Consider the following 55,976-nt stretch of genomic DNA (forward strand, 5'->3'; position numbering starts at 1 on the left):
CTCCAACGCCTCCTCACCAACCCCACCCAGGAGGCCATGGCCGCGACGGGTTGACACAGGGCTTCTCATCGGATCTCCACCTTGCTGATCAGGAGGTCGACCGTCCGGCCCGCACCGAGGTCGGCCGTGGTCGTGTATGCCGTGGGGCGGGGCTGGGTGCTCCCGTCGGGATCGGTGCCTCCGCCGAGTCCGTGGTGCCTGGGCCGCGGCAGCGGGGTGCCGGAACCGGCCGCCCCGAACTGCACCGCGAGGGTCTCGTCCATGACGAGCTTCTGGTGCGCCTCCGAGGCGCGCCACACGTCGTCGTCGCCGACGACGGTGAGGCTGATCCGGTCGGTGACCTCGAGGCCGGCCTCCTTGCGGGCACCCTGGACCGCGCGGATGAGGTCGCGGGCCAGGCCCTCGCGGGCCAGGTCCTCGGTGACCTCGGTGTCCAGCACGACGAAGCCGCCGCCGTGGCGGCGCAGCATGGCCGTGACCTGAGACCCGCCGGCCGCGTCCGAGACGACGGTCTCCAGCGCGTACTCCCCCTCGGCCAGCTCCAGGCCGCCGGCGGTGACGGTCCCGTCCTCGGCCACCGACCAGTCGCCGGACTTCGACCCCCTGATCGCGGACTGCACGTCCCGGCCGAGCCGCGGTCCGGCGGCGCGGGCGTTGACGGTGAGTCGCTGCTCCACGCCGAAGTCCGCGGCCGAGGCGTCCTGCAGGTCCAGCACCACCACCTCCCGCACGTTGACCTCGTCCCGCACGATGTCCGCCAGGCCCGGGTGCGCGGCCAGGCCGTCCGCGTGCGCGGTGACCACCGTCAGCCGCGACAGCGGCAGGCGGACCCGCAGCTGCTCGGCCTTGCGCACCCCCAGCGTCACCGAGCACACCTCGCGGACGGTGTCCATCGCCTCCACCAGCTCGTGGTCGGCGGGCAGGTCCTCGGCGGCCGGCCAGTCGGTGAGGTGCACCGACTCGCCCCCGGTGAGACCACGCCATACCTCCTCGGTGAGCAGCGGAAGGAGCGGCGCGGCGACGCGGCAGGTCACCTCGAGCACCGTGAAGAGCGTGTCGAAGGCAGCCTCGTCCTCCTTCCAGAAGCGGTCGCGCGAGCGCCGGACGTACCAGTTGGTCAGCACGTCGACGAACTCGCGGATGGTGTCGCAGGCGGTCGCGATCTCGTTGCGGTCGAAGGCGCCCTGCGCGGTCTCGACGAACTCGCGGGTCTTGGCCAGGATGTAGCGGTCGAGCTCGTGGGTCGAGTCGGTCGACCAGCGCGCCTGGTAGCCGGCGACGTTGGCGTAGAGGCCGAAGAAGTACCACGCGTTCCACAGCGGGATCATCGTCTGGCGCACACCGTCGCGGATGCCCTGCTCGGTCACGACGAGGTTGCCGCCGCGCAGGATCGGGCTCGACATGAGGAACCACCGCATCGCGTCGGCGCCGTCACGGCTGAAGACCTCGCGCACGTCGGGGTAGTTCTTCAACGACTTCGACATCTTCTGCCCGTCGTTGCCCAGGACGATCCCGTGGCTGATGCAGGTCGAGAAGGCCGGCCGGTCGAACAGTGCGGTCGCCAGGACGTGCAGCGTGTAGAACCAGCCGCGCGTCTGGCCGATGTACTCGACGATGAAGTCGGCCGGGAAGTGGTGCTCGAACCAGTCGGCGTTCTGGAAGGGGTAGTGAACCTGGGCGTAGCTCATCGACCCGGAGTCGAACCACACGTCCAGCACGTCCTCGACGCGGCGCATGGTGCTGCGGCCCGTCGGGTCGTCCGGGTTGGGCCGGGTCAGCTCGTCGACGAACGGCCGGTGCAGGTCGACCTGGCCGTCCCGGTCGCGCGGGAGGGTGCCGAAGTCGCGCTCGATCTGCGCGAGCGAGCCGTAGACGTCGATGCGCGGGTACTGCGGGTCGTCCGACCGCCAGACCGGGATCGGGCTGCCCCAGAAGCGGTTGCGCGAGATCGACCAGTCGCGGGCATTCTCCAGCCACTTGCCGAACTGGCCGTGCTTGACGTGCTCGGGGACCCAGGTGATCTCCTCGTTGGCACGCAGCATGTCGTCCTTGATCCGCGTCACCTCGACGAACCAGGACGAGACGGCCTTGTAGATCAGCGGCTCCCGGCAGCGCCAGCAGTGCGGGTAGGAGTGCGCGTAGGTCTCCCGGCGCAGCAGCACCGTCCCCTCGGTCACCGCGCCGGTCTCGCGGCGCTCGTCGTCAGGGCCGCCCCGCTGGTTGCGGGTCGCCGCCCTGAGGTGGTCGATGATGGGGGCGTTGGCGTCGAAGACGAGCATCCCGCCGTACTCGACGACCGGGTGCAGGAAGGCGCCGTCCGAGCCGACCGGCATGACCGGCTCGATCCCCTCGCGGTCGGTGACCACCTTGTCGTCCTCACCGAAGGCGCCGGCGGTGTGCACCAGGCCGGTGCCGTCGGTGGTGGTGACGAACTCCGCCACGACGAGCCGGTGGGCGCGCGCCCAGCCCTGGTAGTAGCTGAACGGTGGCACGTAGGAGCGCCCGGCGAGCTCGGCCCCGGAGTACGTCCCCAGGACCTCGGGCGACTCCCCCAGCTCGGCGGTGTAGGCCGTCAGCCGCTCCTTGGCGAGGAGGTATCGCTCCCCCGCGCCGGCGGACCCGTCGGCCGCCTTCCCGGCACCGGGGAGGGGGGCCCTCACCACGACGTACTCGATGTCCTCGCCGACCATGACGGCGAGGTTGGCGGGCAGCGTCCAGGGCGTGGTGGTCCAGACGAGCACGAGCGCCCCGTCCAGCACCTCGTCGGGCCGCTCGCCGGGCAGCAGGCGCACGCCCACGGTGACCGCCGGGTCCTGACGGACCTGGTAGACCTCGTCGTCCATCCGCAGCTCGTGGTTGGACAGGGGGGTCTGGTCGTTCCAGCAGTAGGGGAGGACGCGGTAGCCCTCGTAGACCAGGCCCTTGTCGTACAGGCTCTTGAACGCCCACAGCACCGACTCCATGTAGTCGACGTTGAGCGTCTTGTAGTCGTTGCCGAAGTCCACCCAGCGGGCCTGGCGGGTGACGTAGTCCTCCCACTCCTGGGTGTAGCGCAGCACCGAGTCGCGGCACTTGTCGTTGAAGGCCTCGATCCCCAGCTCGAGGATCTCGTCCTTGGTCTTGATGCCCAGCTGGCTCATCGCCTCGAGCTCGGCGGGCAGGCCGTGGGTGTCCCAGCCGAAGCGGCGCTCCACCCGCCGGCCGCGCATCGTCTGGTAGCGCGGCACGACGTCCTTGACGTAGCCGGTGAGCAGGTGGCCGTAGTGCGGCAGCCCGTTGGCGAACGGCGGCCCGTCGTAGAAGACGTACTCGTTGGCGCCGTTCTCCCCCGCGGGCCGCTGCTCGACGCTGCGGACGAAGGTGTCGTGCACGCGCCAGTGGGCCAGCACCGCCTCCTCGATCGCCGGGAAGCGCGGCGAGCTGGTCAGCGCGGCGCCGGACGTGCTGCTGAGCGGGTAGGCCATGGGGGGCGGCTCCTCGGGTGGTGGTGCGGTGTGCGGTACTCGTGCCCGAGGACGACACCGCACTGGCCCGGAGGCCGGTGGGTACCGCGGTACCACCTCGCTTGCGCCACGTCATACCCCTCGGGAAGACGTCGCACCACTCGCTTCACCGGCTGTGACGGGCCGACCCGTGCGGTTCTAGCAGGCGCACCCGCCGGGTCGCGGGGGCCGTTCTTCCGCAGGCTCGCCGCTGATCACGGCTCGGACGCCTGTGCCCGACATCCTAGCGGCTGGCGTCACCGGCCCCGCCGGCCAGGACCTGCGTCCACCCGTCAGGACGGGTTCAAACGCCAGAACATGCTATGACCGGCCCGCTATAGCCGGTGGGTCACCACCCTTTCCGGCCGGTCGTCGCCGACTCCAGGCTCACCCCGCGCGGGTGCGGGCCCGTGCCAGGGCCGCCTGGATCCGGGCGTGGACGACCTCGGGACGGGCCAGGTCGGCCCAGGTGAGGCGCACGACCTCGTAGCCCAGGCTGCGCAGGCGGTCCTCGCGCCGCTTCTCCGCCGTCAGGTCCGCCGGCGACGCGTACTTCAGCATCCCGTCGAACTCGACGACCACCCGTGGCCCGACCAGGAAGTCGACCCGCGCGACGAAGCGCCCCTGCCCGTCGACGATGCTCACCTGCGGCCGCACGTCGCGATATCCGAGCCGGTGCAGGACCCAGGCGGTGCGCGACTCCCCCGCGCTCTCGTGCCGGCCGTCGGCACGCCCGATGACGATCGAGGCCGCGGTCCTGCCGCGCCCGAGCCATCGCCACCCGCCCAGCGCCTCCAGGTCCTCGCGACGGCACAGCCCCAGGCGCAGCGCCGAGTCGGCTCCCACGACCCCCGGCTCCACGCCGAACTGGGCCGCGACCTGGACGCAGGCCACGGCCGGCATCACGGTCGGCAGGCCGAAGGCGTCCGTGACCCGGCCCTCCCCGACGCACGCATGCTGCACCAGCCCGCCGCGGCGACGGGTCTGCGTGCCGCCCACGGTCACCAGGTGCACGAGGTCGTCCACGCCGTGGATGGACAGGCCCATCACGGCCATCGCGCTGTGGTGGCTGAGGGCGACGGGCGGGCCGCCCTGCCGGTCCATCATGACGCCCCGGGCCCGGATGAGGTGCCGTTCCCACGGAGGTGCGGCACGCCATACCGTGCCGTCGACGAGCACGTTGCGCCTCAGCCTCACCAGGTCGCCCGCACCGACCCACCGCCGCAGCACCTCGGCGCTCACGCCGAGGTGGCGGAGCTGGGTCGAGGTGACCAGGCTGTCCTGCGCCGCCAGCAGCGGCACGACGGCCTCGGTCCAGGGATCGGCGCTCACCGCCCCAGGATGACCGGTGCCGACGAGGGCACGACGAGTTGTCCACAGCCTCGTAGGCTCGTCCCGTGGCCACGCACACCGACCGCCTCCGCGAGCTCCTCGGCGACCGCGTGGTCACCGACCCCGCCGTCGCCGCGGGGTTCGCCGTGGACGCCTGGCCCCAGGCCGTGGCGCCGGACACCGACGGCTTCACGGTGGTCCGCGCCCGCTCGCGCGAGGACGTCGTCACCACCCTCCGGTATGCCGCCGCGCACCGGGTCCCGGTCGTCCCCCAGGGGGCGCGCACCTCGACGACGGGGGCCGCCGGCGCGCTGGCCGGCGGCATCGTGCTGTCCACCGCGGCGATGCGGTCCCTGGTCGTCGACCCCGTCGAGCGCACCGCGGTGGTGGGGCCGGGGGTGATCAACGCCGACCTGAAGGCGGTGGCGGCCGAGCACGACCTCCTCTACCCGCCGGACCCCGCGAGCTCGGACTCCTGCACGATCGGGGGCAACGTGGCGACGAACGCGGGCGGGCTGTGCTGCGTGAAGTACGGCGTCACGGCCGACTACGTCCGCGGCCTGGAGGTCGTGCTCCCCGGGGGTGAGGTGGTGCGGACCGGGCGCCGCACGGCCAAGGGCGTCGCGGGCTATGACCTGACGGGGCTCGTCGTCGGGTCCGAGGGCACGCTCGGCGTCGTCACCGAGGCCGTGCTGCGGCTGGTGCCCCTGGGCGACCCGGCGCTCACGGTGCTGGCCGTCTTCCCGACCCTGGCCGCCACGATGGCGGGCGTGGGCGCACTCCGGGAGCTGCGGCATACCCCGAGCCTGCTGGAGATGCTCGACGGGCCGAGCGTGGACGCGGTCCAGGCCTACGGCGACTACGGCTTCCCCTCCGGCAGCGGCGGGGTGCTCCTGGTGCAGTCGGACCGGCCCGGCTCCGCCGGCGCGGACGTGCAGGAGTATGCCGCCGCGCTCACCGCCGCCGGGGCCTCCGACGTGGCCGTCGCCGAGGACCGGCTCGAGTCCGACCTCCTGCTCGAGGGCAGACGCGTCCTCAACCCGGCGTTGCAGGCGAGGGGTCCGAGGTTCATCGAGGACGTGTGCGTGCCGGTGGGGCGGCTGGGCGAGCTTGTCGAGCAGGTCCACGGGATCGCGGCGCGTCGCGGGCTGGAGGCGACCTGCGGCGGTCACGCCGGCGACGGCAACCTGCACCCGTGCTTCTTCTACGACGAGAGCGACCCGGCCAGCCTGGCCGCGGCGACGGCCGCGTTCGACGACCTGGTGCGGGCGGCCTGGGCCCTCGGCGGCACCCTCACCGGCGAGCACGGGGTGGGCCAGCAGAAGGTGCGCTGGCTCGCCGAGGAGCTCGGGCCGGACGAGGTGGTGCGGCAGCGGGCTCTCAAGGCCCTCTTCGACCCGCTCGGGATCATGAACCCTGGGCGCGGCATCGCCTGAGGCACGGGGCGGCGTGCCGGAGGCGGGGCACATCGGGGCCGCGTCTCGCCGTTCGCGCCGATCTGAGCCGATGTGCCCGTCCGGCGAGACGTCGGCGGGCTCTGGGGGACCCGGGGCCAGGGGCACCGCGGGGCGGACGGCCCGGGACAGGCACCGACCTCCAGCGCTGAGTGAGCGCTGGAGGTCGGTGGTCAGAGGGTGGCGACTCCCACCCGGTCAGGTGCGGGGGTCGTCCTCGCGCGGGCCGTCCGGCTCCCCGTCGGCCTCGTGCCTGCCGTGGGGGCGGCGGTGCGGCAGGTCCTCCGGCACGGTGGTGCCGCCGCGGCCGAAGCCGTCGTCGTCGGGGTCCAGCGCCTCCTCGTGGCGACCGTGGCGACGCAGGTGCGGCGGCGGCACCGGGGTCGTCGTCCCGCCGCGGCCGAAGCCGTCGTCGTCGAGGTCGCGCTCGTGCGTCCAGCCGCCACCCTCCTCCTTGACCATCGTGCCGGTCCGCTCGCGCAGGTCCTCCGCACCCACGCCCGCGGCGACCCGGTTGCGACCCGAGGCGTCGACGATCTGGTTCTCGCCGGCGAGCTCGGAGATCGGGACCGTCTTCTCGGAGTCCGGCAGCCCGAGCTGCGCGAGCTTGCCGCTGGCGCGGTCGGCGAGGAACTCGTTCATCTCCCGCTTGATCGTCGGCAGCAGCAGGTAGACGCCGAGCAGGTTGACGAAGGCGCAGACGAAGAGGAAGTTGTCCGCGAAAGCCAGGACCTGGCCGAAGGTGAGCAGCGTCCCGGCCACGGTGAAGAACAGGAAGACGAAGCGGTAGATGGTCGTCGAGGTCCTGGTGTCGCCGAAGAGGTGGTTCCAGGCGCGCTGGCCGTAGTAGGACCAGGTGATGAGCGTGGAGATCGCGAAGAGCGCGACCGCGACGGCCAGCACGATCGGGAACCAGCTGATGTGCTCGCCGAAGGCGCTCGAGGTGACCTCGACGCCGGAGAGCCCGTAGTCGGGGTCGTAGCGGTCCCCGTCCTCGAAGGTGAACGCGCGGGCGTCGTTGTAGAAGGTGGTGTCCGCGATGACGATGGTCAGCGCCGTCATCGTGCAGATGATGACGGTGTCGATGAACGGCTCGAAGAGAGCCACGAAACCCTCGGACACCGGCCGGCGCGTCTTGACCACCGAGTGCGCGATCGGGGCCGAGCCGAGACCGGCCTCGTTGGAGAACGCCGCGCGGGTCAGGCCGACGACGAGCGCGCCGACGATGCCGCCGGTGACGCCCTCGGCGGTGAAGGCACCGGAGATGATCTCGCCGATGGCGGGGAAGACGTGCTCCAGGTTGCCCAGGATGACGACGATGCAGGCCAGGATGTAGATGCCGCCCATGACCGGCACCAGGGTCGAGGTCACCCGGCCGATCGACTTCATCCCGCCGATGATGACGGCGCCGATGATGCCGGCGAGGACGAGGCCGAAGACGAGAGAGCCGCTGACCGTGGAGATCCAGCCGGAGCCGTCGGGGTCGATGACCGTCACGGTCTGGGCGTAGGTCTGGTTGGCCTGGAACATGTTGCCGCCGCCGACGCCGAAGAAGAGGATCGCGACGGCGAAGAGGCCGGTGAGGAAGACGGAGAGGAACTTCGGGAACCTCGCGAAGGCCACCGGGAGGTAGGTGAAGGGTCCGCCGGCGACGGTGCCGTCCTCGTGGATCTTGCGGTACTTCACGCCCAGCGTGCACTCGGCGAACTTCGTCGCCATCCCGAGCAGGCCGGCGAGGATCATCCAGAACGTGGCACCCGGGCCGCCCAGGGTGACGGCGGCGCCGACCCCGGCGATGTTGCCCAGGCCCACGGTGCCGGAGACCGCGGAGGTCAGCGCCTGGTAGTGCGGGATCTCACCGGGGTCGTCGGCCGAGGAGTAACGGCCCCGGATCGTCTCGAAGGCCACCTTGAGGCCGCGGAACTGGATGAAGCCGAGGTAGATCGTGATGATGATCGCCGCGGCGACCAGCCACATCACCACGAACGGCATCTGCGGGATGCCGGGGAGGGTGAAGAAGATGACCTCCCCCGACCAGTACGTGATGCTGGTGAAGGCGCTGTCGACCCTCGTCTCGATGTCGGTGACCCACTGCGGGTCCTCGACAGGGGACATGGGCACCGCTCTGTATCCGGTCATCCCCATACGGTGGGTGCGGGCAGACGTGAGGTCAATCACATCCCGGCATCGTTTACCAAACGGTGACCTCCGTAGACGCTCCGCGGGAGCACCGCGCACGGTCTGGGAGAATCCCCGGTATGACGTTCAGCGCACGCCCTCTCGACCCCCCGCGCCCGGCCACCCTGCCCGAGCGCCCGTCCGTCGACGGCCTGGAGGACAAGTGGGTCCGGGTGTGGAGGGAGAACGACGTCTACGCCTTCGACCGCGAGGCGGCGCTGCAGGCGGACCGCAGCCAGATCTTCGCGGTGGACACCCCGCCGCCGACCGCCTCGGGCAGCCTGCACCTCGGTCACGTCTTCGGCTACACCCAGGCCGACTGCCTGGCCCGCTACCACCGGATGACCGGCAAGCACGTCTTCTACCCGATCGGCTGGGACGACAACGGGCTGCCGACCGAGCGCCGCGTCCAGAACTACTACGGCGTGCGCGGTGACGCCTCCCTGCCCTACGACCCCGGCTTCACCCCGCCGCAGCAGGGGGGCGAGGGCCGCAGCACGCGGGCCGCCGACCAGGTCCCCGTGGGGCGCGCCAACTTCATCGAGCTCTGCGAGGAGCTCACGGTGATGGACGAGAAGGCGTTCGAGGACACCTTCCGCCGGCTCGGCCTCGCGCTGGACTGGAACGTCCAGTACCGCACGATCGACGACCGCTCGCGGGCCGTCGCCCAGCAGGCGTTCCTGCGCAACCTGGCGCGCGGGGAGGCCTACCAGGCCGAGGCGCCCGGCCTGTGGGACATCACCTTCCAGACCGCGGTGGCGCAGGCCGAGCTCGAGGCGCGCGACTACCCCGGCGCCTACCACCGGGTCGCCTACCACCGGGCCGACGGCGGGCCGGTCCACATCGAGACGACACGCCCCGAGCTGATCGGCTCGGTCGTGGCCCTGATCGCCCACCCCGAGGACGAGCGCTACCAGCACCTCTTCGGCTCGACGGTGACCTCGCCCCTGTTCGGCGTCGAGGTGCCCGTGCTGGCGCACCCGCTCGCGGAGATGGACAAGGGGGCGGGGATCGCGATGTGCTGCACCTTCGGCGACATGACCGACGTCCAGTGGTGGCGCGAGCTCGACCTGCCCACCCGTTCCGTCATCACCCGCGCCGGCCGCCTGCAGGCCGAGACACCCGAGTGGATCACCGGCGGCCCCGGCGAGGCGCTGTACGCCGAGCAGCTCGCCGGGCGCACCACGCACGCGGCGCGCGAGGCGGTGGTGGCCGCCCTCCGCGCCTCCGGGGATCTCGACGGCGAGCCGCAGACGACCCAGCGCAAGGCCAACTTCTACGAGAAGGGCGACAAGCCGCTGGAGATCGTCACCAGCCGCCAGTGGTTCATCCGCAACGGCGGCAAGGACGAGGCCGTCCGCAACGACCTCCTCGCGCGCGGCGACGAGCTCGCCTTCCACCCCGGCTTCATGCGCGCCCGCTACCGCAACTGGGTGGAGGGCCTCAACGGCGACTGGCTGGTCAGCCGGCAGCGCTTCTTCGGGGTCCAGATCCCGGTCTGGTATGCCGTGGGCGCGGACGGGGAGGTCGACCACGACACCGTCCTGGTGCCGGCCGAGTCACGGCTGCCCGTCGACCCGATGTCCGACGTGCCGGAGGGGTACACCGAGGACCAGCGCGACCAGCCGGGGGGCTTTACCGGCGACCCGGACATCATGGACACCTGGGCCACGTCCTCGCTCAGCCCCCAGATCGCGGCGGGGTGGCCGGTGGCCGGGGCCCCCGACGGTGAGCTGGGCAACGACAGCGCGCTGTTCGCCAAGGTCTTCCCCTTCGACATGCGGCCCCAGGGTCATGACATCATCCGGACCTGGCTCTTCGCCTCCGTCGTCCGGGCCCACTACGAGCACGGCACGCTGCCCTGGAGCGACGCCTCCATCAACGGCTGGATCCTCGACCCCGACCGCAAGAAGATGAGCAAGTCCAAGGGCAACGCCACCACGCCCGTCGACATGCTCCGGCAGCACGGCACCGACGCGGTCCGGTACTGGTCCGCCGCCGCGCGCCCGGGCGTGGACACCATCGACGACCCCAACCAGGTCAAGGTGGGGCGGCGCCTCGCGATCAAGCTGCTCAACGCCAGCAACTTCGCGCTGGGCTTCGGCGAGCTGCCCGACGGCGTCGAGCCGACCTCCCTGGTGACCGAGCAGGTCGACCGCTCGATGCTCGCCGGGCTGGCGCGCGTGGTCGACCGGGCGACCGCGGCCTACGAGTCGTGGGACTACTCCACCGCTCTCGACGCGACCGAGTCATTCTTCTGGACCTTCTGCGACGACTACCTCGAGCTCGTGAAGGAGCGGGCCTACGGCGGTGCCTTCTCCGACGCAGGGCCCACGACCGATCCCTCGCCGCAGACCCTGTCGGCGCGGGCGGCCCTGCGCCTGGCCCTGTCGGTCCAGCTGCGCCTGTTCGCCCCGGTCCTCTCGTTCGCGACCGAGGAGGTGTGGTCGTGGTGGCACGAGGAGGGCTCGTCCGTGCACGTCCAGCCCTGGCCGACGGCCGACGAGCTCGCCACCGCGACCGAGCGTGGTGACGCCGCCCTGCTGGGCACCGTGGGCCAGGCGCTCACCGGCCTGCGCAAGGCGAAGTCGGAGGCCAAGGTCAAGATGCGTACCGGGATCTCGGCCGCGACGATCAGCGCCCCCGCCGCGCAGCTGGACCAGGTCCGTGCTGCCCTTGGTGACCTGCGCGCCGCCGGCAAGGTGACGGGTCGGATCACCTTCGAGGACGGCGCGCAGGAGCTGGTCGTCCGCGACGTGGAACTGGTGCTCGACCAGCCGCAGCCCTGACCCGGCACCCGGGCACCACGCCGCGGGCGCTTCGTCACGGCGCGGCGTCGACATAGGGTGACGCACATGCGCCGGGGCACGAGGTCGACAGTGGCCGTCGCGCTGCTGGCTGTGCTCGCCGTCCTGGTCGTCCTGGTGTGGGGGTCGAGCAGCGGAGCGCCGCTGGTGACCGAGCCGCAGGGGACGTGGGGCCCGCCGCGGGCCGAGACCGGCGAGCCCCTGCTGCCGACTCTCGAGCCGGGAGCCGAACCGGAGACCGGGCCGGAGCGCGCCACCGCCTCGACGGAGTGGCTGGTCGACCTGCTGACCGCCCTGTTCCTCATGGCCGTCCTCACCGCCGTGCTGCTCCTGCTGCGCTGGCTGGCCCGTCAGCGCCTCGAGGAGAGGGACCGCCGGGTCACGGCCGAGGAGGACGAGCTCGTGGCGCTGCTCGAGGCGACGAGCGACGAGGTCCGCTGGCAGGCGCTCGCCGAGGGCGACCCGCGCAACGGCGTCGTCGCCTGCTGGGTGGCCCTCGAGGAGGCCGTGCAGCGAGCCGGGCTCCGGGCGAGCGCCAGCGAGACCGCCGCCGAGCTCACCTCCCGCGTCCTGTCCCGCTGGGAGGTCGATCCCCGCGCCATCGCCGACCTCTCCGACGCCTACCGGGAGGCCCGCTTCTCCCGGCACCCCGTCACCGAGGAGCAGCGCGAGGCCGCCGTCGACGCGCTCGACCGCATCCACGCCGACCTGCGCCGCCGGGTCCAGGAGGAGGAGGAGGCCAGGGCCGCCGAGGGGCGGGCGCGCGAGGCCGAGCGGGTCGCACGCGAGGACGCCGACGAGCAGACGGGGCAGGACGCGCGTGCGCGGCGGACCCCCCGCGGGCGTCGCCGGTGATCCCGCGCGAACTCCGCGGCACCCTCCTGCCGCTGGGCGGGGGTGTCCTGCTGCTCGGCGCCCTGCTGTTCTTCGTCGGCTCGCTGCAGCACTCGCTCGCCGAGGCGGCGGCGGTCGTCGTCCTGGCCGCGCTCGTGCTCCCGCTCCTGGTCCTGGCGATCACCCGCACCGGCCGGTATGCCGAACGCGCCTGGTGGGCCTCGACGCCCCGCCAGGAGTCGGTCGCCCCCAGCGCCATGGACTACCGGCTGCTCAGCATCCGCCGCGACCTGCGCGACGCCCTCGAGCGCGGCGACCGCCCCGACCCGGTCCACCCCCTGCTGCGCGAGCTGGCTGCCGAGCGCCTGCGGTCGCACCACGGCGTGGACCTCGACACCCAGCCCGACGCCGCCCGCGCCCTCGTGGACCCCCACCTGTGGCGCTACCTGACCACCCCGCCCACGGACACGCGCAAGCGCAGCCGGACCGCGCTGCATACCGCCATCGAAGGGATCGAGAAGCTGTGACCCAGACCCCCGGCACCACCCTCGACGTCACCCAGGTCGCCGGCCGCGCCGGTGCGGTGCTCGACCGCGTGGAGCAGGCGGTGGTCGGCAAGCGGGAGGCGCTGACGCTCGTGCTGACCGCGGTCCTCTCCCGCGGGCACGTGCTCCTCGAGGACTTCCCCGGGCTGGGCAAGACGCTCGCGGCCCGGTCCTTCGCCCAGACCCTCGGTCTCGACTTCACCCGTGCGCAGTTCACCCCCGACCTGCTTCCCAGCGACCTGACCGGGTCCTTCGTCTTCGACCAGAAGGTCAGCGAGTTCGCCTTCCGGCCCGGCCCCCTCTTCACCGGCCTGCTGCTGGCCGACGAGATCAACCGCACGCCCCCCAAGACCCAGTCGGCGCTGCTGGAGGCGATGCAGGAGCACCAGGTGACGGTCGAGGGTCAGACGTTCGCGCTCCCCCAGCCCTTCCACGTCCTCGCGACCGCCAACCCCGTCGAGTACGAGGGCACCTACCCGCTGCCCGAGGCGCAGCTGGACCGCTTCCTCATGCGGGTCTCCTTCGGCTACCCGACGGCGCAGGAGGAGTGGGACGTGCTGCGGCGGCGCATCGCCCGCCAGCAGGAGGACCAGCACCTGGACGCGGTGACGGACGCGACCGGCCTGGCCGCCATGCAGGACGCCGTCGAGACGGTCCCGGTCGAGGACGACATCTCCCGCTACTGCGTCGAGCTGGCGGCCGCGACGCGCCGGCACCGGGCGGTGCTCGTCGGGGCCTCCCCGCGCGGCTCGCTCGCGCTCATGCTCACCAGCCGTGCGTATGCCGTGGTGCACGGTCGCGACTACGTCACCCCCGAGGACGTCAAGGCGGTCGCGCACGCGGTCCTGGACCACCGGATCTCGATCAAGCCCGAGCTGTGGATGTCCGACACCGGGGGCGCTGCGGTGGTCGACGCCGTCCTGGCCCAGGTGCCGGTGCCCGGGTCGCGCACGGGCGCGTCCACGGTCGCCCAGGACGATGGCACGAGGTGACGCGTGGCGGCCGGCGCCCGCCCTCGTCCGCGTCGTGACCGTCGTCCTCGTGACCGCCCCCGTCGCGCTGCTGTGGCGCCGGCCCGACCTGCTCGTCCTCGTCTCCCCGCTCGCGATGGTGATGGCCTGGAGCCTGGCGACGCGGCCCGACCGGTTGCCCGCCCGGCGCTTCGCGCTCTCGCACGCCCAGGTCCGCGAGGGTGAGCAGGCGCTGGCCGTGGCGGACGTCGAGCCGGTGGAGCACGCCGACGTGCTGGCGGCCGCGCTCTCCCCCGCCCCGTTCGTCGAGGGCGTGCCCCTGGAGCGGCGCACCGTGGTCGAGGATGCCGACGGGATCGAGATCCAGCCGACCAGCGTGGTGGTGGACGCCCGGGGCCGGCTGGACGACGGTCTGCGACGGCTGGTCGTCGGTGTCCGGGTCACCCGGTGGGGGGTGCGTCGCGTCGGCCCGGTCCAGGTCGGGGCCGTCAGCCCCTGGGGCTCCTTCCGGTGGGGGCCGACAGCCATCGAGCCACTCGGGCTGCGCGCCATCCCCGAACCGGTCGCCTTCGACTCCTCGGCACCGGCACCGCACCCGCGGGGTCTGGTCGGGATGCACCGCTCGGCGCGACCCGGCCAGGGCAGCGAGTTCGCCACGCTGCGCCCGTTCCAGGTCGGTGACCGGCTCCGGCACATCCACTGGCCGCGGTCGACCCGCCGCAAAGGTGAGCTGTTCGTCACCTCCAGCTACGCCGACGAGGACACCCACGTCGCCGTGCTGCTCGACGCCCACTACGACCTCGGCCGCTCCGGCGGTGTCGGGGGCCGCGCCAGCTCGCTCGACCGCTCGGTGCGGGCCGCGGCGGCGGTCGCCGAGCACTTCCTGCACCAGGGCGACCGGGTCAGCCTGCGCGTGCTCTCCGGACGGACCCCGCTCACGGTGCCCGTCGGCACCGGCCGACGGCACGGGGTCCGCGTCCTCGACACCCTCAGCCGGGTCGTGCCGGCGGCGGCCGAGCGGACGGATCCCGCGCGGGTCCACCTCGGGGTCTCGGCCGGCACGCTGGTGGTGATGATCTCGGCCCTCGTCTCCCCCGACGCCCTCACGCAGGCGGCGATGCTGGCCCGGCGCGGGCTGCCCGTCGTCGTCATCGACGCCCTCGTCGAACCCTCCCGGGGCGAGGTCGTGGAGAGCGCGGAGAAGGACCCGCTGGCCCGCACCGCGTGGCGCATCCGGATGCTGGAGCGCGACCGGGAGGTGCGGGCCATCCGCGCGGAGGGGGTCGCCGTCGTGCCCTGGCTGGGGGCGGGCAGCCTGGACGTGGTGCTCCGCGAGCTCGGTCGGCGCGGACGGGTCGGGCGGCCGGCATGAGGGAGCTCCTGGACCTGTGGGCCGACCTCCGCTCGGCGAGCCGTACGCACCTGCTGGTCCGCGGTGTGGCTCTGGGTGGCTCGCTCCTCTTCGCCCTCTCCTACGCGCTCGCCGGCGGCGGCAACCTGATCGCGTGGCTGGGGCTGGTGGTCCTCGGGCTGCTCGTCGTGGTGCAGCCGCACACGCTGGCGCCCGGTCTCTTCCTCGGGTATGCCGTGGCCTCCTGGTGGGCGACCGTCCCGTCGACCTGGCACTGGGCGCTGCTGCCCGCGGCCCTCGGGCTCCTCGTGCTGCACACCGCCGCAGCCCTGTGCGCGTCGGTGCCCGCGCAGGCGCCGATCCCGCGGACCGTCCTGCGGCGCTGGCTCGACCGCGTCGCGGTGGTGGCCGCGGGAACCGTCGTGGTCTGGGGCCTCTCCGGCCTGCTCACGCTGCGCCGGGCCGCCGGCCTGGGCGCCGTCCCGGGCATCGTCGGTCTGCTGGTGCTGGCCGTCGCCCTCGTGATCCTCCTGCGCCGGCGGGGCCCGTCAGCCGCCTGAGAGCCTGAGGCCCTGCCTGAAGCCCTCAGCCGCCTGAGGCGGGTCGAGCCCGCAGGCTCAGGCGCTCTCCTTGCGGGGCGGGCGCTTGCGGGTCGGCAGGTCGCGCCGCACGATCGTCGGGTTCACGTTCTCCAGGACGACGTCGCGGGTGATGACGACCTTGGCGATCTCGTCGTCGGAGGGCACGTCGAACATCACCGGGAGGAGCACCTCCTCGAGGATCGCCCGGAGGCCGCGCGCACCGGTCCCGCGCAGCAGGGCCTGGTCCGCGATCGCCCCCAGGGCGTCGTCGTCGAACTCCAGCTCCACCCCGTCGATCTCGAACATCCGCTGGTACTGCTTGACGAGCGCGTTGCGCGGCTCGGTGAGGATGTTGACGAGCGCATCCCGGTCCAGGGGCGAGACCGTGGTGATGACGGGGAGCCGACCGATGAACTCGGGGATGAGGCCGAACTTCATGAGGTCCTCGGGCAGCACGTCGGAGAACTGCTCGTTGGCGTCCTTGGCCGACTTCAGCTCGGCACCGAAGCCGAGGCCCTGCTTGCCCGTACGGGCCTCGATGAGCTTCTCCATCCCGGCGAAGGCGCCGCCGACGATGAAGAGCACGTTGGCGGTGTCGATCTGGATGAACTCCTGGTGCGGGTGCTTGCGCCCACCCTGCGGCGGGACGCTGGCGACCGTGCCCTCGAGGATCTTCAGGAGGGCCTGCTGCACGCCCTCCCCGGAGACGTCACGGGTGATCGAGGGGTTCTCGCTCTTGCGCGCGATCTTGTCGATCTCGTCGATGTAGATGATCCCCGACTCGGCCTTCTTCACGTCGAAGTCGGCGGACTGGATGAGCTTGAGGAGGATGTTCTCCACGTCCTCGCCGACGTAGCCGGCCTCGGTGAGCGCGGTCGCGTCCGCGATCGCGAAGGGGACGTTGAGCATCTTGGCCAGCGTCTGGGCGAGGTAGGTCTTGCCGCAGCCGGTCGGGCCGATCAGCAGGATGTTGGACTTGGCGATCTCCACCGCGTCCTCACCGACCCGCGTCTCCCCCGCCTGGATCCGCTTGTAGTGGTTGTAGACGGCGACCGCCAGCGCGCGCTTGGCCGGGTCCTGGCCGACGACGTACTGCTGGAGGAAGTCGAAGATCTCCCGTGGCTTGGGCAGCTGGCCCAGCCCCAGCTCGGAGGACTCGGCGAGCTCCTCCTCGATGATCTCGTTGCACAGGTCGATGCACTCGTCGCAGATGTACACGCCGGGGCCGGCGATCAGCTTCTTGACCTGTTTCTGGCTCTTCCCGCAGAAGGAGCACTTGAGCAGGTCGCTGCTCTCACCCATACGTGCCACGCGGACATCCCTTCGTGCTCGGCCGTGCTGTGCTCACGACGGTACCTTGCCGGGCCGTCCCGGCGTGGCCTTTTCCGTCCGGGACCCTGGCGTGTTCGGAGGGTGTCCGCTCTCAGCGCAACGACCGGAGCCCGCCCCCCGGGTGGGGGACGGGCTCCGGTCGGCCACGGTCACGGCATACCGGGTCAGTTGTCCCTGGACGCCTTGCGCGAGCCGAGGACCTCGTCGATGAGGCCGTACTCCTTGGCCTCGGCGGCGGTGAGGATCTTGTCGCGCTCGATGTCCTTCTGCACCTGCTCGACGCTGCGGCCCGAGTGCAGGGCCCAGGTCTCCTCGAGCCAGGTGCGCATGCGGAGCACCTCGTTGGCCTGGATCTCGATGTCCGAGGCCTGGCCGTACTCGCCACCGGCGAGCGCCGGCTGGTGGATGAGCACCCGCGCGTTGGGGAGGGCGAACCGCTTGCCGGGGGCGCCCGCGGCCAGCAGCACGGCGGCGGCGGAGGCGGCCTGGCCGATGACGAACGTCTGCACGTCCGGCTTGATGTACTGCATCGTGTCGTAGATCGCGGTCAGCGCGGTGAAGGAGCCACCGGGGCTGTTGATGTACATCAGGATGTCGCGGTCCGGGTCCTGGGACTCGAGCACGATGAGCTGGGCGATGACGTCGTCCGCGGACGCGTCGTCCACCTGCACGCCGAGGAAGATGATGCGGTCCTCGAACAGCTTGGTGTAGGGGTCCTGACGCTTCATGCCGTAGGAGGTGCGCTCCTCGAACTGCGGCAGGATGTAGCGGCTGCTCGGCGCGGGCACCGAGAGCCGTCCGGCGCTCGGGGCCGCGCTGGTCCAGGCGGCGCCGGCGTAGGGGTTGCTGGGCTGGGTCATGTCAGCTCTCTTTCGTCGCGGCTCAGGACTCGGTCTTGGGCGCGTCGTCGGCGCGCTCGTAGACGTGGTCGACGAAGCCGTAGTCCTTGGCCTCCGACGCGGTGAACCAGCGGTCGCGGTCGGAGTCCCTCTCGATCTGGTCGACCGACTGCCCGGTGTGCTCGGCGATCAGCGCGGCCATCTGCTTCTTGATGTGCAGCATCTGCTCGGCCTGGATCTTGATGTCCGAGGCGGTGCCGCCGATGCCGCCGGAGGGCTGGTGCATCATCACCCGCGCGTGCGGCGTGGCGTAGCGCTTGCCCTGGGTGCCTGCGGAGAGGAGGAACTGCCCCATCGAGGCGGCCAGGCCCATGGCCACGGTGCACACGTCGTTGGGGATCCACTTCATGGTGTCGAAGATCGCCATGCCGGCGGTCACCGACCCGCCGGGGCTGTTGATGTAGAGCCAGATGTCCTTCTCGGGGTCCTCCGCCGAGAGCAGCAGCAGCTGGGCGCAGATGGCGTTGGCGTTGTCGTCGCGCACGTCGGAGCCGAGGAAGATGATCCGCTCCTTGAGGAGACGGTTGTAGATCTGGTCGTCGAGGCCCGCGATGGGGCGGTCCTGCATGCTGATCTCCTGCGTCATGCCGTGTCTTCCCTCGCTTGTCGGGGTATGCCGGGTGCCCGGCTCTCCTGTCAGTGACCCTAACGCCCGGTTCCGCCGCGCCACTCCCGCGGGTCGCCGATGTTCGCCCTGAGCGCAGCGCCTCGCCGTCTAGGCTGACGCGGTGACCTCTCCTGACCCGGGCGCCCGGGTGGACCGCACCTGGATGGTGGCGCTGGCGGCCTCGTTCTGGGGGTTGTCCGCGCTGTGGCGCGGTCCCCTGGCCCGCGAGCTGCCCTCCCTCACCATCGTCTTCTGGGAGCACCTGCTCCTGGCCCTCCTCGTCAGCCCGTGGCTGGTCCCGGCGACCCGTCGCCTCCTCGCCGCGTCCGTGCGCACGAAGGTGTGCGTGCTCGTCATCGGCGCCGGCTCGTCGGCGCTGGCGACCGTGCTGTTCACCGCCGCCTTCCGGGTCGGTGACCCCATCACGCCCCAGGTCCTGCAGAAGCTGCAGCCCCTGGTCGCCCTCGCGCTCGCCGCGGTGATCCTCGGCGAGCGGCTCCGCCCCCGGTATGCCGCCTTCCTCGCCCCCGCGCTCGTCGGCGCCTGGCTGCTGACCTTCGCCGACCCGCTGCGGGTCAGCGTCAGCAGCGCCCAGGCGGCTCTGCTGGCGCTGGGCGCGGCGACGCTCTGGGCGGCCGGCACGGTCCTCGGCCGGGCGGCGAGCACCGAGCTGGGCTTCCGCGACCTCACCTCCCTGCGTTTCACGGTCGGGCTGGTGACGCTGGGCGTCCTGGCGGCGGTGACCAGCACCCCCTTGGCGCTCCCCCCGGCCGCCGTCCCGTCCGTCGTGCTGCTGGCGCTGGTCCCCGGCCTGGCGGCGATGGTCCTCTACTACCTGGCGCTCGGGCGGACCCCCGCCTCCCGCGCCACGCTCGCCGAGCTGGCCTTCCCGGTGACCGCGACCCTCGTCGGGGTGCTCGCCCTGGACGCCCGCCCCACCTGGACGCAGTGGCTGGGCGTCGGCATCGTCCTCGTCACGGTGGTCCTCCTCTCCCTCCACGAGCGGCGCAGCACCCACCCTGCGGTCGTGGTCCAGGACTCCGACTCACGACGCCTTCCTGTCCTGTGAGTCGGACGCATCTGACTCACAGGACAGTTTCCGGTCGCGAGATACCGGACAGACCGCAGCGGCCCCGGTCCGTGATGGGGACCGGGGCCGCTGCGGCGCTGTGGTGGTGCTCGGCTCAGGCCTTGGGAGCCTCGTCGGTGCCCTCCGCCGGCTGATCCTCGGCGGCGTCGGCGTCCTCGTCGGCCGTCTCGTCCGCGGCGAGCTCCTCGTCGTCGAGCAGGTCGTCGTCGTCGAGCAGGTCGTCCTCGTCGTCCTCGTCCTCGTCGGCCGGGTCGATCTCGTCGAGGTCGATCACGGTGCCGTCCGTGTCGGTGACGGTCGCACCCTCGAGCACGTTGGCCAGCGCCTTGCGGCGTCCGACCTCGGCGACCATGGACTGCACCTGGCCGCCCTGGTCGATCTGCTGGGCGAACTCCTGCGGGTTCATGCCGTACTGCTGGGCGGTCATCATGATGTACTCGATGAGCTCGCCCTGGTCGACCCCGATCTCGTCGCGGGCGACGAGCGCGTCGAGCAGGAACTGGGTCTTCATCGCCTTGGTGGTCGACTCGGTCACCTCGGCGCGGTGGGTGTCGTCCTCCAGCCGCCCCTCGTCCTCGAGGTGACGGTGCACCTCGGCCTCGACGAGGTTCTGGGGCACGGGGATGTCGACCCTGGCCAGCATCGCGTCGAGGACCTTGTCCCGCGCCTCGATGCCCTGCTCGAACTTCGCGGCCTGCTCGGCCTGCTTGCGCAGGTCGGCCTGCAGCTCCTCGAGGGTGTCGTGCGGGCTGGCCAGCTGGGCGAACTCGTCGTCGAGCGCGGGAAGCTCGCGCTCCTTGACCGACTGCACGGTGACCGTGACGTCAGCCTGCTCGCCCGCGCGGTCGCCGCCGGCGAGGGGTGCGGTGAACTCCACGGTCTCGCCGGCCTTGGTGCCGCGCAGCGCCTTGTCCAGGCCCTCGAGCATGTTGCCCGCACCGATCTCGTAGGAGACACCGGTGACGGAGTCGATCTCGTCCTCGCCGATCCGCGCAGAGAGGTCGATGGTGGCGTGGTCCCCGGTCTTGGCCTTGCGGGTGATCGGCTTGAGGGTCGCGAAGCGGCCGCGCAGGGCCTCCATGCGGGTCTCGAGGTCCTCGTCGGTGACCGCGGTGGGTGCGACCTCGACGGCGAGGTCGGTGAAGTCGGGCACCTCGAAGGCCGGGATGACGTCGACCTCGGCCTCGAAGACGAGGTCCTGGTCGTCGCCCATGGGCAGGGAGGTGAGGTTGACCTCGGGCTGGCCCAGCGGACGCAGCTCGTGCTCGGCGACCGCCTGGGTGTAGTACTCCGGCAGGGCCTCGTTGACGGCCTCCTGGACGACGGCACCGCGGCCGAACCGCTGGTCGATGATCCGGTTGGGGACCTTGCCCTTGCGGAAACCGGGGACCTGCACCTGCGCGCCGATGGCGCGGTAGGCCGCGTCCAGGCGGGGCTTGAGGTCGGTGGCGGGGACCTCGACGGTCAGCTTGACCCGGGTGGGGGTCAGGTTCTCGACAGCGCTCTTCACTGCAGGGGCTCCAGGGTGTTCGGGGGTATGCCGTGCTCCAGGACGTGCGGAGGCGCGGCGGATCGTTTCACCATGCTAGGTGGTCGGGGTAGCCGGATTCGAACCGGCGGCCTTCCGCTCCCAAAGCGGACGCGCTACCAAGCTGCGCCATACCCCGTCGACCGCGTGCGGGAGCACGTCGGACGGAGGGCTAGACTATCGGCTCGGTCGCGCTGCTCCGCACCAGCGAGGGCGCCGACCTGCATGACCGGACGCAGACCAACGTCTGCGGGTGTAGCTCAATGGTAGAGCCCCAGTCTTCCAAACTGGCTACGCGGGTTCGATTCCCGTCACCCGCTCTCCCCCACCCTCAGCGACGCCGCCGCAGGTGCCGCGCGAGGGCCTCCCACTGGTCGCCGGGCGTGAAGCCGGTGGCGCGGATCTTGTCCAGGGACAGGACCGAGCGGGCCGGCCGGGGCGCCAGCGCCGGGGCGTCCACGGGGCGGGAGGCGGCATACTCCTGGGTGCTCACGGGGGTCACCGACACCTCGGCGCCCAGCGCCGCGAAGACCCGCTCCGCGACCCCCGCCCACGAGGTGGGCTCCCCGTCGTTGGTCACGTTGTAGGTGCCGTAGGCCGCACCGCCGGCGAGCAGGTGCGCGGTCGCTCGGGCGAGCTCGTCGGTGAAGGTGAGCCGCCCGACCTGGTCAGCCACGACCCGGGGGCTGACGCCGCGGGCCGCGAGGTCGGCCATCGTCGCCACGAAGCTCCTGCCCTCGCCCACCACCCAGGAGGTGCGCAGGAGGTAGTGCCGTGGCAGCACGGCCACGGCGAGGTCGCCGGCGGCCTTGGACTGCCCGTAGACCCCCAGCGGGCAGAGGGGGGCGTCCTCGGCATACCCACCGGCCCCGCCGCCGGTGCCGTCGAAGACGTAGTCGGAGGAGAAGTGCACCAGCGTGCGACCCTGCTCCCTGACGGCGCTGGCGAGGGCCGCCACACCGGTCGCGTTGACCGCCCAGGCCGACCTGCGCCCCTGCTCGGTCTCGGCGGCGTCGACCGCCGTGTCGGCCGCGGCGTTGACGACCGCGTCGTAGGGCGAGAGATCCAGCGACGCGACCGCCGCGGGATCGGCGAGGTCGAGCTCGGCCCGACCCCGGCCGACCGCACCGGGCAGGTGCCGGACCAGGGCCTGCCCCAGCTGGCCCTCGGCGCCCAGCACCAGCACCGGCCGGGGCGGCACCGGGGTCACCTCCGCCAGGCGCGGGTGGGCGCGGTCCCGGTCGGAGACCACCGCCCGCTCCAGCGGCACGGGCCAGCGGACGGCGACCGTCTCGTCGGCCAGGTTGAGCATCGTGTAGGACGCGTCGGGTCGCCAGTGGTCGTTGACGAGGTAGGAGTAGACGACGTCCTCGGTCAGCGTCTGGTAGGCGTTGGCCACCCCGCGCGGCACGAACACCGCGGTGGCCTCGTCCAGCACCTGGGTGTGCACGGTCCCGAACGTCGGGCCCTCGCGCAGGTCGACCCAGGCGCCCAGGACGCGCCCGGCCGCCACCGAGACGAGCTTGTCCCACGGCTCGGCGTGGAAGCCGCGCGTGACCCCGGCCGGGCCGTTGTGCGCCACCGAGTGCTGGACCGGGGCGAAGTCGGGCAGGCCGGCGGCGACCATCTTCTCCCGCTGCCAGTTCTCCTTGAACCAGCCCCGGGGATCCCCGTGCACCTGCAGGTCCAGCACGAGCAACCCCGGGACGGCCGTCCGGCGGACCCTCGGGTCACCCACGCTCACTGCCCCTTCGAGGCGTAGGCCGCCTCGACCGCCGCCTTCTTCGGTGCCCACCAGTCCTCGTGCTCGCGGTACCAGTCGATGGTGCGCGCCAGACCCTCCTCGAAGGAGGGGTAGGCCGGCTCCCAGCCCAGCTCGGTGCGCGTGCGCGTGGGGTCGATCGCGTAGCGCAGGTCGTGCCCGGCGCGGTCGACCACGTGGTCGAAGTCGTCGGGGTCGTGCCCCAGCAGGCCCAGGATCAGCCGCACCACCTGCAGGTTGGACCGCTCGCCGTCCGCGCCGACGAGGTAGGTCCGCCCCACCTGACCCCGGTCCAGGATCGCCAGCACCGCCGAGGAGTGGTCCTCGGCGTGGATCCAGTCCCGCACGTTCTCGCCGCTGCCGTAGAGCTTCACCCGGCCGCCCGCCAGCAGGTTCGTGACCTGCCGCGGGATGAACTTCTCCACGTGCTGCCACGGCCCGTAGTTGTTCGAGCAGTTGGACAGGGTCGCGCGCACCCCGAACGAACGCACCCAGGCGCGGACCAGGTGGTCGGCACCAGCCTTGGACGCCGAGTAGGGGCTCGAGGGCCGGTAGGGCGTGCTCTCGGTGAACCGCCCCGGGTCGTCCAGCGCCAGGTCGCCGTAGACCTCGTCGGTGGACACGTGGTGCAGGCGCACCCCGTGGCGGCGCACCGCCTCCAGCAGCGTGAACGTGCCCACCACGTTGGTCTGCACGAACGGCCACGGGTCGTCCAGGGAGTTGTCGTTGTGCGACTCCGCCGCGAAGTGGACCAGCGCGTCGTCCTCCCCGGTCAGCTCCCCCACGAGCTCGTCCACCAGGCGCGCGTCGGTCACGTCGCCCTCCACCAGCCGCACCCGCTCCCCCGGCAGACCCGCGAGCGCCTCCGGCGACGCGGCATACGTCAGCTTGTCAAGCACGATGACGTGGGCGTCGGTGCGGTCCACCACGTGGTGGACGAAGTTGGACCCGATGAACCCGGCCCCACCGGTCACGAGAAGTCGGCGCATGCCGCAACCCTATCGATCGGTACTGTCATGCCCATGCGAGGCATTCTCCTGGCCGGGGGCACCGGAAGCCGGCTGCACCCGATCACGCTGGGCATCAGCAAGCAGCTCGTGCCGGTCTACGACAAGCCGATGATCTACTACCCGCTCAGCACTCTCATGCTGGCCGGGATCCGCGACGTGCTCGTCATCACCACGCCGCACGAGGCCCCGCAGTTCCACCGGCTGCTGGGGGACGGCTCCCAGTTCGGCATCTCCGTCACGTATGCCGAGCAGCCCTCCCCCGACGGGCTCGCCCAGGCGTTCCTGCTGGGCGCGGACCACGTGGGCCAGGACTCCTCCTGCCTGGTCCTGGGCGACAACATCTTCTACGGCCCGGGGCTCGGCACCCAGCTGCGGCGCTTCGAGAACCTGTCCGGCGCAGCAGTGTTCGGCTACCGGGTCTCCGACCCGACGTCCTACGGTGTGGTGGAGTTCGACGACGGGGGCCGGGCCGTCTCGCTGGAGGAGAAGCCGACGGCTCCGAGGAGCCCCTTCGCCGTGCCCGGCCTCTACTTCTACGACAACCGGGTCGTGGAGTACGCCCGCGCCCTGCGGCCCTCGGCGCGCGGGGAGCTGGAGATCACCGACCTCAACCGCCGCTACCTGCAGGACGGCGAGCTGCAGGTCGAGATCCTGCAGCGCGGCACCGCCTGGCTCGACACCGGGACCTTCGACTCGCTCAACGACGCCTCCAACTTCGTGCGCACCCTCGAGGCGCGGCAGGGTCAGAAGATCGGCTGCCCCGAGGAGGTCGCCTGGCGCCTGGGCTTCCTCAGCGACGAGGAGCTGGCCGAGCGGGCGGAGCCGCTGCGGAAGTCCGGCTACGGCGACTACCTGCTCGGCCTGCTCGTCGGCTGAGCGCGGGCACTAGCATCCGCCTCATGGAGACCGACGACACGGTCGTGGTGCTCGGCACCGGCCGGGCATCCGCCGCCCCCGACACCCTGGTCCTCGACCTCCAGCTCGCGGCGCACGGCCAGACCGTGGCCGAGGCGCTGGCAGCGCTGACGCGGGCCTCGCACGCGGCCCACGAGGCCCTGCCGGGGACGCTCCCCCGGACCCACGGCCTCGGGGTGCACCCGCGGCACGACCACCAGGGCCGCCAGGTGGGGCACACGGCATACCAGGCCCTGCAGCTGCGCGTCGGCGACCCGTCGGCAGCCGGCGAGCTGGTGCAGCGGCTCGGCGAGGCGGTCGGCGACGCGCTCGGCGTCAACGGGTTGCGTCAGGAGGTGGCGGAGCCGGCCGGCCTCCTCCGGGAGGCGCGGGAGCGTGCCTTCGAGGACGCCCGGGAGCGGGCGGAGCAGTATGCCGCGCTCGCCGGCCGTGAGCTCGGCCCGGTCGCCCGGGTGCGGGAGGCCGGCACCTCCGTGCCGGGGCCGCAGGAAGCCGCCGACGCCCGGTTCGCCATGGCGTCGGGGCCGGTGGTCGACCCGGCCGACCAGGAGCTCGTGGCCGTGGTCGAGGTGACCTGGCGCCTCCTGGGGTAGCGGTGGACAGGCGGCGGGGCCTGTGCTGGGCTGGGGACCCCGGACCGGCAGCCGCCGGCCCGGTGACCTGCAGAGAGGACATCGCACGATGGACGGTTTCCTGGACAAGGCCAAGGGCCATGCCGACGGCATGCTGGACAAGACCGACCTCGACGAACGGGCCGCCGACACCTGGGAGCAGCACGGCGACCGGGTGACCGAGGGGGTCGACCAGCACGCGGACCGGATCGACACCGGCCTCGACAACGCCTCGGACGCCGTGAGCGAGCGGACCGGGGGTCGCTTCGACGAGCACCTGGACCGGGGCGGCGAGCACGTCCGCGAAGGACTCGACGGGCTCGACGGCAAGGACGACGACTTCGCCGGGGCCTGAGACCCGGTGGCCACGAGCCCCCCGTGCCAGCTCGGCGCGGGGGGCTCGTGCGGGTGAGGGGGCCGGGCCCGCCCGTCAGGGCAGGGGCGGGAGCGTCCCGTGCTGCTCGTAGGCGCTCATCATGTCGATGCGCCGCTGGTGCCGCTCGTCACCGGAGAACGGGGTCCTCAGGAAGGTGTCGACGATGGACCGCGCCTCCTCGACGGAGTGCATGCGGGCGCCCACCGACACCACGCGGGCGTCGTTGTGCTCGCGCGCCAGCCGGGCGAGCTCGGGGTCGTAGGCGAGCGCCGCGCGGATCCCGGCGACCTTGTTGGCGGCCATCTGCTCGCCGTTGCCCGACCCCCCGAGAACCACCCCCAGGCTGTCCGGGTCCGCGGCGACGGCCTCGGCCGCACGCAGCACGAACACGGGGTAGTCGTCGAGGGCGTCGTAGGTGAGCGGGCCGTGGTCGAGGACCTCGTGGCCCTGCTCGGCGAGCCAGCTCACGAGGTCGCGCTGCAGGTCGAAGGAGGCGTGGTCGCCGCCGAGGTGGACACGCATCGGGATGCTCCTGGGTGTGAGGTGGGGTACGTCGGGACCGCGGGTTGCCGCTCAGCTGAAGTCCGGCCCCGTGCTACGGGTGCGCTTGATCTCGAAGAAGCCGGGGGTGCCGGCGACGAGGACGCAGCCGTCCCAGAGCCGGCCCGCGTCCTCACCCTTGGGGGCGGGGGTCACGACCGGGCCGAAGAACGCGACCCCGTCCACGGCCACGACCGGGGTGCCGACGTCGTCGCCGACGAGGTCGATGGCCCGCTGGTGGCTGGCGCGCAGCTGCTCGTCGACGTCGGTCGTCGTGTGCACCTCGTTGAGCGCCGGGTCCAGCCCGAGCTCGTCGACGACCTCCGCGATGAGCTGGCCCAGGTGCTCGGTGCCACGGTGCTCGAGGTGGATGCGCTGGCCGAGGGCGTCGTACATCCTCTTGCGCAGCTGGTTTGCCTCCTCCTCGGGGAGGTCCTTCGTCGCGGCGACGATGGTGCGCACCGGAGCCCAGGAGCGGTCGAGCATCTCGCGGTAGCCCTCGTCGAGGTGGCGGCCCTCGTTGAGGACCGACAGGCTCATCACCGACCAGGTGACGTCCAGGTCACGGACCTGCTCGACCTCCATCATCCAGCGGGAGGTCATCCAGGCCCACGGGCACACGGGGTCGAAGAACATCTCGGCGGTGCTGCGGCCGGTCGTCGGGGCGGTGGGGGTGGTGGCATCGGTCATGCCGCCCATCGTGGCACCCGGTCACCGGTGCCGCCGAACCCGGCTCCACGACATACCCTGGACCGCGGCGCGCCCGCGTGCGCGCGCCCCGACGACTGCAGACCGGACCCCAGCCCCAGGAGGCACCCGCATGCCCGGCACGAACCTGACCCGCGACGAGGCGACGCAGCGTTCGCAGCTCCTCGCGACACAGTCCTACGACGTCGCGCTGGACCTGACGCAGGGGGCGGAGACGTTCGGCACGCGCAGCACCGTGCGGTTCACCTGCGCGGAGCCCGGTGCGAGCTCGTGGATCGACTTCGTCGGGCCCTCCGTCCGCTCCGTCCTCCTCAACGGTCGACAGCTCGACCCCGCCGAGGTGGTCGCGGACGGGCGCATCGCGCTGACCGACCTGGCCGGCGAGAACGAGCTGACCGTGGAGGCCACCGGGGCCTACATGAACACCGGGGAGGGCCTGCACCGGTTCGTCGACCCGGCGGACGGCGAGGTCTACCTCTACACCCAGTTCGAGGTCCCGGACAGCCGGCGCATGTATGCCGTGTTCGAGCAGCCCGACCTCAAGGCGACGTTCACCTTCTCGGTGACGGCCCCGGCCCACTGGCAGGTCATCTCCAACGAGCCGACCCCCGAGCCGGAGCCGGCCCCGGACGCCGCGAACGTGGACGGCGGCGACGTCGCGCTGTGGCGCTTCCCGAGCACCCCGCGGATCTCCTCCTACATCACCGCGCTCGTCGCCGGGCCCTACGACGTCGTGCGCGACTCGGTCACCACCCGGGCCGGGGAGGTGCCGCTGGGGGTCTTCTGCCGCCGCAGCCTGCGTCCCTACCTCGACGCGGACAACATCCTCGACGTGACGAAGAAGGGTTTCGCCTTCTTCGAGGAGGAGTTCGACCAGGCCTACCCGTTCACCAAGTACGACCAGATCTTCACTCCCGAGTACAACATGGGGGCGATGGAGAACGCCGGGTGCGTGACCATCGTCGAGAACTACGTCTTCCGGTCCAAGGTCACCGAGGCCATCGTCGAGCGGCGCGCGCTGACGATCCTGCACGAGCTGGCCCACATGTGGTTCGGCGACCTCGTGACGATGCGCTGGTGGGACGACCTGTGGCTCAACGAGTCGTTCGCCGAGTGGAGCTCGACCGCCTGCCAGGCCGAGGCGACCGAGTGGAAGGACGCCTGGACGACCTTCGGGACGGCCGAGAAGGCCTGGGCCTACCGCCAGGACCAGCTCTCCTCCACCCACCCGGTGGCGGCCGACATGGTCGACCTCGCCGCGGTGGAGGTGAACTTCGACGGCATCACCTACGCCAAGGGCGCCTCGGTTCTCAAGCAGCTCGTGGCCTACGTCGGTCGCGAGCCGTTCCGCGACGGGCTGAGGGCGTACTTCCACAAGCACGCGTGGGGCAACACCACGCTGGCCGACCTGCTCGCCGAGCTGGAGACGACGTCCGGACGGGACCTGTCGCAGTGGTCGCAGGTCTGGCTCGAGACGGCCGGGGTCAACACTCTGGCGCCCGAGGTCGAGGTCGCCGAGGACGGCACGATCTCCTCGCTGGCGGTCGTGCAGACGGCGCCGGGGTCGCACCCGACCCTCCGTCCGCACCGGCTCGCTGTCGGAGCCTACGAGCTCGAGGGCGGTGCCCTCCGGCGGGTGCGGCGCGTCGAGCTGGACGTCGACGGGGAGCGCACCGAGGTGGCCGAGCTGGTCGGCACGCCGATGCCCGCGCTGCTGCTCGTCAACGACGACGACCTCGCCTACGCCAAGATCCGGCTGGACGAGCGGTCGCTGGCGACGGCGCTGCAGCACATCCGCTCCTTCGACGACTCGCTGGCGAGGGCGCTGGTGCTCGGGGCCGCCTGGGACATGACCCGCGACGGGGAGATGCCGGCCACCGACTACGTGCGGCTCGTGCTCACCGCGCTGCCCGGCGAGACCGACTCGACCCTCCTGCGGGTCCTCGTCCAGCAGGTCACGAGCGCGGCCCTGACCTACACCGCCCCGGCGCACCGCGCGGGGGTCGTGGCCGAGCTGACGGCCGGCCTGCGGTCGGCGTCCGAGGGTGCGGCGGCGGGCAGCGACGCGCAGCTGCAGCTGGTCACCGCGTTCGCCGCGCTGGCCCGCTCGGAGGCGGACGTCGCGCTGGTGCGCGGCCTGCTCACCGGGGACGAGGTGCTCGAGGGGCTCACCGTCGACCAGGACATGCGGTGGACGCTGCTCAACTCGCTGGCGGCCGCCGGGGCGGCGGACGAGCCCGAGATCGCCGCCGAGCAGGAGCGGGACAACACGGCCACCGGCCGGGAGAAGGCCGCCCGGGCCCATGCCGTACGGCCGACCGCCGAGGCGCGGGAGGCCGCGTGGGTGTCCGCGGTGGAGAAGGACGGGCTGTCGAACGCGGTGCTCGCCGCCACGGCGCTCGGTTTCGGCTGGGCGCCGCACGACGCCGCGCTCCTCGAGCCGTACGTGGACCGCTACCACCAGGTGATCGAGAAGGTCTGGGACGAGCGCACCCACCACATCGCCGAGTCGCTGGCCGTCGGGTTCTACCCGCTGGCCGTCGCCTCCCCGGAGCTGCTGGAGGCCTCCGAGCGGTGGCTCGCCGACCACCCCGACGTGTCCAACTCGCTGCGCCGCACGGTCGCCGAGAACCGGGACGCCGTCGCACGTGCCCTCAAGGCCCAGGCGGTCGACGCCGCACGCTGACCACCCGGCCGGGCGCGACCCGCCCAGGTGAGTGGGTCGTGCCCGTTCCGCAGGGGTATGCCGCGCACGGCCCACTCAGGTGAGCGGGCCGTGCCCGCCGACTCCCGACCTGTCAGTCGGGGGCGACCGCGCGGGCCAGGCGGCGGGCGGAGCGCCAGGTGAACAGCTCCTCCAGGAGCACGCGCTCGCCGTCCGGGCCGGCGAGGGGGACCCGCCAGTTGGGGTACTCCTCGTCGGTGCCCGGCTGGTTGATCACCCGCTTGTCACCGGCCAGGTCGCTGACGCTCACCCCGATGAGCTTGGCCGGCGTGCGCGTCAGGAACGCGTGCAGCGCCTCGACCTGCTCCAGGACGCTCGCCCCCTCGCGCAGCAGGCCGCGCCGGCGCAGGTCCGCCAGCACCTCCTGGCGCGAGCTCTCGTCCTCGGCCAGCTCCTCCTCCAGGGACCGCTCCAGCAGCCCGAGACGGTGGCGCAGGTCGATGTGCACACCCTCGAGGTAGCCCGCGGTGGGCGGCAGGTCGTGGGTCGTGACGGTGGCCAGGCACAGCTCCCGCCAGTCCTCGGGGTCGAGCAGCCCCCCGTCACCGTCCCAGTCACGCTCGAACCACAGGATCGAGGTACCCATGACACCGCGCTCGCGCAGGTAGTCCCGCACCCACGGCTCGACCGTGCCGAGGTCCTCCCCGATGACCACGGCCCCCGCGCGGTGCGCCTCGAGCAGCAGGATCCCGATCATCGCGTCGTGGTCGTAGCGCACGTACGTGCCCTGGAACGGCTTGAGCCCCTGCGGGATCCACCACAGCCGGAACAACCCGATCACGTGGTCCACGCGCAGCCCGCCGCTGTCCCGGAGCGCGGCGCGCACCATGTCCCGGTAGGGCGCGTAGCCCAGCTCGGCCAGCTTGTCCGGGCGCCACGGCGGCTGGCTCCAGTCCTGGCCCATCTGGTTGTACTGGTCGGCCGGAGCCCCCACGGTCACGCCCCGCGCCAGGGCGTCGCCCAGCCCCCATGCGTCCGCGCCGTCGGGATGCACGCCGACGGCCAGGTCGGAGACGATCCCGATCGACATCCCCGTGTCGACGAGGTCGCGCTGCACCCGGGCGAGCTGCTCGTCGAGGATCCACTGCAGCCAGCAGTGGAACTCCACCTCCTCCGACCACTTCTCCCGGAACGACTCGACCGCCGCGCTCCGCGGGTCCTGCAGCTCCACCGGCCACTGCCCCCACCAGGAGCCGTGCACCTGGCACAGCGAGCACCAGGTGGCGAAGTCGACCAGGCCCTGCCCCTCGCGCTCCACGAAGGCGTGGAAGGCGCGGTCGCGCCGCAGCGAGCGCCGCTGCCGGAAGATCATCCGCAGCGCGGCCTCCTTGGCCATCCACACCGCGTCCCGCTCGAGGAACTCCAGGTCGAGGTAGCGCTTGGCGTCGTCGGAGTGCCACTCCACCAGCTGACGCTCGGCCGCCGAGAGGTAACCGACCTCGGGCACGTCCTCGACCCGGATGTACAGCGGCGAGACGAACCGTCGGCTCGTCGGCAGGTAGGGCGAGGGCTCGATCGGCGGCACCGGCTCCGCCGCGTGCAGCGGGTTGACCAGGACGAAGTCCGCGCCGAGCCCCGCAGCCCAGGCACCGGCGTCACCGAGGTCCGCGAGGTCGCCCATCCCCCACGACTCGGCGGAGCGCATGGCGTAGAGCTGCGTCATCAGACCCCAGCTCTGCGCCCCGTCGGCGGTCAGGCCCTCCGGGAGCGCCAGCGTGCCCGGGGTGACGACGAGCGGCATCCGGTGGACCTGCCCGCCGCAGGTCACCTCGACCGCGTGCCACCCCAGCGGCAGCTCCTCGCCCAGGTCCAGGTGGACGCGGGCCACGGTGGTCCCGTCGACGTCGCGGTCCTCGCGCGGCCTGGCCAGGGCCCCGAGGTCGAGCGCCGTCCCGTCCTCGAGCACCACCCGGGCGGAGAAGGCGTCGCCCTCCGCGACGTGCACCGCCACCTCGGGCCGCTCCCCCTCGACCGCCACGGCGAACGGGGGCAGCACCCCGCGCCAGGGCCGCTCCTCCACCTCCGCGAGCGCCGCCTCGACCTGATCCGGGGTCCCCGCCTCGACGCCGAGGGCGCCCAGCACGGCCAGCACGGTCTCGGACGGCACCTCGGTGTGCCGACCCTGCCAGTCCCAGAACTCGGTGGCCACGCCGTACGCTGCGGCGAGCTCGGTCAGGCGGGGGGTCAGAGCGGTCACGAGGAGGACCTTTCGCAAAGCGGTCGGGGGCGGGCGCGGGGAGGGACGCCGACCATTTTGACAGGCCGCGCGGCCGCGTCCAGCATCCCGCCCGCGCGAGCCTGGACAATGGCGGGTATGCCGCGCCTCACCACCCCCTTCACGAGCTGGGACAGCACGGTCGACTGGCTCCTGGGCCCTCCCCTGCGCATCGTCCTCATCGTCGTCGGCGCCCTGCTGATCCGGTGGGTCGTCCACCGGGCCGTCCGGACGGTCGTCGACAACGCCGTGGAGCGGGCCGACGACCACGAGCGTTCCAGCTTCGAGCGGATGCTGGCGCGGGCCACCGGGGTGGCCGCCGAGCGGCGCCGCCAGCGCGCGCTGACCATGGGCTCCCTCCTGCGCAGCGTCACCACCTTCGTCATCGCCACGGTCGCGCTGCTCACCGTCATGGCCGAGCTGGGGCTGCCGCTGGCGCCGCTGCTCGCCTCGGCGGGCGTCGGCGGCGTGGCGCTGGGGTTCGGCGCCCAGTCCCTCGTCAAGGACTTCCTCTCCGGGATCTTCATGATCATCGAGGACCAGTACGGCGTCGGCGACGTGATCGACACCGGGGAGGCGACGGGGACGGTGGAGGAGGTCACCCTGCGGGTCACCCGGCTGCGGGACGCCAGCGGGGTGGTGTGGTTCATCCGCAACGGCGAGATCATCCGCATCGGCAACCGCAGCCAGGGCTGGGCGATGGCGACCATCGACATCCCGGTCGCCTCGGACGAGAACCCGGAGCGCGTCATCGCGATCCTCCGCGAGATCGTCGAGGAGGTCCACGCGGAGGAGACCTGGGCGACCTCGCTCCTGGAGGTGCCGACCGTGGCGGGCGTCGAGTCGGTCACCGGCGGCACCATGACGGTGCGCATCTTCGCCAAGACCCGTCCGGGCGAGCAGTACGCCGTCCCGCGCGAGGTGCGCGAGCGCGCCATCCGAGCCTTCGAGAAGGCCGGGATCCGCGGTCCGGTGGTGGCGCCCTTCCCGGGGCCGAGGACCTAGGCTCCGGCCGCCGGCGCCGCCGGGGTGACACGATGGGTGCATGACAGGGGTGTCGGTCACGCAGGCGTCGGGGGAGGCGCTCGTGCGGGCCCATGGCCCCGCCCTGCAGCGGACGGCGGTGATGCTCACCGGTCAGCCCGCCGTGGCGGAGGCCCTCGTGGCCGAGGTTCTCCAGGGCGCGGCCGGCCCCCGCCCCCCTGCGCTCGAGGAGCTCCGCCGACGGCTGGTGCGGGCGCACCGGCGCAGCGGGAGGACCGGCGCACGGGACCGCCTGGCCGTGACCGACGCACCCTCGGACGTCGGCGACCTGCTGCACGACCTCCCGCCCCGGCAGCGCGCCGCGTTGGTCCTCCACCTCACCGAGGACGTGCCGCTCGGCGACGCGGCACGCACGGCCCGGGTGCCCGAGCGACGCGTGCGCCGCCTCGTCGAGACCGTGCCGGAGCTCGGCGAGGCCCTCCGCGCGGTCGCCGACCGGCACGCCCGCCCGGACCACGAGGTGGTCCGGGCCCTCCTCGACCGGCTCCCGACGGACGCGACGACGGTGGGGAGGGCGACGCCATACCCCAGCAGCCGGCTGCGGCACCCGCGCCGGTGGCTGGCCGGCGCGACCGCCGTGGCCGTGCTCGGCGCCGGCACGGTCGCCGCGCTGACCTGGCCGCAGGACCCGCCGGAGACGCCCGGGGGTGGTGCGACGCCTCACCTCCCGCCGGGCACCGGCCCGGCGCCGCCGGACCTCGTCCTGGACGAGGAGGGCGACCCGCCGCGCAGCGCCGAGGGGCTGCGGCTGGCCGACATCCTGACCATCGACTACCGGCACCCCCGGGACCCGCTCGACCTGAGCGGCTTCGCGGGCGCCTCCGGCTACGCCCGGTGGGGCGTGCTGTGGTGCGACCTGCCCGCCGTCGACGACGACCACCTCGTCGTCCCCGAGCTCACGCTCGACCTCGACGGCGGACCGGTGGTGCTGGCCTGCACGGGCCGGACCACGACCCCCAGCCCCACCCGCCTGACCGCGCTTCCGATCGGCCTGGCGGGCGACGTCCCGGTGGCGTGGAGCGGTGACCTGCCGGGCCGGGGCACGGCGACCCTGGCCGTCTACGGGGAGACCGACCCCTGGTCGGTGACCCGCCGGCAGGGCACCCAGCCGGAACCTCCCGTGGCCGACGGATCCGCGGCCGTCACCGCGGCCGACGTCGTCATGCAGGGCTGGGAGGGCCCGGTGCACGCGCGCGTGGTGGAGGTGGGGCACGACAGCACCCTGACCGTGTGGGCCGGCTCGTCCGCCGCCCTGGGCGTCGTCGTGGACGACGTCCGCCTCACCGACGACGGCGACCTCCGGGCGAGGTACCTCAACCCGCCGCCCGCCCTGTGGCGCACCCAGGACCCCTCGCTGCGCGAGGGCAGGTGGGTCGTCGGCACCCCGGACCAGGCGCGGACCTTCCCGCTGCCCGACGCCCTCCGGCCGCCCCCGGGCGAGCGCCGCGAGGTCACCGTGACGGCGGCGCTCTCCCCGCCGGACGCGACGGCCCGCTGGCAGGTCCAGGTCAGCGACTCCACGCCGCGGGCGACGCCCGGGCCCGACCTGGCCCTGCGACCCGGACGCGCCGGCGACGGCGCCGTCGACCCCGGCTCCGGTCCCGAGCAGATCGGCGGCGTCCGCCTCGCCGGCTCCTGGCAGGTCCCTCAGGACGGCGTCCCGCACCCGGTGGAGGCGCCGGCGGGGGACCTCACGAAGCTGGTGGTCGCCGCACCCGGGGGCACTGGCGAGGACGTCTTCGACGAGCTGGGGCTGGGATCCGTCACGCTGGGCGGGCGGGCGACCCTCTTCCCCACCGGGTCGGGGATCGCCGAGCACCTGGCCTGGGGGCTCGGGCCGTGGCAGGTCACCGGTGCGCCCGGGCCCGGCGGTCCGCTCCCCGACGACGCGCTGACCCTCCGCCTGCCCGCCGTCCCCGGCCACCCTCCCGCCGCCGTCCTGGCCTACCTGCCGGTGCCCTACGAGGACTTCGACATGTCCGGGGCCCCGTTGCTGCCCACCTCGTGGAGGGTGGGCGAGCCCTCGCCCATGGGTGGCCACGGCACCGGCGGACCGTCCCCCGTGGCGGTGCCCGAGCGCCGACCCGACGGCACCTTCCTGCTCGAGGGGCGCCACCAGGGCGCGGGGACGACCCTGGAGGTCACGACCCGGGGGCGGGGGCGCCTACGGGTGCTGGCGGACGGCGAACCGCTGACCCACCTCGCGCCCGCGCACGACGGCTGGTGGTCGACCTGGACCGACGCCCACGTGGTCTCCAGGGTCGACGTCTGGACCGAGCGCTCCGGCGTCGAGCTCGTCGTCGAGGTGGAGGGCTGGGAGGAGGGGTTCGAGCTGGCCGTCCTGAGGTGGTGAGCGCCGGACGAGCCGTCGCCCTGGGGCCGTGCGTGCGGAGGCATACTGAGGTATGGCGAGCCCGTCGCCGCACGCACGGGGCGCCGGGCACCACGGCGGGCGCCCGGGGCCGCCCCTGGCACGCTCGCTCCTCGTCCTGGCCGGCATGCTCATCCTGGCCCTGGCCCTGGGGCTGGTGGCGGCTCCCGACGACCCGGCCCCCGAGACGGTGGGGCTGACCCAGCCGGGCCCCCACCTCGGGCTGGAGCTCGTCGGCCGCGGCTGGATCCTGGGGAACGACGGCACGCCGCCGGTCGGCGTCGACGGGATGCGCCTGACGGACACGGTGGAGATCGGTTACGAGGAGCCCACCGGCTGGCTGCGGCTCGGAGCGGGGTGGAGCACGGGGGGCACGCGGTGGGGGGTGCTGTGGTGCGACCTGCCGGAGCTGGCGGACCCGGCGGTGCGGTCGCCGGCCCTCACCCTCACCTTCGACGAGGGAGACGTCTCGCTGCCGTGCGCGGCCCGGGACGGCACCCCCGCGGTGACCCGGCTGACCCCCCTCCCGCCCGCGGGTCCGGAGGACCACCCCACGCCGGAGCACGAGTGGGAGGGCGACCTGCCGCGCGAGGGGGGAGCCACGCTGGGCATCTACCTCGAGCTCTACGGCGCACCGCTGCGCACCGGGCGGGTCCTGCCGCCGCCCCCTCCCGCCCCGGCTGCGGTCGCCCTGGACTCCACGACCATCCCCGTCCGTCATGGCGGGCGCTCGGTCCGGGTGGCCATGGTGGAGCTGACGGCGGGCTCACGGCTGGAGCTGTGGGCCGGCGGGCCGGGGCTGCTGCGGGTCTCCGTCGACGGCCGCGTCGTCACCGACGACGGTGACCTCGCCGACGAGCCGGACTGGGCCGACCAGGACCCCGACCTGCGGGACGGCTTCTGGCACGCCGGGCGCGAGGGAGCGACGCGGACGCTCGAGCTTCCCCCGGACGTCCTCCCCCCGGACGAGGGGGCGCGCACCGTCGTCGTCTCGGTCGGCGAGGATGCCGCCCTCCCCGGGGCCTGGTCCGTCCACGTCACGCCGGGCACCCCCGTCGAACCCCGGGGCGCCGCCCTGCCGACGCCGCTCCCGGTCGACCTGCCCGACATCCCGGGCATGACCGCGGCCGCCGCCTGGCAGGTGCCGGGCGACGGGCACCCGCACGACCTGCCCGTGCCCGACCTCGCCGCGGCTGCGTCCGCGGAGGGGTCCGCCGCGACCCCGGTGGACCCCTGGAGCTGGAAGTACGTCGTCGTCTCCGACGACCCCCGGCCCGGCGTCCCCGCCACCCTCCTCTCGGCCGACCGGGGCCGGGCGTTCCCGCGGGTGGGCACCGACGCCCTCACCGCGGGCACCGAGCTCCCCGAGGCCGTCCTGCGCCAGCGTGACCAGGCGCGCCCGGCCGGCGAGCGGTCGGGTCGGCTGGCCGTGACCCTGGCGCCGGTGCCGGACCAGCCCCTGCTGCAGGTCCTCGCCTTCCGCCCGGACGACGTCCCCGACGCGCAGCCCTGAGACACTGGGGCGGTGAGCTCCCCTCTCCCCGACAGCGGCCCGACCTTCTACGAACGCGTCGGCGGCCACGAGACCTTCGTGATCCTGGTGCGCGAGTTCTACCGCGGCGTCGCCACCGACGAACCCCTCAAGGCGCTCTACCCGGAGGCCGACCTCGGCCCGGCCGAGGTCCGCCTGCGGATGTTCCTCGAGCAGTACTGGGGCGGCCCCACCACCTACTCCGAGCAGCGCGGCCACCCGCGCCTGCGCATGCGCCACGTCCCGTACAAGGTCACGCCCGACCAGCGCGACCGGTGGCTGCGGCACATGAACGCCGCCATCGACACCATCTCCGACCGCCTGGACTCCCTGGACGAGCACCAGATGCGGGCCTACATGGCGCACGCCGCCCAGGCGATGGTCAACGCGTTCGAGGACTGAGCGCGCACGACATACCCTGGTCTCCCGTGACTCCCGCGACCCCTCACGGACCCCTCTCGCACGACGCCCCCTGGTGGCGGCACGCCGTGATCTACCAGGTCTACCCGCGCAGTTTCGCCGACGGCGACGGCGACGGCGTCGGCGACCTCCCGGGGATCACCTCCCGGCTCCCGCACCTGGCCGACCTGGGGGTCGACGCGCTCTGGCTGAGCCCGTTCTACGTCTCCCCCATGGCGGACGCGGGGTATGACGTCGCGGACTACCGCGACGTCGACCCCCTCCTCGGGTCGCTGGCGGACGCGGACGCCCTCCTGTCCCGCGCCCGGGAGCTCGGCATCCGGGTCATCGTCGACCTCGTGCCCAACCACACCAGCGACGAGCACCGGTGGTTCCAGGACGCGCTGGCGGCCGGCTCGGGCTCGCCGGAGCGTGCGCGCTACCACTTCCGCGAGGGCACCGGGCCGGACGGCGCACTCCCGCCGAACAACTGGCGGTCGGTGTTCGGCGGCCCGGCGTGGACGCGGGTGAGCGAGCCGGACGGGACGGCCGGCCAGTGGTACCTGCACCTCTTCGACGACAAGCAGCCCGACCTGAACTGGGAGCACCCGGAGGTCGTGGCGGAGTTCCTGGACATCCTGCGGTTCTGGCTGGACCGGGGGGTGGCCGGTTTCCGCGTCGACGTGGCGCACTCGCTCGTCAAGGACCCGCAGATGCCGGACTGGGACGAGCGGGCGGTGATGGCCGGGAGCGAGGGCGAGGCGGCCCACGCCAACCTCGGGCCGATGTGGGACCAGGAGGGGGTCCACGAGATCTACCGCGGCTGGCGGGCACTGCTCGACACCTACAACCCCGAGGGTGACCCGCGCGAGGACCGCATCCTGTGCGCCGAGGCATGGCTGCCGACCCAGGAACGCACCGCGCGCTACGCCCGGCCGGACGAGATGCACCAGGCGTTCAACTTCCACTTCCTCGAGTGCGCCTGGCGGGCGGAGGACCTGCGCGCGGTCGTGGACGAGTCGCTCGCGGCGGCGGACGCGGTCGGCGCGCCGACGACCTGGGTGCTCTCCAACCACGACGTGGTCCGCCACGCCTCGCGGCTGGGCCTGCCGGTCGGGGCGCGCCGCCCCAACGGCATCGGTCCCGCGAGCCGTCAGCCCAACGCCGACCTGGGACTGCGCAGGGCCCGTGCGGCGACCGCGCTGATGCTCGCCCTGCCCGGGTCGGCCTACCTCTACAACGGGGAGGAGCTGGGGCTCCCCGACGCCACCGCGCTGCCCGACCACGTGCGGCAGGACCCGGCGTTCCTGCGCACCGGGGGCGAGGAGATCGGCCGGGACGGGTGTCGGGTGCCGCTGCCCTGGGAGGCGGACCGGCCCAGCTACGGCTTCGGCACGCCGGAGGGCGTCGGCACCTGGCTCCCCCAACCGCTGGGCTACGGGCCGCTGGCTGCCGACCGGCAGCGCGGTGTCCCTGGGTCGACGCTCGAGCTCTACCGGACGATGCTGCACCTGCGCCGTACCCACGACCTCGGGGTGGGTGGTCTGACCTGGGCCGAGGGCTACGGCGAGGACGTGGTCGCGTTCGTCAACGCCCGTGAGGACGGCCCCCCGGTCACGGTCCTCACGAACCTGGGTGCCGGGCCGGTGTGCGTCCCGGACGGCGCCGAGGTGCTGGTCGCCAGCGGGCCGCTCGTGGGCCGGGGTGTCCCGACGGACACCACCGTCTGGCTGGTCTGACGCCTCCCGGGGCGGGTCAGCCCGGCTCGCGCGTGACCTCGATCTCGCGGATCCGCATACCCTCCATCGCCACCACCCGCAGCCGCACGCCCGGGACCTCGACCTCGTCCCCGACCTCGGCGACGCGGCCGAGGCGGTCGAGGACGAGGCCCGCCACGGTCTCGTAGCCGCCGTGGGGAAGGCGGACCTCCAGCGCGTCCTCGAGCTCCTCGACGATGAGCCCGCCGGAGACCCGGGCGGTGCCCCCCTCGCGGACGAGCGAGTCCTCCGGGTCGGGGTCGGTGTCGTACTCGTCGTAGATCTCGCCGACCAGCTCCTCGACGAGGTCCTCGATCGTCACGATGCCCTCCGTGCCCCCGTGCTCGTCGACGACGAGCGCCAGGTGCTGCTGGCCGTCGCGCAGCAGCTTCAGCGTCGGCAGCACCGCGTTGGTCACCGGCAGCGCGGTGATCTCCCGTACGAGGTCGCCCACCCGCACCTCGGCCCGCAGGGCGTCGTCGATGGTCAGGAGGTCCCGCACGTGCACGAACCCGAGCACGTCGTCGACGGTCTCGCCGAGGACCGGGTAACGGCTGTGCGAGGACGTGCGGAGGAAGTCCTCGAGCTCCTCGACCGTCTGCTCAGCACGGACGAACTGCACGTCGGGCCGGGGGCGCAGCACGTCCCCCAGGGTGCGCTCCGAGGCCCGGAACACGTCCGCCAGGATCTGCCGGCTGTAGGGGCGCAGGTCGCGGTTGTCCTCGACGACCCGTCGCAGCTCCTCGATCGACATCTTCTCGTTGGTCGCCTCCGGGTCGCCGCCGAGCAGCCGCACGACCGCGTTCGTCGACACCGACAGCAGCCAGATCACCGGTCGCAGCGCGGTGGCGAAGACTCCCAGGGGCGGCGCGAGCAGGCGCGTGAAGCCCGTCGAGCGTTGCATCGCCAGCCGCTTGGGCACCAGCTCGCCGAGCACGAGCGAGAGGTAGGCGATGGCCAGCGTCATCGCCACCAGCGCCATCGGCCCGGCCAGCCCTTCGTCGGTCCCCAGCGACTCCAGCCACCGGGACACGTACGGCGCGAGCGTCGCACCCCCGAACGCGGAGGAGAAGAAGCCGGCGACCGTCACCCCCACCTGCACCGCCGACAGGAACCGGTTGGGGTCCCGCACGAGCCGCGCGATCCGTTGCCCGCGCGCGCCGGACCGCTCGATGTCGTCGACCTGGCTGGGGCGCAGCGACACGATGGCCATCTCGGTCGCCGCGAACACCCCGCCCACCAGGACGAAGACCAGCACGAGCGCGATGTTGGACAGCAGGGTCGGGTCCATACGGCAGGGTAGGGCGACCGTGCGGGGTCAGGGGCGCGGGTGCGCGTCCTCCTGGTCCGGCTCGGGCTCAGCCTCGGCCGGTGCGCCGAGGGCGTCCAGCTCGCGGGGCAGGGTGCGCATCCCGAGCAGGGGGGACAGGACCACGGGGAGCGCCGCGAGCAGGGAGAGCCCGGCGAAGACCCACATCGTGGGGACGACACCCAGCTCGCGACCGCTGAGCCCGCCCAGGAAGGCACCGACCGGCATCGGCCCCCAGACGAGGAACCGGATCGAGGCGTTCATCCGGCCCAGCAGCGGCTTGGGGCAGAGCCGCTGCCGGAAGCTGACCTGGGCGATGTTGTAGACGACCACCGACCAGGAGATGAGGAAGCCGCCGACGACCAGCGTCGGCACCGCGGGCAGGACGCTGGCCAGCGGGGTGCTCAGCATCGCGACGCCGCTCACGACGGCGGACAGCGGGATGGCGCGCCCCTCCCCCACCAGCCGGGCGAACCGCTCCGAGGACACCGCACCGAGCAGCCCGCCCACGGCGCTGACCGACATGACCAGGCCCAGCGTCGTCTCGGACAGCCCGAGCGTGCGGATCGCGTAGAGCACGAAGAGGGCGAACACCGCCGAGGAGGCCAGGTTGGTCAACCCGGTGCAGGCGACGATCCGGCGCAGCAGCCGGTGGCCGAGCACGAACGCCATACCCTCCCTGATCTCGGTCGCCAGCGGGCGGCGCTGCGCCGGGTCCGGGGTCTCCTCGCGGTGCCGGATCCGGCTGACGAACAATGCCGACAGCGCCATGCACACGGCGGTCACCGCGATCGTCAGGGGCGAGCCCAGGGCACGCACGAGAGCGGCGGCCGCGGCAGGCCCGGCGACCATCGCGGTCTGCTGGCTGGCCTGCAGCTTGCCGTTGCCCTCGCTGATCTGGTCGCCGACGACGAGCTCCGGCAGGTAGGACTGGTTGGCGACGTCGAAGAACACGGTGATGCACCCGACGGCGAACGCGATGACGTACACCTGCTCCATCGTCAGCGCGTCGAGGAGCCAGGCGACGGGCAGGGTGAGCAGCAGGACCGCCCGCAGCAGGTCCCCGAGGACGATGACCACCTTCTTGCGCCAGCGGTCCACCCACGCCCCGGCGGGCAGGCTGATGAGCAGGAACGCCAGCGTCTCGAGGGTCGCCAGCAGCCCCATCTCGAAGGCGCCGGCGCCCAGCAGCTGGACGGCCATCAGAGGCAGCGCGAACCCGACGAACTGCATCCCGAAGACAGAGACCGTGTCGCCCATCCACAGCTGGCGGAAGTCGTGGTGGCGGAGGAGGCTGGGCCGCGTGGCGGCCGGCGGGGAGGTGCTCACCCGACGATGGTGCGACAAGTGATTGGGCTTTGTCAATCACTGTCATGGCACACTGCAGGTATGTCGTCCGCCGTCACCCCCGCGGAACCTGCCGACCCGCCCCCGGGCAGCACTCCGCCACCTGTGCGGGACCACCTGCGAAGGGAGGCCACCGACGCCGAGGCGAGGGCGCTGGCGTCCGGGCTGCGGCTGCGGATCCTGCGCCTCACCCTGGACGAGCCGCTGAGCAACCGGGAGATCGCCGAGGCTCTGCGCCTCAACCCCGCCACCGTCCTGCACCACGTCCGCACCCTCGTCGACACGGGTTTCCTCGAGGCGCAGGAGCCCCGCCGCGGGCGACGCGGTGCCCGGGAGATCCCCTACCGGGCCACCGGCAAGTCCTGGTACCTCAGCTCCCCGCTCGGCGCCAGCTCCCTCGTCGAGGCCTTTCTCACCGAGCTCCAGGCGGTGCCGGAGGAGCAGCGCGACCTGGTCCGGCTGGGCCTGCGGCTGCCGCCGGCGGAGATGGAGGAGTTCCGGTCCCGGCTCGCCGACCTCGTCCAGGAGTTCCACGACCGTCCGCGCGACCCGACGGCCGAGCCGTGGTCGTTCTTCGCGGCCGTGCACCCGGACACCAGCCAGCGCAGGCCGTGACGCTGCGGTGACGCTGGGCTGCTGGGCTGGTAGACACGCCGTCCGCTCGGACGGACGGCCCCGACCGAGAGGGGAAGCACCATGATCGAGTCTGGACCGGCCCCGGAGATCGTCCTGACCGAGCACGGCCCGAGCCTGACGACGCCGCCGCAGACCACCGGGCGGTTCGTCGTGGTGCTCGCGGAGGGCGCCGGCGCCCCGGCCCAGATCCTCCTCGACGCCGCGGGGGTCGGGGTGAGGCCCTCCGCGGAGATGGGGGACGGGGACGAGACGGTCTCCGAGGACACCGTGTTCGAGGAGCTGGGCATCGCCGTGGTGTCCGCCGACCCCGACCAGCTGGGGGCCCTGCAGACGGCGGCCGCGACCGACGGCACCATCCTCTCGGTGTCGCCGGAGCTCATCCACCACGTGATGGCGGACGACTACGTCCGCGGCTACGCGGACGGGGTCGCCGACCTCGCGCACCGGCTCGGCGTGCCACCCTCCGACCGTCCGGCCGCCGGGCCCGGCACGGCGCCGGCGGCCCCGCGCGTCCCCATCTTCCGGGACACCGCCGACCACACCTGGGGGGTGGAGGCCGTCGAGGCGCACCTGTCCGACTTCTCCGGCCAGGGGGTGGCCGTCGCCGTCCTGGACACCGGCTTCGACTCGGGACACCCGGACTTCGCCGGCCGCTCGGTCACCGTCCGCTCCTTCGTGCCCGGGGAGTCCGCGCAGGACGGCCACGGTCACGGCACGCACTGCATCGGCACGGCCCTGGGTCCGGTCGCCCCGGCCGGCGGCCCCAGGTATGGCGTCGCGCACCGCGCGGACATCTTCGCGGGGAAGGTGCTCAGCAACGGGGGCTCCGGCAGCGACGCCGGCATCCTGGCCGGCATCGAGTGGGCCATCCGGTCCGGCTGCGCGATCGTCTCGATGTCCCTCGGTGCGGACGTGCCCCGGATCCACCCGCCCTACGTCGCCGCCGGTCGGCGGGCTCTGGACAAGGGCGTGCTGATCATCGCCGCCGCGGGCAACAACGCGCAGCGGCTCCAGCACAACTACGGGTTCGTGGGCACGCCGGCGAACAGCCCCTCGGTCCTGGCCGTGGGGGCGCTGACCCAGCAGCTGGACGTCGCGTACTTCTCGGCGAGGACGCTGACGACGGTCAGGGGCGGCCAGGTCGACCTCGCGGGGCCCGGCTACCAGGTCTACTCCTCCTGGCCCATGCCGACGCGCTACCGCACCATCAGCGGCACCAGCATGGCGACCCCGCACGTGGCGGGGGTCGCGGCGTTGTGGGCGGAGGCGACGGGCTTCCGCGGCCGCGAGCTGTGGGCCACGCTGGTGGAGCACAGCCTCCGCCTGGCGGCCCCGTCGCTGGACGTGGGGTCAGGGCTGGCGACCTCCCCGTGACCTCCCGGCGGGTGACGGTGACCGTCGACGACGGGCACGTGGACGCCGTGCTGGACGTGGCGGCCGAGCTCGCCCGTCGGGGCATGACCGTGGAGTCGGTGCTGCAGGCTCTGGGCGTCGTCACCGGCACCGCGGACCACCCTGAGGAGCTGCGGGACGTGCCGGGCGTGCTGTCGGTCGACGCCGAGCAGGACGTCCGGCTCGCCCCGCCCGGCGCGGACGTGCAGGCGGCCGAGGTCAGCCCAGACGGGTGAGCGGGACCTCCACCAACCGGTCCTCGTGGGCCGGGCCGACCTCCACGTGCGAGGTCGTGAGCAGGTCGCCGGCGCTGACGTCACCGGACCCGTCGAGGTCGGCGTGGGCGAAGATCGCCCAGGTGGCGTGCGGGTCGAGGACCGCGGGCAGGGTCAGGTCGACGACGAGCCCGTCGGACCCGGGTCGGTCCTCGTCGCCCTGCAGCACGACGACGTGCTCGTCGAGGACGGTCGCGGCGGCATCGGCCCGGCCCACGTCGAGCAGCCGCACCGTCACGGTCGTCCCGGGCGCCACCTCGGTCCCGGGGGGGACCAGCAGCCGTGCCGTCACGCTCATGAGCCCCTCTTCCGGTCGTCGTCGACCAGCATCGACGCTGCGCGGACGGCCGTCAAGGGCGGTGACGGTCGTGTGACGGTGCCGTGACGAGAGGCTCCTAGCGTCGGGCCACGGACTCACAAGGGAGGTGGATCGTGACCGACGACCCGCAGGACCAGCTCGAGCTGGACAACACCGGTCTGCTCAGCGGCGACACCGTCAGGACGGGCTTCGTCCAGCTGACGACCGGGGAGATCAAGGCTCTCCAGTACACCGTGGTGGGCGACCGGGCGGTGTTCGAGGGCGACATCGTCCTCGGCACCGTCGAGGAGATGGACAAGGATGCCGCCCTGCTCGCCCAGCAGGCCAGCGACGACGGCGACGTGGTGACGCACGGCGTCGGTATCACCGGGCAGCAGTACCGCTGGCCCAACGCCCTGATGCCGTACGAGATCGACGGCGGCGTCACCAACGGCGAGGCGCGAGTGGCGGCGGCCATCGCGCACTGGGAGGCGAACACCAACCTCCGGTTCGTGCGCCGCACGGCAGCGAACGCGTCCCAGTACCCCAACTACGTCCGGGTCATCCGCGGCGACGGGTGCTGGTCCTACGTCGGCATGCGCGGCGGCCGGCAGGACCTCAGTCTCGCGGACGGGTGCAGCTTCGGCCCGGCCGTGCACGAGTTCGGGCACGCGTGGGGCCTGTGGCACGAGCAGTCCCGCGAGGACCGGGACAGCTTCGTCACGATCCACTGGGAGAACATCCAGGCGGGGACGGAGCACAACTTCAACCAGCACATCTCCGACGGCGACGACATCGGGGCCTACGACTACGGCTCGATCATGCACTACGGAAGCTTCGCCTTCTCCAAGAACAACCAGCGCACGATCACGCCGAAGCAGGCGGTCACCATCGGTCAGCGCAACGGCCTGTCCCCCGGGGACATCTCCGCGGCGCACCACATGTACCTGACCTGGCACTCGAACAAGGCCGTGGCCCAGGTGTACGCCACCCACCACAGCCGCAACGCCTGGGCGAACCTCGCGGGCATGGGCTGGAGACGGGTCCACCCCGACGCCCCCGACGGCGTGACCAACGTCTTCGCCCAGCTGGTGTGGGCGAGGGCGATGAACCAGAACGTGACGGTCCTCGCGGACGGCAGCAGCATCTACCAGGCATACCAGCACTGATCGAAGGAGAAGGAACCATGTGGACCCTCATCAACCAGACCTACAGCTCCCACCACGGGCAGAACGCCTGGGCCAGCCTGGCCACGAACAACACCGGGTACCGCAAGATCGGGCCCAACGCGGCGGACGGGGTCACGAACGTCTTCCTCATGCTGGTCGCCGCCCGTGCGACGAACAAGCAGGCGTTCGTCGTCACGGACGCCCAGAACCTCATCACCGCGGTCTACCTGTGAGCCCCGGGAGGCGAGTGCTGTGAACAACGACATCACGGTCACCGTGACGGTGGCGGACCGCCGCGCCGGCTCGTCGGGGAGCGGTGGCGCCGGCTCCGCCGGCGGGTCGGGCGGGGACAGCCCGGCCCCCCAGGAGGTGGGCCAGGCGCCCGGTGCCGACGACGCCGGCACCACCGCGGACGCCCCGGGCCCGATGAGCCTGGACGACCTCGGCAGCGGCGGGACCGCCGCCTCCGCAGGCTCCTCGTCCGAGGCCCCCGCGCCCGACCCGGCGCTGGGGGGCACCTCCAGCTCCGACGGCGGTGCCACGGCGCCCGGCCCGGACGACGTCGGCGCCCCCGACGGCGAGGACGAGCCCGAGGAGGAGTAGCTCGGCCCCGGGGCCCGGCCCCGCACCGCGCCGCGAGGCGTCCGGTGCGGGGCCTGCCCGTGCCGTCAGCGCGTGCCGGACGGCACCAGGTGCAGCAGCCCCCGTGACGGGGCCAGGCCCAGCTCACGTCGCAGCAGCGAGCCGAAGGTCAGCACCTCACGGCGGGCCTCGACGACGTTGCCCTCGGCCAGGTGGGCCTCGACGAGCCGACGCCGGGCCGTCTCCCGCAGCGGTTCCACGTCGACGGCGAGGAGGGCGGCCTCGATGGCCTCCCCGAACCGCCCCACGGCGGTGAGGCGGGCCGAGAGGATCTCCAGCGCGTGCAGGGCGTGCTGCCGCAGCCTCTCCCGCTCGACGACGATCCACTCCTCGTCCCACCCCGGGAGGAGGTCGACGACCTCCGGGTGCCACCACGACACGGTCAGGTCCTCGGCCGCGGGCCGCCCGGCCGACAGACGCTCGGCCAGCCGGTGGATGTGCTCGACGTCGGTGCCGACACCCGGGCAGAGGCGGACGGTGGCCTTGTCAGCCGTGAGCGCCTCCACCCCGGCCGCCCGCAGCCGCCACAGGACCGACCGGAGGTTGCCGGCCGCGCGGTCCTCCGGCACGTCCGGCCACAGCAGCGCGGCGACGCGTCGTCGTGGCGTGCGCCCCCCGTGCAGGGAGACGTAGGCGAGCACGCGGCCGGCGCAGTCGGAGACCTCCCGGACCGCCGGACCCTGCGCGACGTACGGGCCACCGAGGAGGTGCACCACCGGCACCCCGCCGACCCGCGCGAGCACCCCCGGCTCCGCCCGCCCCGCCGCTGCAGTCATGACGTCGACCATCCCGACCCCTCCGCACGTTGCCGGACCACCCCGAGTGCGTCGGAGGAGCGGGTCTCCCCGGCGCGTGGTCTCGATGCCCACGATAGGACGACGGCCGGACGGGTGCGATAGGCAATTCTGCCTATTGCGCGCACGCCCTGCCGTCGGGGTCAACGGGAGAGCACGTGCCCCGCCGGGAGACTGACACGGGTCCAGACACCGCTGCGGTGCACGGTCGCGACCCGACCGTCCCCCGGGCGCGCGAAGCCCAGCGCACGTGCGGCGAGGCCCGCGCCCGCGGGCGCGCCGGCCCCTGCCTCACGGGCCCACACCCGCGAGCGCAGCATGCCGACGGCGGCCGCGCCGGACCCCGGCGGGACTCCCTGCGCCACCTCGGCGATGCCCTCCTCGGCCGCGGCGAGCAGGGCGCTCGTCGCCACCTCGCCCACGTGCTCCCAGCCGCTGCGCGGGGGCGTGACGGCCGCCCACTGCGGCGAGGCCTCGGTCGGGGGGACCGGCAGCGTCGTCCCGGCGTCCCCGGTCGCCGCCCGACGGGCGAAGCGGTCGCTCAGTCCGGCCAGGGGGACCGTGACGTCGAGCTCGTCCGCCCCCGCCAGCGCCATCGTCCGTAGGCCCAGGACCAGCCCCGACCGCATCATCCCCTGGCCGGGCACCACGCACACCCAGGCCGCGAGGACTCCCCCGCCGGCCTGGAGACGGATCGCGCCGTCGTCGTCGAGCGTGCGCGCCCGCGCGACGTAGGTGGCCAGGTCGGCGACCCCCTCGCCGTCCGCGAACGTCAGGGACCGACCCTCGTTCACGGGCGCCCCTCCCTGCGGTCACCGCGCAGGTGCGGAGCGGGCCCCGAGACGCGCTGCAGCGCAGCCTGTTCGCTCGGCCCCAGCCTCCTGGGCCGCCGTGCGTCCAGGTCGTAGGCGACCAGGGTGACCCGGGCCCGCGCGTAGACGGTGTCGTCCTCCTCCGGCCCGCACACGGCATACCCGAGCCCGAAGCTGGCAGCCCCGATGCCGCTGCACCACACCGCGACCCGTGCCGGCGAGTAGGTGAACTCGAGCGGCAGCAGGTAGTCGATCGCCTGGGACACCACGAGCATCCCCTCGTCGATGAGGTCACGCTCCTGGCCGAACCAGTCCTTGAACGCGTAGACGCGCGCCTCCTCGAGGTAGCGCAGGTACTGCACGTTGTTGACGTGCGCGTAGGCGTCCATGTCGGACCACCGCACCGTGATCGGGTAGACCGTGGCGGTGTCGGGCACGTCCGGCAGCGTGTTCATGCGCCCCATTGTCCCCACGCCCTACAGTGGGGGGCACCCGCGGGTCGGCCGCGGCTGCGAGAGGGAGATATGACCACCGGACCGACGGTGGCGCTGTTCGCCACCTGCTTCAACGACACGATGTGGCCCGATGCGCCGCGCGCCGTGGTCACGCTCCTGGAGCGGCTCGGCTGCCGTGTCGTGTTCCCCCGCGAGCAGACCTGCTGCGGCCAGATGTTCACCAACACCGGGTATGCCGACGAGGCGGTCCCCCTCGTCCGTCGCTTCGTCGACGTGCTGGGCGGGTACGACCACGTCGTGGCACCCTCCGGCTCGTGCGTGGGCTCGGTGCGCGAGCAGCACCCCTGGCTGGCGCGACGCGCGGGTGACGAGGGCCTGGCCACCGCGTCCGAGGACGTCGGGACCCGGGTCCACGAGCTGTCCGAGTTCCTCGTCGACGTCCTGGGGGTGACCGACGTGGGGGCGTCCTTCCCGCACCGGGTCACCTACCACCCGACCTGCCACTCGCTGCGCATGCTGCACGTCGGCGACAAGCCGCTGCGGCTGCTGCGCGAGGTCCGCGGCATCGACCTCGTCGACCTGCCGGCCGCGACCGAGTGCTGCGGCTTCGGCGGGACCTTCGCGGTGAAGAACGCCGACACCTCGATCGCCATGGGCGCCGACAAGGCCCGGCACGTGCGCGACACCGGTGCGGAGGTGCTCGTGGCCGGCGACAACTCCTGCCTCGCCCACATCGGCGGGATGCTGCGCCGCCAGCGGGCCGGCGTACGGATCATGCACCTCGCCGAGGTGCTCGCCTCGACGGAGGGCGCACGATGACGCTGCAGACGACGAGCCACACCTTCCTGGGCATGCCGCCCTTCCCCGAGGCGGCGCGCGCGGCCCTGGCCAACACGCAGCAGCGCCGCAACCTGGCGCACGCCACCGCGACGATCCGCGGCAAGCGGGCACTCGTCGTCGGTGAGGTGGAGCGCTGGGAGGAGCTGCGGGTCGCCGGCGCCGACGCCAAGGACGAGGCCCTCCACCACCTCCCGCACTACCTCGAGCAGCTCGAGGAGAACCTCACCGCGCGCGGGGCCACGGTGCACTGGGCGCGGGACGCCGAGGAGGCCAACCGGATCGTCGTCGACCTGGTCCGCGCCACCGGCTCCGACGAGGTTGTCAAGGTCAAGTCCATGGCCACCCAGGAGATCGAGCTCAACGAGGCGCTGGAGGCGGCCGGGATCTCCGCGTGGGAGACCGACCTCGCCGAGCTCATCGTCCAGCTCGGCCACGACCGGCCCAGCCACATCCTCGTGCCGGCCATCCACCGCAACCGTGCCGAGATCCGCGAGATCTTCCTGCGCGAGATGGGGACCGTGGGACGCGCCGCGCCGGAGGACCTCACGAGCGAGCCGGCCCGGCTGGCGGAGGCGGCCCGGCTGCACCTCCGGGAGAAGTTCCTCCGGGCCCGGGTCGCCGTGTCCGGGGCCAACTTCGCCATCGCCGACACCGGGACCCTCGTCGTGGTGGAGTCGGAGGGCAACGGGCGCATGTGCCTCACCCTGCCCCAGACCCTGATCTCCGTCGTCGGCGTGGAGAAGGTGCTGCCCACCTTCGCCGACCTCGGCACCATGATGCAGCTGCTGCCGCGGTCCAGCACCGGGGAGCGGATGAACCCCTACACCTCGATGTGGACCGGCGTGCACGAGGGGGACGGGCCGCAGGACGTGCACGTCGTGCTCCTCGACAACGGGCGCAGCGCGGTGCTGGAGGACGAGCTCGGGCGGCAGGCGCTGCGGTGCATCCGCTGCTCGGCCTGCCTCAACGTCTGCCCCGTCTACGAGCGCACCGGCGGGCACGCCTACGGCTCGGTCTACCCGGGCCCGATCGGCGCCGTGCTCAACCCCCAGCTGCGCGGCACGTCGAGCCCCATCGACAAGTCGTTGCCCTACGCGTCCTCGTTGTGCGGCGCGTGCTTCGAGGCCTGCCCGGTGCGGATCGACATCCCGGCCCTGCTGGTCGACCTCCGCACCAAGGTCGTCGATGAGGCGTCGGGCCGATCGCCGGAGGCGGCGTCGATGCGGGCCACCGCCTGGATGTTCGGCGACCACCGTCGGCTCGAGGCGGCCCAGCGTGCCTCGACCCTGGCCGGTCGGTTGCTCGGCGGCCGGTCGTTGCGCTCGATCCCCGGCCTGGGCGCGTGGACGCAGGCGCGCGATGTGCCCAACCCACCGCGCGAGACCTTCCGTCAGTGGTGGGCGAGGACGCACGGCGACGACGAGGAGGCCGGGTCGTGAGCGCGCGCGAGGAGATCCTGTCCAGGCTGCGGACGGCCACGGCCGACATCATTACGCAGCCCGGGGCCCGGGGCGAGGTCCCGGTGATCGGCGTGGCCTCGCCCGGGCCCGAGCAGACGCTGGAGCTGTTCGCCGAGAACGTCGCGGACTACCGTGCCTCGGTGACCCGTTGTCGACCCGACGAGGTGGGTCAGGCGGTCGCGGCAGCACTGGTGAGAGCTCGCGCACATGTGTTGCTGGTGCCTGACGGGGTGGACGCCACCTGGGTGGAGCCGTTGCGGGACAGCGGGATCCGGGTAGTCCGCGACGAAGGCCTCACGGCCGACCAGCTCGACGGGATCGACGCGGTCGTCACCGCGTCCAGGGTCGGCATCGCGACCACCGGGACCATCGTCCTCGACCACGCCGACGACCAGGGGCGTCGTGCGCTGACGCTGGTCCCCGACCAGCACGTCTGCGTGATCCGTGCCGACCAGGTGGTGCACGACGTGCCGGACGCGGTGGCCATGCTCGACCCCGTGAGGGCGCTCACCTGGATCAGCGGACCGAGCGCGACCAGCGACATCGAGCTCGACCGGGTGGAGGGCGTGCACGGCCCCCGCACCCTCGACGTCGTCATCGTCAGCTGACCCGGGCCTGACCTCGTCCCGACCGACCCGGACCGGCCGGTGGGGTGAGCCGGACGGCTGGCGAGGTGGGCCGGACCGCACGGCGAGGTGGGCGGACACGCCATACCCGGGCACTAGGCTTCCCCGGGTGAGCGACGCGCCCCTGACCGACCCCGCCGACGACCTCCTCGACGTGCTCGACCTCACCTACGAGGGGTCGACGACCATCCAGGTGGCCTCGCCGACGGAGGCGACCGGCGACCTGGGGGTCTACGGCGGGGAGGTCTTCACCGGCCGGAGCCAGCCGCAACCGCACGGGCGGGTGTTCGGCGGTCAGGTGCTCGCGCAGTGCGTCGTCGCGGCCGGCCGCACGGTCGCTGGGATCGACGACGGTGGCGGCCGCAGGCACATCCACTCGTTGCACGGCTACTTCCTGCGACCGGGGGACGCGAGCAAGGAGATCCAGTTCGTCGTCGAGGGGATGCGCGACGGGGGCAGCTTCTCGGCCCGCCGGGTGCACGCCACCCAGGAGGGCCGGATCCTGCTCTCGCTCATCACCTCCTTCCAGGAGGAGTCCGGTGGTCTGGAGCACCACCTCGACATGCCCGACGTCCCCGGCCCGGAGGAGCTCCGCTCCGACCGCGAGATCCTGGAGCAGATCGACCATCCGGTGGCCCGTCACTTCGCCCGCTACCGGGCCGTCGACCTGCGTCACACCGAGCGGCTGCTGCTGGGTCCCGCCGAGCCCGGGCCAGCCGCCCAGTCGGTCTGGATGAGGGTGGAGAAGGACCTGCCCGACGACGACCTGCTGCACGCGGCGATCCTGGCGTACGCCTCCGACTACGTCCTGCTCGAGCCCGTCCTGCGGACCCACGGGGTCGGCTGGGGCGACCCCCGGCTACGCGCCGCGAGCCTGGACCACGCGATGTGGTTCCACCGACCGGCACGGGTGGACGAGTGGGTGCTCTACACGCAGTCGTCCCCGTCAGCGCAGTCCGGTCGCGGCCTCGGGCTGGGTCACATGTTCACCGCCGACGGCACCCTGCTGGCCACGGTCGGCCAGGAGGGGATGGTCCGGCTGAAGGCCTGAGGCTGTGGACCGGTCCCGGTCCCGGTCCCGGTCCCGAAGGCTCTCCTGGAGGCCCGTCCCGCGGTCGACGTGGTGCTCCTCGCAGTGCCGGCGCAGGGCGCTGTTCTGCCTCTCCAGCTCCAAGACACGCGCCACACCGGCGAGGTTGACCCCGTCGCCCACCAGCAGGCCGATGCCCCGGAGGCGGGCCACGTCGTTGCGGCTGTAGCGCCTCGTCCCTCCGGGCGTCCGGTCCGGGCGGAGCAGCCCGTGCGCCTCGTAGAGACGGAGCGTGGGGACCGCCAGACCGGCGAGCTCCGCCGCCAGTGAGATGCCGTAGACGCCCCGGTCGTCCTCGTGGGTCGGCTCCTCGCGGACGGGCCCCTCGTCGGTGCTCATGCTTTCCCTTCGGGATCGCTGCCGGGGGCTTGCGCCACACCGGCGTCAGTGGTAGAAGAAATCTATACCAGCCGCCACAGATTCGCGGCTGGGCCACCTGACACCGTTGTCAAGGAAGGAGAGATCACGATGGTGTCGCTACTCATGCGAGCGGACCCGTTCCGCGACCTGGACCGGTTCACCCAGCAGCTGTTCGGTGGGGCGAACGGCTCGCCCGGCACCCTCGCCCGCCCCTCCGTGATGCCGATGGACGCCTGGCGGGAGGGCCACACGTTCCTGGTGGAGTTCGACCTCCCGGGGGTCGCGGCCGAGTCGATCGACCTCGACGTCGAGCGCAACGTGGTCACGGTCCGCGCCGAGCGTCCGGTGTCCGATCAGGACCGGGAGATGCTGGCCGCCGAGCGACCGCGCGGGGTGTTCAGCCGCCAGCTGGTGCTGGGCGACAACCTGGACACCGAGCACATCGAGGCCAGCTACGACGCCGGGGTGCTCAGGCTGCGGATCCCGGTCGCCGAGCAGGCCAAGCCTCGAAAGATCAGCGTCGGGAGCAGCTCCCCGAGCCGGGACCAGCAGGCGATCAGCGCCTGACCCTGCGAGGCGGTGGACGAGGTGAGCTACTCCCACGCTGGACCCTCCGACCCGGTCACGGTCTCGCCTGACGAGGCCTTCTGGGATCTCGTCTGCGCGGACGACGAGTGGCTGCGGGAGGAGTTCGAGGCGATCGTCGCCGCTGAGTTCCCCGAGGAGACCGAGGGCAGGGGGGCCACCCCCCCCGCGACCGCCGCGGCCCCGTCCCGCGTCGGTCCACCAGGCGGGGTGGACGACGAGGCCCACTCCGCCCACCGGGTGGGTCCCCTCATCCTCGGTCGGGCGTCAGCGCGGCCCCCCTGATGGTGGACGTCACCCAGCACCGTGGCCGGCGCCGGCCCCCCTGGGGGGCCGGCGTCCCACGTGGTGGCCGGCGCCCGCTGCTCAGGCGGAGCGCGAGCATCGCGCGGCGGTCCCGTAGCGGCCCGCGGGACGCTCCCCCGCCCTTGCCCGGTTGAGCTCGATGGCGTCCGCGGCGCGTATCAGGCCCAGGTGGCTGAACGCCTGCGGGTAGTTGCCGAGCAGCTGACCGCTCCGGGCGTCGTACTCCTCCGCGAGGAGCCCGAGCTCGCCCGCCGTCCCCACCAGCCGCTCCATGAGGGAGACCGCATCGTCGAGGCGGCCGGTGTGCGCATACTGCTCCACCAGCCAGAAGCTGCAGATGAGGAACGACCCCTCGTCCCCGGGCAGTCCGTCCACCCCCTCCTTCGTCCGGTAGCGGTGCACCAGCCCGTCGGTGTCCGTCAGCTCGGCCTCGATCCGTGCGACCGTCGCCAGCATGCGCGGGTCGTCGTAGTCGAAGCAGCCGGTCTGCGGCAGCTGCAGCAGGGACGCGTCCACCTCCGTGGTGTCGTAGGTCTGGCGGAAGGCCCCGTCCGGGCCGACCCCCTGGCTCTCCACCTCCTCGCGCAGCCGGTCGCGCAGCCGCCGCCAGGTCTCCACGTCCCCCGGCAGACCGTGCTCCTCGACCGCGCGGACCCCCTGGTCGAAGGCGGCCCACATCATCACCCGCCCGTGGGTGAAGAAGTGCGGGTCCCCCCGCATCTCCCAGATCCCGTGGTCCTTGTGGTCGAACCGCCGCACCTGCAGGTCGAGCATCGACTGCTGCAGCGCCCACGAGTAGCGGTCCTCGGCGCGGCCGCCGTCGCGCAGCTGCCCCAGCGCGATCAGGACCTCCCCGACGACGTCGGCCTGGTACTGGCCCACCGCCCCGTTGCCGATCCGGACCGGGCGGGAACCGGCATACCCCGGCAGGTGGGGCAGCTCGCGCTCGGCGAGGTCCCGTTCGCCGCCGAGCCCGTACATGATCAGCAGGTCCTCGGGGTCACCGGCGACGGCGCGCAGCAGCCAGTCCCGCCAGGCGGTGGCCCCCGCGTCGAAGCCGTGCGCCATCATCGCCTCCAGGGTGAGGGCGGAGTCGCGCAACCAGGTGAAGCGGTAGTCCCAGTTGCGCGAGCCACCGAGCTCCTCCGGCAGCGACGTGGTGGCCGCCGCGACGATGCCGCCCGTCTCGCGGTGGGTGAGCGCACGCAGCACGAGCAGCGACCGGCGCACCTGGTCCGCCCACGGCCCCTCGACCTCGATGGGCGCGGCCCAGCCACGCCAGTCGCGCACCGTCTCCTCCAGGTGCGGGGCGACGTCGATCATCGGCAGCAGGTCGCGCCAGGACTCCTGGCCCGTCATCACCCACGTCAGCTCCTCCCCCGCGCGCAGGGTATGCCGTGCCGCGTGCCTGCGGTGCCCCGTCACCGGGTGCGGGAGCGGGCCGTGCAGGGTCAGCGACGCCGGTCCACCGATCGCGTGGAGGACCTCCTCCGCGGAGCCGTCCGGGCGGTCGACCCGGGCCCGGCGGACCCACGGGACGATCTGCCCGTAGTCGAAGCGCATGCACAGGTCCTGCACGACCTCGACCTCGCCGGAGGTGCACCGGACCTGCCGCACCAGGTCCGAGCGGGACCCGTCGACGGGCATCCAGTCGAGCGACTCCGCCGTCCCGCCCGGCGCCCGCCACCGGGTCCGCAGGACGAAGGTGTCCTCCAGGTATGCCCGCTCGCCCACCTCGCCGTCGACCACGGTCACCAGCCAGCGGCCGTTGTCGGCCGTGCCCAGCAGGGCGCTGAACACGGACGGTGAGTCGAAGCGCGGGAGGCACATCCAGTCGACGCTCCCCTGCGGGGAGATGAGGGCCGCCGTGCGCAGGTCACCGACGACGGCGTAGTCGCCGATGGGGACGGGGGTCTCGGTCATCGGCCCATCGTGTCAGGCCGGGTCGGCCAGCACGCAGAACTCGTTGCCCGAGGTGTCACGGAGCACGACCCACGAGTGGCCCTGGGCCCAGTCCTCGGTCGCGCGGGTGGCTCCCAGGGAGAGCGCGAGCTCCACCGTCTCCTGCTGGTCCGGCCCGCCGGGATCGGGGCGCACGTCGAGGTGGGTGCGGTTCTGCCGCACCTTGGGTGCCGGTTCGGGGCACAGCTCCAGCAGCGGGCCGCGGCCGGCCGGGTGCCGCAGGCTCACCGGCGCCACCCCCGTTGTCGGCACCCAGCCGGTCATCGCGGCATACAGCTCGCCGTCGCGCTCCGGGTCCGCGCTGTCCAGGGGCAGGGCCGCGATCGGTCCGGTGCCGCGGTAGACCTCCCGCTCCTCCATCACGCAGAACGGGTTGCCGTCCGGGTCGGCGAGGACCGCCCACGGCACCCCCCGCTGCCCGACGTCGAGGGGGCGGGCGCCGAGGTCCCGGAGGCGCGCGACGACCTGATCCTGCTCGGCGCCGCCGAGCAGGTCCAGGTGCAGCCGCCAGCCCGGCGGCGGAGGGTCCGCGACCGGCTCGATGCAGACGTCGATCCAGGCCCCTCCCCCCAGGTCGAGGCGCCCCTCGTAGTCCCCCGGGAAGGCCGGGGTGCCGTCGACGAGACCGAGCGCGGCCGACCAGAACCGGCCGGTGGTAGACGG

At 73.0% G+C, this 55,976-nt stretch carries 50 protein-coding genes and 2 tRNA genes (1 of these 52 running past the window's edge); 30 read left to right on the top strand and 22 right to left on the bottom strand.

Translation table 11 applies throughout. The annotated features are described in order from the left end of the window. Positions 1-65: 65 nt before the first annotated feature. Together ileS and D4B81_RS01920 are read right to left on the bottom strand one after the other, a co-directional pair. Positions 66-3,464, bottom strand: a complete 3,399-nt coding sequence (gene ileS, locus D4B81_RS01915) for an isoleucine--tRNA ligase (RefSeq protein ID WP_122260857.1) — start codon at positions 3,462-3,464, stop codon at positions 66-68. A 405-nt stretch (positions 3,465-3,869) separates the two neighbouring features. After that, entirely contained in the window at positions 3,870-4,814 is a 945-nt protein-coding gene (locus D4B81_RS01920) for a type IV toxin-antitoxin system AbiEi family antitoxin domain-containing protein (RefSeq protein ID WP_122260858.1), read from the bottom strand. A 65-nt stretch (positions 4,815-4,879) separates the two neighbouring features. Between D4B81_RS01920 and D4B81_RS01925 the strand changes: the two genes are divergently transcribed. After that, on the top strand, positions 4,880-6,250 hold the full coding sequence (locus tag D4B81_RS01925) for an FAD-binding oxidoreductase (protein WP_122260859.1): 1,371 nt from the start codon (positions 4,880-4,882) through the stop codon (positions 6,248-6,250). 216 nt (positions 6,251-6,466) lie between these two features. Here the strand turns inward: D4B81_RS01925 and D4B81_RS01930 are convergent, their stop codons facing one another. Next, entirely contained in the window at positions 6,467-8,407 is a 1,941-nt protein-coding gene (locus tag D4B81_RS01930; RefSeq protein WP_122261104.1) for an alanine/glycine:cation symporter family protein, read from the bottom strand. A gap of 119 nt (positions 8,408-8,526) precedes the next feature. Here D4B81_RS01930 and valS point away from each other — a divergent pair, with 119 nt between their 5' ends. The 6 genes from valS (at position 8,527) to D4B81_RS01960 (ending at position 15,514) form a co-directional block, all read left to right on the top strand. Next, positions 8,527-11,235: a valine--tRNA ligase gene (valS, locus tag D4B81_RS01935; RefSeq protein ID WP_122260860.1), complete on the top strand. Its 2,709-nt coding sequence runs from the start codon at positions 8,527-8,529 to the stop codon at positions 11,233-11,235. Between the two features lie 66 nt (positions 11,236-11,301). After that, positions 11,302-12,108 carry a DUF4129 domain-containing protein gene (locus D4B81_RS01940; protein WP_122260861.1) on the top strand — a complete coding sequence of 269 codons (807 nt, stop codon included), beginning with the start codon at positions 11,302-11,304 and terminating at the stop codon, positions 12,106-12,108. After that, positions 12,105-12,614: a hypothetical protein gene (locus D4B81_RS01945; RefSeq protein ID WP_122260862.1), complete on the top strand. Its 510-nt coding sequence runs from the start codon at positions 12,105-12,107 to the stop codon at positions 12,612-12,614. Before D4B81_RS01940 ends, D4B81_RS01945 begins: the two co-directional genes overlap by 4 nt. Further along, positions 12,611-13,624 (top strand): AAA family ATPase, encoded by a 1,014-nt coding sequence (locus tag D4B81_RS01950; protein ID WP_122260863.1) that lies wholly within the window; start codon positions 12,611-12,613, stop codon positions 13,622-13,624. Before D4B81_RS01945 ends, D4B81_RS01950 begins: the two co-directional genes overlap by 4 nt. Beyond that, positions 13,611-14,975 carry a DUF58 domain-containing protein gene (locus tag D4B81_RS01955; RefSeq protein WP_122260864.1) on the top strand — a complete coding sequence of 455 codons (1,365 nt, stop codon included), beginning with the start codon at positions 13,611-13,613 and terminating at the stop codon, positions 14,973-14,975. The genes D4B81_RS01950 and D4B81_RS01955 overlap by 14 nt, the downstream gene beginning before the upstream one ends. Continuing rightward, complete coding sequence (locus D4B81_RS01960) at positions 14,972-15,514, top strand: hypothetical protein (RefSeq protein ID WP_122260865.1); 543 nt, start codon at positions 14,972-14,974, stop codon at positions 15,512-15,514. Before D4B81_RS01955 ends, D4B81_RS01960 begins: the two co-directional genes overlap by 4 nt. Positions 15,515-15,571: 57 nt before the next feature. Here the strand turns inward: D4B81_RS01960 and clpX are convergent, their stop codons facing one another. From clpX to D4B81_RS01975, 3 genes are all read right to left on the bottom strand, one after another. Beyond that, a complete protein-coding gene (gene clpX, locus D4B81_RS01965; protein ID WP_122260866.1) occupies positions 15,572-16,846 on the bottom strand; it encodes an ATP-dependent Clp protease ATP-binding subunit ClpX in 1,275 nt (424 codons plus the stop codon). Between the two features lie 185 nt (positions 16,847-17,031). After that, a complete protein-coding gene (locus tag D4B81_RS01970; protein ID WP_122260867.1) occupies positions 17,032-17,727 on the bottom strand; it encodes an ATP-dependent Clp protease proteolytic subunit in 696 nt (231 codons plus the stop codon). Between the two features lie 22 nt (positions 17,728-17,749). Continuing rightward, the gene (locus D4B81_RS01975) at positions 17,750-18,334 is read right to left on the bottom strand and encodes an ATP-dependent Clp protease proteolytic subunit (RefSeq protein ID WP_237565754.1); all 585 of its coding nucleotides are present in this window, start codon (positions 18,332-18,334) and stop codon (positions 17,750-17,752) included. A 160-nt stretch (positions 18,335-18,494) separates the two neighbouring features. Here D4B81_RS01975 and D4B81_RS01980 point away from each other — a divergent pair, with 160 nt between their 5' ends. After that, entirely contained in the window at positions 18,495-19,442 is a 948-nt protein-coding gene (locus tag D4B81_RS01980) for a DMT family transporter (RefSeq protein ID WP_237565755.1), read from the top strand. A 115-nt stretch (positions 19,443-19,557) separates the two neighbouring features. Here the strand turns inward: D4B81_RS01980 and tig are convergent, their stop codons facing one another. Beyond that, positions 19,558-20,973 (bottom strand): trigger factor, encoded by a 1,416-nt coding sequence (tig, locus tag D4B81_RS01985; RefSeq protein WP_122260868.1) that lies wholly within the window; start codon positions 20,971-20,973, stop codon positions 19,558-19,560. Positions 20,974-21,053: 80 nt separating this feature from the next. Continuing rightward, positions 21,054-21,130, bottom strand: a tRNA-Pro gene (locus D4B81_RS01990). A gap of 110 nt (positions 21,131-21,240) precedes the next feature. Here D4B81_RS01990 and D4B81_RS01995 point away from each other — a divergent pair. Further along, positions 21,241-21,311 (top strand) — tRNA-Gly (locus D4B81_RS01995). Positions 21,312-21,322: 11 nt separating this feature from the next. Here D4B81_RS01995 and D4B81_RS02000 read toward each other — a convergent pair. Next, complete coding sequence (locus tag D4B81_RS02000; RefSeq protein WP_122260869.1) at positions 21,323-22,729, bottom strand: sugar nucleotide-binding protein; 1,407 nt, start codon at positions 22,727-22,729, stop codon at positions 21,323-21,325. A 2-nt stretch (positions 22,730-22,731) separates the two neighbouring features. Beyond that, the gene (rfbB, locus tag D4B81_RS02005) at positions 22,732-23,742 is read right to left on the bottom strand and encodes a dTDP-glucose 4,6-dehydratase (protein ID WP_122260870.1); all 1,011 of its coding nucleotides are present in this window, start codon (positions 23,740-23,742) and stop codon (positions 22,732-22,734) included. Between the two features lie 33 nt (positions 23,743-23,775). Here rfbB and rfbA point away from each other — a divergent pair, with 33 nt between their 5' ends. The 3 genes from rfbA to D4B81_RS02020 all read left to right on the top strand — a co-directional run bounded on the left by rfbA (position 23,776) and on the right by D4B81_RS02020 (position 25,644). Next, a complete protein-coding gene (rfbA, locus tag D4B81_RS02010) occupies positions 23,776-24,639 on the top strand; it encodes a glucose-1-phosphate thymidylyltransferase RfbA (RefSeq protein ID WP_122260871.1) in 864 nt (287 codons plus the stop codon). A 23-nt stretch (positions 24,640-24,662) separates the two neighbouring features. Then, entirely contained in the window at positions 24,663-25,271 is a 609-nt protein-coding gene (locus D4B81_RS02015; protein WP_122260872.1) for an SIMPL domain-containing protein, read from the top strand. An 88-nt stretch (positions 25,272-25,359) separates the two neighbouring features. Further along, complete coding sequence (locus D4B81_RS02020) at positions 25,360-25,644, top strand: antitoxin (protein WP_170955367.1); 285 nt, start codon at positions 25,360-25,362, stop codon at positions 25,642-25,644. A gap of 75 nt (positions 25,645-25,719) precedes the next feature. Here the strand turns inward: D4B81_RS02020 and D4B81_RS02025 are convergent, their stop codons facing one another. Together D4B81_RS02025 and D4B81_RS02030 are read right to left on the bottom strand one after the other, a co-directional pair. Next, a complete protein-coding gene (locus tag D4B81_RS02025; RefSeq protein ID WP_122260873.1) occupies positions 25,720-26,187 on the bottom strand; it encodes a ribose-5-phosphate isomerase in 468 nt (155 codons plus the stop codon). A gap of 51 nt (positions 26,188-26,238) precedes the next feature. Continuing rightward, positions 26,239-26,895 carry a mycothiol-dependent nitroreductase Rv2466c family protein gene (locus tag D4B81_RS02030; RefSeq protein WP_122261106.1) on the bottom strand — a complete coding sequence of 219 codons (657 nt, stop codon included), beginning with the start codon at positions 26,893-26,895 and terminating at the stop codon, positions 26,239-26,241. A 130-nt stretch (positions 26,896-27,025) separates the two neighbouring features. Between D4B81_RS02030 and pepN the strand changes: the two genes are divergently transcribed. Next, positions 27,026-29,599, top strand: coding sequence for an aminopeptidase N (gene pepN, locus D4B81_RS02035; protein ID WP_122260874.1), 2,574 nt, complete (start codon positions 27,026-27,028; stop codon positions 29,597-29,599). A 112-nt stretch (positions 29,600-29,711) separates the two neighbouring features. Here pepN and malQ read toward each other — a convergent pair whose 3' ends face one another. After that, positions 29,712-31,835, bottom strand: a complete 2,124-nt coding sequence (gene malQ, locus D4B81_RS02040; protein WP_122260875.1) for a 4-alpha-glucanotransferase — start codon at positions 31,833-31,835, stop codon at positions 29,712-29,714. 117 nt (positions 31,836-31,952) lie between these two features. Between malQ and D4B81_RS02045 the strand changes: the two genes are divergently transcribed. Genes D4B81_RS02045 through D4B81_RS02065 form a run of 5 tightly spaced genes read left to right on the top strand, consistent with a single transcriptional unit; the run spans position 31,953 to position 38,937 of the window. Further along, positions 31,953-32,858, top strand: coding sequence for a mechanosensitive ion channel family protein (locus D4B81_RS02045; RefSeq protein WP_122260876.1), 906 nt, complete (start codon positions 31,953-31,955; stop codon positions 32,856-32,858). Positions 32,859-32,898: 40 nt separating this feature from the next. Then, on the top strand, positions 32,899-35,250 hold the full coding sequence (locus D4B81_RS02050) for an RNA polymerase sigma factor (protein ID WP_161964960.1): 2,352 nt from the start codon (positions 32,899-32,901) through the stop codon (positions 35,248-35,250). A 52-nt stretch (positions 35,251-35,302) separates the two neighbouring features. Then, positions 35,303-36,781, top strand: a complete 1,479-nt coding sequence (locus D4B81_RS02055) for a hypothetical protein (protein ID WP_122260878.1) — start codon at positions 35,303-35,305, stop codon at positions 36,779-36,781. A 12-nt stretch (positions 36,782-36,793) separates the two neighbouring features. Then, positions 36,794-37,201, top strand: a complete 408-nt coding sequence (locus tag D4B81_RS02060; protein ID WP_122260879.1) for a globin — start codon at positions 36,794-36,796, stop codon at positions 37,199-37,201. Positions 37,202-37,227: 26 nt separating this feature from the next. After that, positions 37,228-38,937 (top strand): glycoside hydrolase family 13 protein, encoded by a 1,710-nt coding sequence (locus D4B81_RS02065; protein WP_122260880.1) that lies wholly within the window; start codon positions 37,228-37,230, stop codon positions 38,935-38,937. 16 nt (positions 38,938-38,953) lie between these two features. Here the strand turns inward: D4B81_RS02065 and D4B81_RS02070 are convergent, their stop codons facing one another. After that, positions 38,954-40,246 carry a hemolysin family protein gene (locus D4B81_RS02070; RefSeq protein ID WP_122260881.1) on the bottom strand — a complete coding sequence of 431 codons (1,293 nt, stop codon included), beginning with the start codon at positions 40,244-40,246 and terminating at the stop codon, positions 38,954-38,956. A gap of 27 nt (positions 40,247-40,273) precedes the next feature. Further along, entirely contained in the window at positions 40,274-41,593 is a 1,320-nt protein-coding gene (locus tag D4B81_RS02075) for an MFS transporter (RefSeq protein WP_237565756.1), read from the bottom strand. Positions 41,594-41,653: 60 nt separating this feature from the next. Between D4B81_RS02075 and D4B81_RS02080 the strand changes: the two genes are divergently transcribed. From D4B81_RS02080 to D4B81_RS02090, 3 genes are all read left to right on the top strand, one after another. Beyond that, positions 41,654-42,226, top strand: a complete 573-nt coding sequence (locus D4B81_RS02080) for a winged helix-turn-helix domain-containing protein (protein ID WP_122260882.1) — start codon at positions 41,654-41,656, stop codon at positions 42,224-42,226. Positions 42,227-42,307: 81 nt separating this feature from the next. Further along, complete coding sequence (locus D4B81_RS02085; RefSeq protein WP_122260883.1) at positions 42,308-43,621, top strand: S8 family serine peptidase; 1,314 nt, start codon at positions 42,308-42,310, stop codon at positions 43,619-43,621. Beyond that, positions 43,618-43,875, top strand: a complete 258-nt coding sequence (locus tag D4B81_RS02090; RefSeq protein ID WP_122260884.1) for a ketohydroxyglutarate aldolase — start codon at positions 43,618-43,620, stop codon at positions 43,873-43,875. Before D4B81_RS02085 ends, D4B81_RS02090 begins: the two co-directional genes overlap by 4 nt. Here D4B81_RS02090 and D4B81_RS02095 read toward each other — a convergent pair. After that, positions 43,859-44,212 carry a YbaY family lipoprotein gene (locus D4B81_RS02095; RefSeq protein ID WP_122260885.1) on the bottom strand — a complete coding sequence of 118 codons (354 nt, stop codon included), beginning with the start codon at positions 44,210-44,212 and terminating at the stop codon, positions 43,859-43,861. The two genes, D4B81_RS02090 and D4B81_RS02095, sit on opposite strands and share 17 nt — an antisense overlap. Before the next feature lie 134 nt (positions 44,213-44,346). On the opposite strand from D4B81_RS02095, the gene D4B81_RS02100 reads away from it, so the two are divergent. Genes D4B81_RS02100 through D4B81_RS02110 form a run of 3 tightly spaced genes read left to right on the top strand, consistent with a single transcriptional unit; the run spans position 44,347 to position 45,984 of the window. Then, entirely contained in the window at positions 44,347-45,381 is a 1,035-nt protein-coding gene (locus D4B81_RS02100; RefSeq protein WP_237565757.1) for a M12 family metallopeptidase, read from the top strand. A gap of 17 nt (positions 45,382-45,398) precedes the next feature. Beyond that, complete coding sequence (locus D4B81_RS02105) at positions 45,399-45,614, top strand: hypothetical protein (RefSeq protein WP_097186846.1); 216 nt, start codon at positions 45,399-45,401, stop codon at positions 45,612-45,614. Positions 45,615-45,633: 19 nt separating this feature from the next. Continuing rightward, the gene (locus D4B81_RS02110) at positions 45,634-45,984 is read left to right on the top strand and encodes a hypothetical protein (RefSeq protein WP_122260886.1); all 351 of its coding nucleotides are present in this window, start codon (positions 45,634-45,636) and stop codon (positions 45,982-45,984) included. A 65-nt stretch (positions 45,985-46,049) separates the two neighbouring features. Here D4B81_RS02110 and D4B81_RS02115 read toward each other — a convergent pair whose 3' ends face one another. The 3 genes from D4B81_RS02115 to D4B81_RS02125 all read right to left on the bottom strand — a co-directional run bounded on the left by D4B81_RS02115 (position 46,050) and on the right by D4B81_RS02125 (position 48,084). Continuing rightward, entirely contained in the window at positions 46,050-46,799 is a 750-nt protein-coding gene (locus D4B81_RS02115; RefSeq protein ID WP_161964961.1) for an AfsR/SARP family transcriptional regulator, read from the bottom strand. A gap of 161 nt (positions 46,800-46,960) precedes the next feature. Next, positions 46,961-47,611 (bottom strand): DUF8185 domain-containing protein, encoded by a 651-nt coding sequence (locus tag D4B81_RS02120; protein ID WP_122260888.1) that lies wholly within the window; start codon positions 47,609-47,611, stop codon positions 46,961-46,963. Further along, positions 47,608-48,084: an acyl-CoA thioesterase gene (locus D4B81_RS02125; RefSeq protein ID WP_122260889.1), complete on the bottom strand. Its 477-nt coding sequence runs from the start codon at positions 48,082-48,084 to the stop codon at positions 47,608-47,610. The genes D4B81_RS02120 and D4B81_RS02125 overlap by 4 nt, the downstream gene beginning before the upstream one ends. Positions 48,085-48,153: 69 nt before the next feature. On the opposite strand from D4B81_RS02125, the gene D4B81_RS02130 reads away from it, so the two are divergent. From D4B81_RS02130 to D4B81_RS02145, 4 genes are all read left to right on the top strand, one after another. Continuing rightward, entirely contained in the window at positions 48,154-48,903 is a 750-nt protein-coding gene (locus tag D4B81_RS02130) for a (Fe-S)-binding protein (protein WP_097186851.1), read from the top strand. Further along, positions 48,900-50,363 (top strand): LutB/LldF family L-lactate oxidation iron-sulfur protein, encoded by a 1,464-nt coding sequence (locus D4B81_RS02135; RefSeq protein WP_122260890.1) that lies wholly within the window; start codon positions 48,900-48,902, stop codon positions 50,361-50,363. The genes D4B81_RS02130 and D4B81_RS02135 overlap by 4 nt, the downstream gene beginning before the upstream one ends. Continuing rightward, complete coding sequence (locus D4B81_RS02140) at positions 50,360-50,992, top strand: LutC/YkgG family protein (RefSeq protein WP_122260891.1); 633 nt, start codon at positions 50,360-50,362, stop codon at positions 50,990-50,992. The genes D4B81_RS02135 and D4B81_RS02140 overlap by 4 nt, the downstream gene beginning before the upstream one ends. Positions 50,993-51,119: 127 nt before the next feature. Then, positions 51,120-52,061, top strand: a complete 942-nt coding sequence (locus D4B81_RS02145) for an acyl-CoA thioesterase (RefSeq protein WP_122260892.1) — start codon at positions 51,120-51,122, stop codon at positions 52,059-52,061. On the opposite strand, the gene D4B81_RS18655 is transcribed toward D4B81_RS02145, so the two are convergent. Further along, the gene (locus tag D4B81_RS18655) at positions 51,957-52,439 is read right to left on the bottom strand and encodes a MerR family transcriptional regulator (protein WP_237565758.1); all 483 of its coding nucleotides are present in this window, start codon (positions 52,437-52,439) and stop codon (positions 51,957-51,959) included. The genes D4B81_RS02145 and D4B81_RS18655 overlap by 105 nt on opposite strands. A 129-nt stretch (positions 52,440-52,568) precedes the next feature. On the opposite strand from D4B81_RS18655, the gene D4B81_RS02155 reads away from it, so the two are divergent. Both D4B81_RS02155 and D4B81_RS02160 read left to right on the top strand, forming a co-directional pair. Next, positions 52,569-53,027, top strand: coding sequence for an Hsp20/alpha crystallin family protein (locus D4B81_RS02155; RefSeq protein ID WP_122260893.1), 459 nt, complete (start codon positions 52,569-52,571; stop codon positions 53,025-53,027). A 12-nt stretch (positions 53,028-53,039) separates the two neighbouring features. Beyond that, positions 53,040-53,330 (top strand): hypothetical protein, encoded by a 291-nt coding sequence (locus tag D4B81_RS02160; protein WP_122260894.1) that lies wholly within the window; start codon positions 53,040-53,042, stop codon positions 53,328-53,330. A gap of 81 nt (positions 53,331-53,411) precedes the next feature. On the opposite strand, the gene D4B81_RS02165 is transcribed toward D4B81_RS02160, so the two are convergent. Together D4B81_RS02165 and D4B81_RS02170 are read right to left on the bottom strand one after the other, a co-directional pair. Continuing rightward, on the bottom strand, positions 53,412-55,274 hold the full coding sequence (locus tag D4B81_RS02165) for a glycoside hydrolase family 15 protein (RefSeq protein ID WP_122260895.1): 1,863 nt from the start codon (positions 55,272-55,274) through the stop codon (positions 53,412-53,414). A 12-nt stretch (positions 55,275-55,286) separates the two neighbouring features. After that, a protein-coding gene (locus tag D4B81_RS02170; RefSeq protein ID WP_122260896.1) for a VOC family protein crosses the window boundary here: on the bottom strand, positions 55,287-55,976 show its 3' portion. It continues 36 nt past the right edge of the window; only the last 690 of its 726 coding nucleotides appear in the window; the start codon falls outside the window, past its right edge; its stop codon occupies positions 55,287-55,289.

The organism is Ornithinimicrobium cerasi (genome assembly GCF_003702705.1).
Taxonomy (GTDB): domain Bacteria; phylum Actinomycetota; class Actinomycetes; order Actinomycetales; family Dermatophilaceae; genus Ornithinicoccus; species Ornithinicoccus cerasi.

What these genes read in the sequence shown, in the direction of transcription:
- D4B81_RS01930 (WP_122261104.1), bottom strand. Translation starts at nt 8,407, where the DNA reads ATGACCGGATACAGAGCGGTGCCCATGTCCCCTGTCGAGGACCCGCAG.
- D4B81_RS02130 (WP_097186851.1), top strand. Translation starts at nt 48,154, where the DNA reads ATGACCACCGGACCGACGGTGGCGCTGTTCGCCACCTGCTTCAACGAC.
- D4B81_RS02155 (WP_122260893.1), top strand. Translation starts at nt 52,569, where the DNA reads ATGGTGTCGCTACTCATGCGAGCGGACCCGTTCCGCGACCTGGACCGG.
- D4B81_RS01955 (WP_122260864.1), top strand. Translation starts at nt 13,611, where the DNA reads ATGGCACGAGGTGACGCGTGGCGGCCGGCGCCCGCCCTCGTCCGCGTC.
- ileS (WP_122260857.1), bottom strand. Translation starts at nt 3,464, where the DNA reads ATGGCCTACCCGCTCAGCAGCACGTCCGGCGCCGCGCTGACCAGCTCG.
- D4B81_RS02125 (WP_122260889.1), bottom strand. Translation starts at nt 48,084, where the DNA reads ATGAACACGCTGCCGGACGTGCCCGACACCGCCACGGTCTACCCGATC.
- D4B81_RS02135 (WP_122260890.1), top strand. Translation starts at nt 48,900, where the DNA reads ATGACGCTGCAGACGACGAGCCACACCTTCCTGGGCATGCCGCCCTTC.
- D4B81_RS01940 (WP_122260861.1), top strand. Translation starts at nt 11,302, where the DNA reads ATGCGCCGGGGCACGAGGTCGACAGTGGCCGTCGCGCTGCTGGCTGTG.
- pepN (WP_122260874.1), top strand. Translation starts at nt 27,026, where the DNA reads ATGCCCGGCACGAACCTGACCCGCGACGAGGCGACGCAGCGTTCGCAG.
- D4B81_RS02080 (WP_122260882.1), top strand. Translation starts at nt 41,654, where the DNA reads ATGTCGTCCGCCGTCACCCCCGCGGAACCTGCCGACCCGCCCCCGGGC.
- D4B81_RS01960 (WP_122260865.1), top strand. Translation starts at nt 14,972, where the DNA reads ATGAGGGAGCTCCTGGACCTGTGGGCCGACCTCCGCTCGGCGAGCCGT.
- D4B81_RS02050 (WP_161964960.1), top strand. Translation starts at nt 32,899, where the DNA reads ATGACAGGGGTGTCGGTCACGCAGGCGTCGGGGGAGGCGCTCGTGCGG.
- D4B81_RS02045 (WP_122260876.1), top strand. Translation starts at nt 31,953, where the DNA reads ATGCCGCGCCTCACCACCCCCTTCACGAGCTGGGACAGCACGGTCGAC.
- rfbB (WP_122260870.1), bottom strand. Translation starts at nt 23,742, where the DNA reads ATGCGCCGACTTCTCGTGACCGGTGGGGCCGGGTTCATCGGGTCCAAC.
- D4B81_RS02055 (WP_122260878.1), top strand. Translation starts at nt 35,303, where the DNA reads ATGGCGAGCCCGTCGCCGCACGCACGGGGCGCCGGGCACCACGGCGGG.
- D4B81_RS02015 (WP_122260872.1), top strand. Translation starts at nt 24,663, where the DNA reads ATGGAGACCGACGACACGGTCGTGGTGCTCGGCACCGGCCGGGCATCC.
- D4B81_RS01970 (WP_122260867.1), bottom strand. Translation starts at nt 17,727, where the DNA reads ATGACCCAGCCCAGCAACCCCTACGCCGGCGCCGCCTGGACCAGCGCG.
- D4B81_RS18655 (WP_237565758.1), bottom strand. Translation starts at nt 52,439, where the DNA reads ATGAGCACCGACGAGGGGCCCGTCCGCGAGGAGCCGACCCACGAGGAC.
- D4B81_RS02030 (WP_122261106.1), bottom strand. Translation starts at nt 26,895, where the DNA reads ATGACCGATGCCACCACCCCCACCGCCCCGACGACCGGCCGCAGCACC.
- D4B81_RS02115 (WP_161964961.1), bottom strand. Translation starts at nt 46,799, where the DNA reads ATGACTGCAGCGGCGGGGCGGGCGGAGCCGGGGGTGCTCGCGCGGGTC.
- D4B81_RS02095 (WP_122260885.1), bottom strand. Translation starts at nt 44,212, where the DNA reads ATGAGCGTGACGGCACGGCTGCTGGTCCCCCCCGGGACCGAGGTGGCG.
- D4B81_RS02020 (WP_170955367.1), top strand. Translation starts at nt 25,360, where the DNA reads ATGGACGGTTTCCTGGACAAGGCCAAGGGCCATGCCGACGGCATGCTG.
- D4B81_RS02165 (WP_122260895.1), bottom strand. Translation starts at nt 55,274, where the DNA reads ATGACCGAGACCCCCGTCCCCATCGGCGACTACGCCGTCGTCGGTGAC.
- D4B81_RS02085 (WP_122260883.1), top strand. Translation starts at nt 42,308, where the DNA reads ATGATCGAGTCTGGACCGGCCCCGGAGATCGTCCTGACCGAGCACGGC.
- D4B81_RS01975 (WP_237565754.1), bottom strand. Translation starts at nt 18,334, where the DNA reads ATGCAGGACCGCCCCATCGCGGGCCTCGACGACCAGATCTACAACCGT.
- D4B81_RS02105 (WP_097186846.1), top strand. Translation starts at nt 45,399, where the DNA reads ATGTGGACCCTCATCAACCAGACCTACAGCTCCCACCACGGGCAGAAC.
- D4B81_RS02025 (WP_122260873.1), bottom strand. Translation starts at nt 26,187, where the DNA reads ATGCGTGTCCACCTCGGCGGCGACCACGCCTCCTTCGACCTGCAGCGC.
- rfbA (WP_122260871.1), top strand. Translation starts at nt 23,776, where the DNA reads ATGCGAGGCATTCTCCTGGCCGGGGGCACCGGAAGCCGGCTGCACCCG.
- valS (WP_122260860.1), top strand. Translation starts at nt 8,527, where the DNA reads ATGACGTTCAGCGCACGCCCTCTCGACCCCCCGCGCCCGGCCACCCTG.
- D4B81_RS02070 (WP_122260881.1), bottom strand. Translation starts at nt 40,246, where the DNA reads ATGGACCCGACCCTGCTGTCCAACATCGCGCTCGTGCTGGTCTTCGTC.